We start from the raw sequence: 57,671 nt of genomic DNA, 5'->3' as shown, positions 1-57,671 counted from the left end.
GGAGAGTAGCTGTGTAAATTCTATATCATATTTCTCCAGCAATTCTTGATTAACCTGCCCTTTATCCACGAGCAGCACTGTTCGACCTTCTGCCATATATCCAAATTTCACAAAATGAGTCGTCGCTTTTTCGAAAAAGTAGGCCAGCGCGCACCATAGTGCCAAAGCAAACAAAAGATGCCAAATGGTCACCTTATCGTCATATAACGTATTCCCTACAATTTCGCTCAATACCAATGATGTCAGAAAATCGAGCGGTGTTAACTGACTGAGTGTTTTCCGACCTGTAATAAAAGTAATAAGCCATAGGCCAAAAAAGCTGATGATCAATTTGACACCAATCGTGACAAATACCTCCATACCTATGCCCTCCGAAAGAAATTATTTTTCTTATGGGTTATTTACACTCCTATACTTCTGTATAAACAGAGGCTTATTCCATTCCTAAAGTTGTCCGAAAAAAAGCCCGCTACCAACTAGGGCAGCGAACTTTTTTAATTACGGCTATTATTTAATCTTAGTCTTTCGTGTATTCACTATAGATTATCTACTTTTCACCAGCAGCTGAATTGCTTCTTTAACCAGCTTATCCGTATCTCCTCCAGCTTCCTGCTCTTCCAATATGCAACGTTGCAGATTTTCTGCTACAATCTGGGCGATTGCTTTATCTGATGCATTGCGTACAGCTGATAGCTGGCTGACTACATCCTTGCACGACTTGCCCTCATCCATTAAACGAAGTACTCCACGTACCTGGCCCTCAATCCTTCTCAAGCGCGTTTTCAGTTCATCACTGTAATTGTAATCCATAAGCAATGCACTCCTTTTTTGACTTACCATATACATGTATAGGTATATTATAAACCAAAAAAGTAAATAGGATACCCTAAATAAATAGATTCACCTGTCCTTGCGATGCATCTCCCAAGTAAGCAGCTACTCCAGCATATTCCACACCATCTATTAGCTCTTCTTGTTGAAGTCCTAACAAATCCATGGTCATGGTGCAAGCGACGAGCTTGATCCCCTGCTCTTGTGCTAACTCTATAAGCTCTGGAAGAGAGAGCGCATTATGCTTTTTCATGACATGCTTGATCATCTGTGGTCCCAGTCCGACGAAATTCATTTTGGAGAGTGCTAACTTTTTCGGTCCACGAGGCATGATCCAGCCAAAGGCTTTTTCGAGCATTCCCTTATGGGTGCGCATGAGCTCATCCTTACGCAATATATTTAGTCCCCAAAATGTAAAGAAAATAGTTACTTCATGATCATATGCTGCCGCTCCATTCGCAATAATGAATGCAGCAAGCGCTTTATCCAGCTCACCGCTGAATAAAATAATCGTTGTTTTGGCTGTACTCATATAGAATCGTACCCCATTATTTCTCCTGCCCAGCCGGACATGCCTGAAAGCACAGATTTGACGTTTTTAGCGCCTTTGTCTGCCAATAACCGGCAAGCCCTTTCACTGCGTGCTCCAGCTTGGCAGATCACTGCGATTTCATCTTCCAGATTTAGCTCAGCGAGTCTGTTCTCCAGTTCTCCGAGGGGGATGTGCTTAGATCCTGGGATGTGTTTAAGAGCAAATTCGGCGGGTTCACGAACATCCAGCAAAATGAAGTTCTCCTTTGCAGACCATTTTGCTTGCAGCTCTTTAATACTTATCGTGAAAGGAATTGCTTGCTCCTCCTTCACATTAGTCGGATTTGCTTTGCGTAGATAATGTCGCATGACAACTCCTTCTTGAAAAGTGCCCAAATACTGATGTCCGGTGCCTTGGGCCCAGCTCTGAAAATCTGCTAACGAACCTTTGTCAGTCACTTGAACCTCCATAATCTGCCCGGCAAGAAGCTCATCCATAGCTTTTTTTGTTTTTACAATTGGCATAGGACAAGCAAGCCCTTTGCAATCAAGAATCTGATCTGCTTCGATATGACTAGTTGATGACATAGTGGTACCTCCGCCTTTTTTTGTGGGGTTTAGTTTAGTTTTAATTTCTTAATACACATACCCCTATAGGTATTAGAATAGCGAGGCCCACTTCTCTTGTCAACTCAGCTAGTCATTTTCATTCAAACTAATAATTCATGTCTTATAAAATTAAAAGCACACAAAAAAGCCGCGCAAAAGCGCGACTCTACTGCATACATACCAATTAATCGTCTGTTTTCATCAGTTCTGGCAGATCCAGCGACATCGAAATATTACATAGCATTCCTCTGGCGAGAAAAAGCATTGTTCTTTCCATGGCTTGTTCAATACCAGCCTGGCGGAAAGCGTCATAAACTGTCGTATGGATCTCACGTAACCCCTGCTGCATCACGGTTACAACCACATCCTCACGGATTGTCTGTGCCTGCATTTGCAAAAGTATTTCATTTCGATATTCCGTCATAATCTGCGAATAGGCTGCAATCAGTTCTTGCTCTAACTGTTCCGACGAAGCCGATTGTATGACCCGGTGAAAAGAGTCTATGATACGTGCAAATGATACCTTTAGGGCTTCAATAAGCAAGGCTTCTTTAGTAGCGAAAAAGCGAAAAACATAGGGCTGTGAAATATTAGCCCGTTCCGCAACTTTGGCCGTTGTAGCTCGATAGTAGCCCATCTCCGCAAAGACTTCAATAGCAGCAGATATGATTTCCTTTTGGCGATTTATTGATGTTGATGTTGCTTTAGCCATATTTTCTCATCCTTTTGTTTATCACAAATTTTCTCTGATTAGTGATTAATCAATCACTTAACATTATAAATGTCATCCTCTAAAAATGCAATGAACCGAAAAAGTCGCCTCCATCATTGTAATGGAAACGACTCTCTTTTTTATACATCTAAATCTAATTATGGCGTCATCGAGTTAAAATATAGTCGAACATAACTGACCTTTTGCGTTTTGGTTTGATAGGAAAATACTAAATAATAACTAAGACCTGATGTGTTGTCGATTTTATAATTAGCTTCTGCTGTGCCGGATATGTCTCTAGAGGTGTCAACTGTTTCTGTGGGCTGGCCCAGTTCGTCAATAACTTGTTTGATAAGCAACTTCTTATATTTTGAATCGGAAGAAGTAATTTCTGTAACTTTATCATTTCCATCCAGTACGAGATCTGTATGATATTTAGCGTAACTTCTCATAGGGCCTGTAGAACCAGAATCGGATTTCCCCCAAAGCTCAAACAAAAGATCGCTGCTAGTTCCCAAACCAAGACCTTTAGGCAGATTGGGTAACGTCCCCTGCTTGGCTGCACTCAATATAGCAGCTGCAGAGCTGTGTTTACTGTCAGGTGAGGCTGTACTACTAGCGGGTTCCTTGTGTATCGAGGTTGAGCCTTGACCAGACTCTTTTCCAGGCTTCTCGGAATTTCCTCCATCCGTACTAGGCTTACTGCTATCTGTACTCGTCTGGTTATTGTGGGTATCTTGCTCATTTGTATTGATGTCTGTATTCTGATCTGTTGAATTACTGGCAGATGGTGTGGCTGATTTCGTTGTAGAGGGAGCAGTTGAGTTTGCTTCTCCGCTATTGCCGCATCCTGTCATTACAGCAAAACCTATAGCTAATAAAGTGCTGGTGGTGACCAGCTTGCAAGCTAACTTTTTAAGATTACGAGATTGATGTGTAGGTTTCATTATAAGATCACTCTTTCCTTGTTCTTGGGTACAAACCAAGTGTAACCGAACCTCGTTTCGAGAATACCTCTACTTGTATCCAACTTGTAAACAAGCACATTTGTGATTTTCTAACATATCCTACCTGCGATCATAAATTCCTAGCTGTTGTTTAGAAAAGGCGTAAGGGGAGTCACTCTCCTTCAACCATATATTCCCTTTGATAATGAAGATGTATACAGCAAAAACAAAGTAGATTGTACCTGCAATCCAGTCTATTGCCGTTGGGATGTCTCTCTTTACGATTTCATGAATATACCAGATTCCTATAGGGACATGCAGGAGAAGTGCCGTACACAAACCAGGGTTATATACCGTTTTTGCTTTGAGATTGACAACAATACCGTGCCAGACGACCTGAAAGAATCCCATAAAAACGGGTGCGAGTCCAAGCCAGATTACGTGGGGGAACCATACGGGGAGCAGATAAAACACATAGGCAATTGCCACATTGATAAACATCGCTGATTGAGTGTTTAAGGGGTAATGATCCGGTGTATCACTTTTAAACATAACATTGTTAAATAAACCAGCAAAATATCCAGGCCAGCGGTACTCCTCAAATTGATGAAACAATATAGCTACAAAACTCAACCATAACATGCCTGTTATATCCGAAAGGATAGCTGGATTCATAAGTAAAACAATACATACAACCACACCGATTATAGCCCCTGCATCTTGCCAATATTTTCTCAAAAGATTCATATTAGTCACCCCTATGATTTATTTTTGATCAAAATATCTTTCAAATAGCAGGTTTAATTGTTCCTCTACTGTGGGCATTTCCACAACTGCTCCAGACTCAAGAATCGGACTCATCAGTGCAGGCAGAAAAATAGCTCCGAATATTTGCAGCATCATTGCTAACGACCGCTCCGGCTGTTGCTCACCTGTCAGCTCCTTGATCGTGTTCTGGACCTTTGGAAACCCCATCATGTTTAAAAATCTTCCGTATTCCTGTTGAGATGTAAAGGGTGTGCTGCCCATCACAATAATTCGCGACAGTAGCTCTGGATATTGGCGAATGACCTGTAAATAGTTAAGTAAAAATTGTTTCAGTCTATCTTGCGGAGGCATCGCTGTATTGTCCAAAACGGAAAATGTGTGCTGAAAGCTGTTTAGGATCACTTCAATAGCTTCACTGAGCAAATTTTCTTTGGAGCCAAAATAATAATTAACTAGAGAAATATTAGTACCAGACAGGTCAGCAATTTTTCTGATTGTAACCGCCTCGAAACCTTCCTTTTGAATAAATTCCAGCGTAGACTGTAGAATTTTTTCTTTGGTCTGTTGTTTTTTGTCTGGGTGATTCATGTTCTTCCTCCTCCTGTTTCGTCCAATCATAACGGATGAATGAAATGGACAACTTTATATAAGCAACTTTTCAAACAGCAATTAAAACATTGTTTAAAATATTGTTTGAACTCAGTTTAGCACTTTACATTTCACAAAACAAGTGAAGATATGAGAATTAGGTTATAAAAAAAACCACAAACGAATCTGATCGTTTGCGGGTTGATTGAATTGAGATTAAGAAAAGACTAAACTAAATAGCCCAATTTCCTTTGCGGAACACAGCCTCTTTGCTTCCGTCTTGCAGTTCACCGTCAATATCCAGCTCAGCTGAGCCGATCATGAAGTCAACATGAGTCAGGCTGACATTGGCACCGTTCTGGAGTAGTTCCTCCCGGTTCATTTGTGTCCCATTTTCGATGTTAAATGGATACGCACTGCCTAAAGCCAGGTGGCAGGAAGCATTTTCGTCGATACCTGTATTATAAAAGATGCGATTAAGATTGGAAATCGGCGAATCGTGCGGTACCAGGGCAACTTCTCCCAGATAGCAGGCCCCTTCATCCGTAGCGAGCAAATGAGTCAGATGCTGCTCGCCGGATTCTGCTGTATATTCGGTAACTTTACCGTCCTTAAAGGTAAACGTAATGCGATCTACCAGTTGTCCATTTAAATTAAGCGGCATGGTACTTGTGATGTGACCATTGACACCTGTACGCTTAGGCATCGTGAATACTTCTTCTGTCGGCATATTCGCAACAAAATAATCACCGCGCTCGTTTTCACCACCACCGCTGCGCCAAATATGTCCGTCGGCCAACTCAATTTTCAAATCTGTTCCGGGCGCGCGGTAGTGCAAGCTTTTATATTTTTTTTGATTCAGCTTGTCTTGTACCTGTTCAAGGTTTTTCAAATGATTGTGCCAATTCTGAATTGGGTCAGAGCCGTCTACACGATTCATTTGAAAGATCGTATCCCACATGACACGAACCCGATCTTCTTCTACTACATCAGCAAATACTTTATCAGCCCAAGCCTTCGTCGGAGCTTTAATCAAGCACCAGCTGATTTTATGATTTCGAGTAAATTTGGAGAAGCCTTCTCTAGCCGTAGCCGCTGCTTTTGTCGCACGAGAAACCTTTTGCGGATCAATGCCTTGATATAAATCCGGGTTTGGCACTTTAATCGTTAGTGTGGCTCCACCCTCTTCGGCAAATTTCTCCATCATGTCTGCCTTCCAAGCAGGGTAGTAATCAAAGCTGGCTTCGTCACCATGTTCAAAACGGCTGCGTGTAATGGAATCGTCCTCAAACTCTACCTGCACAAATTTAGCGCCTGCTTCATAGGCTTTGCTGACAATCAGGCGTGTGAATTCAACAGTTTCCAGTGGCGCAGTTACCAACAATGCCTGTCCGGGCTGAATGTTGACTCCTACTCTAACGACCAGTTCTGCATATTGCTCCAACAATGATTCAAATGTACTCATTTTTCCACGCTCCTGTTCCCGTTTGGTTATGTTGAATGATTTCATCACTACAGTGAGGACTGTTTCTCCAGTTCACGCAGCTCCACTCTTCGTATTTTGCCTGAGCTGGTTTTAGGAAGCTCTTGAATAAACTCTATTTTTCGTGGATATTTGTAAGGTGCCGTCCACTTTTTCACATGATGCTGCAGTTCCTTCACTAACTCTGGTGACCCTTCTACTCCGGCTTTGAGCACGACGAAGGCTTTTACAACATGTCCACGGATTTCATCCGGGCTGGCTACCGCTGCACATTCCTGCACAGAATCATGCTTCATCAGCGCTTCTTCTACTTCAAAAGGACCAATGGTGTAGCCAGAACTGATAATGATATCATCACCACGTCCTTCAAACCAAAAATATCCATCCTCGTCCTTCCGAGCCCGGTCGCCCGTTACAAAATAATCCCCATGTACACTAGCTAATTTGCGTTCTGGATCATGATAATACGCATGAAACAATGCTGGCAGATCAGCACGCACTGCAATGTCGCCCACTTGCCCTGGAGCCAGTGGAATACCATCCTCGTCTACAACCTCAACAAGTCCCGGTGCAATGGATTTGCCCATCGAGCCTGTGCGAAGAGGTTCATCTCTTAGATTCCCAATAATTAATGTACTCTCCGTTTGGCCGTAGCCGTCGCGAATCGTAATGTTGAACTGCTCCTGAAACTTGTTAATAACCTCCTGATTGAGCGGCTCTCCCGCAGAAACTGCGCTGCGCAATCGGGATAGGTCATATTGATCCAAACCATCCGTTTTTGCCATAATCCGATATTCCGTCGGCGTACAACACAATACTTGAACCCCATATTGCTGCAGTAACTGCAAATAGCGACCCGGACGGAACGGACCATTATATACAAATCCGGTCGCTCCATTTCCCAGTACTGATAAAAACGGACTCCAAATCCATTTTTGCCAGCCAGGTGCGGCAGTAGCCCATACTATGTCTGAAGCTCGAATATCCAACCATGGTGATGTTATCCGCAGATGGGCATATCCCCAGCCATGGCTATGTACAACAGCTTTAGGATTTCCTGTAGTACCCGAAGTATAGGCCAGAATGGCCATGTCATCACGGTGTGTCTTCACAGCTTCAAAAATATCTTCTTGTCCTTTCATCAACTCATCCAGCACAAGCCAGCCAGGTGCATTTGCTGTGTGGTCCCCAGGGACTACAATGCAATGATCCAAAGCAGGCAAATCATCACTTATTTTGTCTACTTCACCTGTTACCCCGGTCCAGGCAATGACTGCACGTGCTTCCGAATGGCGAAGCCGATATGCAATATCCTTGGCCCGCAGCATTTCTGAAGATGGGATGACAGCAAGCCCCAGCTTCAAACATGCCAGATAAATGACATATGCAATAATACGCCGTGGTACTACGACCAGAACTCTGTCCCCTTTGTTAAATCCCAGACTTGCAAGTCCTCCAGCCAGCCGGTTTGCTTTTTTCAACAGCTCTCCGTATGTGATTTCTTCGTATTCTCCTGTCTCACTTAACCACTTGAGTGCTGTCTTACCAGCCTCATGGTGTTCCATTTCCGAAGTCATATTGTAATATTCAGGCGCAAGCCATTGTTGCTGATCAGTCAAATCATACCTTCCCCTTTATACATAAGATAAGAGCAACTTCCTTTAAGTAGTATAACACGTCTTAGTACCAGGTTCTAATACCAGAATTAATTTATTTGGAAAAAAATAAAATTTGTAAAGCAAACGACAAAAAAGAGCCTGAATACAGACTCTTTTCTTAACTATTATTGTAATCTACATCTCAATGTCTATCACTGTAGAATCCACTTCCTGCCCGTTTACGAGCAGGACAATTCGGTGCGCTCCCGCATAATGGCGACGAGTTGTCAGGTCTGCAAACCGGTGTGTTCGTGTACCCGTTAAACGGGTTCCTCCAGAAACGGTTTTATCAGAAAGTAAAAACAGTTTACGCGAGACTTGTCCTCTCGCCTTAACAAAGTCGATGCCATACTCGATGCGGACTCGTACGGATTCACCTTCTCGAAGCTGAAGCACATAGCTTAACTCACAGTGATCACCGATCTTTAACACAGTAGGGTCTGTGGTGAGAGAGGCATCTGCAACCAGCGGCACCCCATCCGTATCATTCGCATAGCCGAACATGGCCATCACTTCAGGGATGGATTTGCGAATCAGGGATCGACAGCCATGGCGCACAATCCAGTCTGTGTCAGGATGTGAACCCTTCCAACGTTGAGCCGTTGCGATGACGATATCGGGATGATCCTTGGCAATATCGTTCAGGTTGTTGGCTACACTTTTACGTACATACAATGATGGATCGGCCTTCAGTAGTTCCAATACAGCCAATACCGGAGCAGGATCACGTTTGAAGACAGGCAGCGCCTGTCCCCAGGGCAGCCGTGGACGACATCCTTCGCTGGCAAGACGGCGGACGTGTTCACTGGGGTGTGCCGCCCAGGTCGTCATCTGCCGCATCATCCGTTCTGGTTCACGCAGAAGGAAGGGCCTCACAGCAAACTCCGCAGAGGATTTTGATGTAAATCGCTCCAGTGCATTCATGGACAGGTCCCAATGCTCTTCTCCCTGCCCATATACCTCTACGAAATCGGGGAAAAACAAGTACGGAAAACCGCTACAGTACTCATCTATGGCAAATAAAATAAAAAGAGCTTCTTCATAACTACTAGGCAAAAACGCTCCTAATGTTAACGAAATACGCCGTATTCGTTCTTTTAGCTCCAGCTCATCCCATTTTTTGTCCATAACTTGATGGATAAATCCTTCAATGTCGAATGGACTGTATGCAGCCTGTACTCTTTCACCGAATAGACGAAGGAATTCCTCCGTGTACATATTTTTTAAGGGCTCAGCCATTGTATATCTCCTTTTGTATATGAATGTAAGCAACAAGCGATGAACGAATAATATCTTCGTCTATGATAACCGTAAATCGTGACCCAGCACCAGCATTAAATGAGGTTAAGAGAATGGATGCAAGACACATTAAAAAATGCCAAGTCCTAAGATTAGGACCTGACATTTTTCCATAAACACTACAAATCGAATGAGACTTATATTTTGTGTTGGACAAACCAGTCGGTAATACGTTGCAGTCGTTCCACGCGAAGCTGTGGGTGCCCTTTTCGTGAAAGCTCGTGACTTGAAGCTGGGAAACGGACAAATTGAGTAGGTTTTCCCAAACGACGTAATGCTGTAAACAGCTGCTCCCCCTGCTCAATAGGACAACGTAGATCCTGCTCTCCATGCAATATGAGCAGCGGTGTATTGATTTGCTGCACATAAGCCAGCGGGGACTGCCTCCACAAAAGTTCGAAATCATCCCATGGATTTCCGCCAACTTCATCTTCAGTAAACGAGTATCCGATATCACTCACCCCATACATCGACAGCCAATTAGATATGGAGCGCTGGGTCACAGCTGCTCGGAAACGATCCGTATGCCCGACAATCCAGTTTGTCATAAAGCCACCATAGCTGCCTCCTGTGACACCCAGTCTTTCCGGATCAATGAATGGGAATTGGCGTATAGCCTCGTCCACGGCGCTCAGTAGATCGGTGTAGTCACGTCCGCCGTAATCTCCAAGGACAACATTGGTAAAAGACTGTCCGTACCCTCGGCTTCCTCCCGGATTCGTATAGATGACCGCATACCCCTGAGCGGCCAGCAACTGAAACTCATGAAAAAAAGAATTGGAATACATGGCATGGGGACCGCCGTGAATTTCCAAAATGGCAGGATAAGATCCTCCCTCCTTAAAACCAGCTGGCTTCATCACCCATCCCTGCACGCGTCGACCATCCTCGACCTCAGTCCAGAAGCTCTCAGGCACACTGATCTCAATCTCATCAAGCAGAGAATCATTCACTCGTGTCAGCCGTTCTTCGTTTCCTGAATGGATTGCAATTCGGAACAAATCACCTGGCAAAGCGACGTCAGTGGAAGCGGCAATGATATGCTGTTCATCTGAAGTAAGCTCAAATTGATAAATTTCCCGTTCTCCTTGGGTTAAAATTTTAAAAGTTCCATCAAGCGCAAACTGATATACGTGCACATTTCCTTCAATGGTTACTAGCGTGTACAGGGATTGACCGTCCGCACTGAAGCGTGGTGGTCCTACATGAAGATGTGAACGCATGTCGCTCATACCCGCATTACCGAGGTGAGCATCAAGCTTCTCACTAACACATACTGCCGTCCCGCCACTGGAGGGGACCGTATACAGCCGAGTCTGAGTAGCGCCTTTGGCATGGCGATCATGACCGTAAAAGGCAATCATTGTGCCATCGGGAGAGAAAGCAGCACTCTCGATTTGAAGTTCGGAATGAGTCAGCTTAAACGGTGCTGCCGCATTGCCATTAGAAGACGCAGGAGCTATCGTAAACAAATCATTTTGCTTGCGTAAATCCGTATCCTCTTTGGAATGCTCCGCTATTCTAGCGATAAATAAAATCAGTTGGCCATTCGGTGACCAGACAGGCTCCGCCACATCATAAGCGCCGGACGTCAGTTGAACCGTGTGCCCTGAAGTCACATCAGTTACATACAAGTGATCACGAGTATCATCCCACAGCCCATAGCCGTCGGATTTAGCTTTTGTTCGATTAATCACTCGTACCTCAAGATGTGTCTCCTGCTCACCTACATCGCATGTAAAACTTGACTGGTTCTCAGCAGTTTTAGCTACAAACGATATGTAGGCTCCATCCGGCGACCAGGATAATGAACGAACATTGTTCTCTACGTGCGTAAGTTGTCGGGCTTCTCCCCCGCGTGCTGGAATAATCCATACCTGGCGCTTGCCGTCTGTCGAACGGAGAAAAGCAAGTTGTGATCCGTCCGGTGACCAGACAGGCGTTTCATCTTTCGGCCCGTATGTAAAGGGTATCGGAGCTTCACCTTCAAACGGCAACAGCCAAATTGCCGAGTTATAGTCTGTCCGTTCTTTATTAATACACTGCTCTACGTAAGCGATTTCGCCACTCGTGGGGTGAACAGCCGGATCACTAACCCAGTGAAATCGATATAAATCCTCAGCTATTATACGGCGTTTGGTCGTGCCAGATTGCGAGTTGCTCAAATAAATTCCTCCTTAATATGGTCAGATTTCTACAACTTCAGATTCGATTAATCCGATTAATTTTATATGAATTAAATAAATATACAATTACGTTACTCTTTTTATGTATCTCTGTCAATTTGTCCACAGCTCAAATAACCCTCTCTCAGTCGCAATGACTCGAAAACACCGCCGCTTCGGTTGCTTTCTTGAGAGAAGGTCATGATCTGTTATCGCTCTTCCACACCATACACATTAAAGGCAAGCTCCTCTGCAAGCACAGTCTGCCTGACGACATTTTGGAATTTCTGCTGCGAACTCTAGGCTTCCCCAGTGATCGGGTCTAATTTCGATGAGCAGTCTCGGCTTCATTCTTTTCATGGATGTAGGTGGAGAATAATTCAGGATTCACTACTTTACGCAGTAAATGCATCGTCCCGTCCCCTGTTCCATGGTCAAAAGCATGAATACGTTCATATCCCCAACGCTCATACATGGATAATAAATAAGGATGTTTTTCCGCAGTCGCTAATGTCACTGCAGGAGCTCCGACCTTATCACGAATAACCGTTTGTTCTACCCAGTTCAGCAGTTTTTTACCATATCCTTTGCCCTGAGCAGCCGGATCTACGGCAAACCACATCACAAACGGAAGATCAGTTATAAAATTAAGGGCTCTATTTTTTAGATGACTAACGGTAGCCTGGATGACACCATCGACTTCCAGCACATAGCAATCATTATTTTTAATGTTCTCTTGAATGAGAGCAACGTCTGCCTGAGCGGCAGGCCATTTAAGCTCCAACTGCCGAATTGTTTCATATGCCTCATACGTTACATACTGCAATCTTTCTGCGTCCTCTTGTCGTGCCAGACGATAGATCTCGCTCATAGTCCCCCGCCTCCCTGTAGTGCTGTAATAATGTACGCAAACGACTTTACAACTAATCCTATCTTTTTAATCAGATATAAAAGTTAACATAACTGTAGCATGCTAACCATTCAGCGACAAATTAAATTTTTCTATAACTCCATTTAAAATAACAATATCCCTTGAGGCTTGAAACCTCATTAATTAAAAATAACGCAAAAAAAGCCCGAAAACCGGGCTTTTTTACTTTGTAAACCCAAAGAATGCTGTCCCTGTCTCTGGGGCATTTAAACGAACCTGTACGCTGTGTTATTCCGCAGGGGCAACAAAGCTGCGTTTGGCAAACTCGCTGTCCAGCATATAAAAGGCATTGCTGTCTCTTTCAATGCGCTTAAGCTTCTGGATAACACTATCGAACAGAGCTTCCTCTTCGACTTGCTCATCAATAAACCATTTCAGGAAATGGATCGTCGCATGCTCACGTGCATCGAGGGCCAAGTCAGCCAAGTGATAAAATTTTTGTGTATTTTGCTGCTCATGCTTGTAGCCATGTTCAAATACATCCAGCATGGAATCATAGCTATTTTTGGGCTCCGGTAATGCTGCCAATGTGGCGCGTCCTCGACGGTCATTAATGTATCTATACAGTTTCATGGCATGAAACCGTTCCTCCTCCGCTTGTACCAGGAAGAAGTTTGCAAACCCATCCAGACTTTCACTGGAGCAATAAGCAGCCATCGCCAGATATACGTGAGCAGAGTAAAATTCAAAGTTCATTTGCTCGTTCAGAGCCTGTGCCAAATTGTCATTCATGTCTCAGGTCACCTCGGTCAGATATGTAATGATGTAACGATCATAGTGTACCACGAATCCGATCACAAAAAAACGGACGGAAGTGAATTCAAGCATACTCACGTTCCGCCCGCCGTGCTCAACATTTAGTTCACAATCAAGGCTCCAGACCCCAGACACGTTTATCGTTTATATACAGAGGTGCTTTCTCCCAATCTGTATAAGAGGTCTTGGTTGCATCATAGGAAAAATCATCGCTTTCGTTATAGTTGCTCCAATCTGACTTGTTCATACGAATCTGGATATCTCCCGTATTTTCTCCAGCTGCCAGGCTTCCCGCACCGGCTCCAAAGGAAATTTCCAGATAGTAGTCTGCCCCATTAACGGCCTTATCCAGTTTCACAAAACGTCCCTGAATGTTGCTACTGCCTAATTGCGCATAATCACAGTGGAACTCCTGCGCCTTATCGCCATCTACGGTATAGTAGTATCTCAGCTTAACGTTTTTCAGATCCAGAGCCTCTTTCCCCTTATTTACGACACGGAAGAGTGGTCGAATCTGGTTATCTCCCGGGTTGGTGTCGCCCACACGGTATTGGGCAATTACATCTCCCTTTGCCGGAATCGGCGCTGCTGTTGGCTTGGCGCTGACCTCAGCAGAATCCGGGCTGGTTCCTAAGGAGTTTGTTGCAGTTGTTACATAATAATAAATGGTTTCATTCACCACCCCTGTATCCTTGTAAGTGGCGTCAGTTACCGTTGCTACCGTGGTATACGGGCCACCACTGGTTGTGGAGCGCTTAACCGTGTAGCTATCAGCACCTGTCGCTTTGCTCCAAGTTAGTGTAACTTGTGCATCCCCTGCACTTGCCTTCACATTTGACGGAGCTTTAGGAGCTGTAGGTTCGGCTGGTCCACTACCATTAATGAGACGGTCATACTCTGCATAAGCAGTTGCCATATCTACTTGGGACCAGAAACGGTGATACGTAAATTCTGGTGCACCTTTATCCCATTTTTGGGTCTGTTTGTTCCATGAAGTCGTGTATTTGTCTTTAAGATAGGACCATTGCGGATCTTTGGTGATATTAGGACGGATGTCGCTATAGCTGGAATACGTACCATTGCCACCCTTGGCCGGATCAGACGGTGTAGCGTCTGTGCCTGGGATCGTGTTTCCTTGCCCAGTCTTGCCACTCCATCCGCTCGGGATATATACTTCTTTAGTAAAATAACGATAATAATCCTCACGTGCTTCCTTCGTTGTAATTCCTATACCGTCGTTATAGCCCCATGCTGCATCAAGCAAGGTTTTTGACAGATCTTTGGCTTCCTTTCCTAACTCGGTGTAGTCTCCTTTTTCAGCTTTTGTTCCGGCAGCAAAGAAGGTCAGCGCTTTCACATAACTGCCCAACACTCCTGCATCCTGTCCTGGATTTTTTGTTACTACATGAAGATTGGCATTCCCTTTATGATTGGCAAATCCGCTCCAAGTCTCGGGCTTTCCACTCCATTCCAGATTGCTCGGCAGCCAGAACTCACCTTTAGCTGCTGTTGTGGCTACCTTCGGATTTTTGCCACCCAGAATACGCTTGCCTTGTGCATCCAAATAGTATCCCTGCGCGTCTGTTACAGGCCGTTCGTCGGCAAATACATAGCTCTTGGACCATTCGATCCAGTTTTCCGTCACTTGTTTAGCCATTTTAAACTGCTCAGACGAAGTATCACCTTTCTTGGCTAAAATATAGTACAGCTCCGCAATCCGCTCGACAGGCCAAGCCTGCATTCCAAACCAGTTGTTGGACGGTGGATCTTGGTATACAGGAGCCCCTGTATAAGCCATGCCATAAAAAGTGCTCGTACCAGAGGGATACGCCTTGTAGGCGCCATCCCAGCTATTCGTTGCTCCACCTGCAATGGCCCCCTCATCAGATTGCAGCCAAGTATAAAATTCCAATTGGCGCTTGAGCGAGGTCGCCCAGTCCTGTCCTGCCGTAGGTGAATTTGGAATCAATCCGCTATCCTTATCGGATAACGCATATGCAGCAACGACATTCTGGTAGCCCTGATGCGCATGGCTTGCACCAATACGCCAAGCCCAGTTGCCGCTTTGGCCTAGCCCGCCGCCCCAAGCCGTATACCATGCCATTAGATAAAGACTGGCATCCTTGCCCGTACCAGCAATCGGACTTCCGTTGGAAGCGCTTCCTACTTTCTGGAAGTATTTATCGTACATGCCGTAACGCAAGAAGTCTCCCATCTTTTTCGCTTTGTCCAAATATACCTGGTTGTCGTAACCCAGTTCTTTCGCCCAGTACATGGCTTGAACCGCCCGTGCGTCCGCATCCGTGGCATTCGTGTAGCGCCATTGCTGTGCAGGAGCATTATTTTCCTTGGTGAACAGGCTCATAAAGCCTTCATTAGGCTTGCCAAACTTGTGATTATCCTGCGATGGATGCGGTACGGCCTCCCAGACCGATTCCTGTTCTCCACGCTGGAAAGTGTTCACATAGGTCGCCGTATGCGACGGATTCAGCAGATTGCCAAAACCGTACCAATTGTCTACATCCAGCAGCCAATGCATCAGGTAGGTCTGATTGTTGCCATAGGTTGCCTTCAGCTCAGAGTCCAGCGGGTCCTTGCCAGCACCATACTGACCACTCAGACGGCTTGGGTACTGATCCGGCTGCGGATATTCTGCGGCATAAGTGGCAGGGCTGTTCGGGTTATAGTTACTCATTGTAGGCTGCTCTTCCTTACCGTCACCCTCATTAACAGGAATGATATATTTCTCCATGTTGTCCCATGCCGATTCCAAATGCCCCCAATCACCAGTATAATGACCATAGAGAACTTCCAGCCACATCCAGTAGCTATATGCTTCCGAGGTCGTTAAGTGTCCATAGTCAGGAGCCTCGCTCATCAGTGTTTCAACGGAATGATAAGGGATACCTTCTTTTGAAAAGTAACCGCTAGCCGGGTCCTTTAGCTGTTTATACATTTGCAGAAAGCGTGTCGATTCAGGGGTTGCGGCTGATGCACGGTCGGGTTCGGCCTGAAATAAGCCCAAGCTTAACGGAAGTACCAAAATGGCTGACATGACCATAGAGACAGATTTTCTGAACACTGATTTTCTACTGATCACTTTTGCATTCATCCTCTCCATTATCAATTTTGGCTTTACTCAAAATTTGATTCCGAAAAACGACAGCATAAAAAGACAGCGCCATCACCTCACTTTCCCGTTATAAAGGTGGAGGACACGCTGTCCATAGCTCCAAATGCTTCACATTGGCCCTGGCAAGAATATACCACACTAGTTGCCAAATGAGAGTCGAAAAATTCTATATGTTTAGAGTTGCACAAGGAAATTGACGAAATCGATAGGAATCGGTACTATTTCACAAGGAGGCGTTAAATCATGAATTTGTTGCTGTTGCTTGGCTGTATTGTGATGTTTTTAGCTGTAGCTCTGGGAGCATTCGGGGCGCATGCGTTGAAAAAAAGACTTTCTGCAGACATGATGAGCATATTCCAGACAGGAATTCAATATCAAATTGCTCACGGTTTGGGTTTGTTGCTGCTGGGAGTTCTTGCAGGCAACCTGGTCCATTCTTCTCTTATTGTAACCGCTGGTTGGGTTATGCTGGTGGGCATTCTCCTGTTTTCCGGCAGTCTGTATGTTCTTAGTGTGTCTGGTGTGAAAAAGCTTGGAGCCATCACCCCGATTGGCGGGCTGGCTTTTTTGGCAAGCTGGGTGATGGTGATGGTGGCGGTAATGCAAGGCTAAACAAATGAACAGAGACTTGGAAAATTAGGCGCTTCCAAGTCTCCTGAATCATGACCGAATTATTGATGAATATGAAAGTGTCTATGATTTCGTTTGCACTTGCTGTGCTTTCTGAGCCGCAATCCGATGACCTTCGATATAGCGTTTGGATTGAGCCATCTCATGCTCCTGAGCAGCTTCCATAATAATATGGACCCCTGGCTTGTACTGCTCCAGCAGTTCCATATATAGACCATAGTTCATGTCACCAAAACCCGGCGGTACGGTCTCGATCTCACCTGATGATGACAGACGCCGGTCTTTGGCATGCGCTGCGATAATCCGAGGTCCCAGCAGCTGAAAAGCTTCGCGGATGATCTCATCCTGTCGGGCCAAATTTTCCGTTTTTAGCAAATTACCCGGATCAATCACAACGCCAATGTGTGAAGAGGGCACTTCTTCCAAGAAGGTAGCAAGCTCTGCTGCTGTTCCGACCAAGTGATCGTTAGCAGCTTCCAATCCTACGAATACCCCCCATTTTTCCGCCTCATCTGCTAATTCTCGTACAACTTCTTTTACAACTCTCCAGTCCCGTTCCGAATAAGGGGTCCCGTCCTCATTGCGTCCGACTTCAGCTGCGACCATTGGTGCTCCTAACAGACCCGCATATCGGATCAGCTCTTTGAAACGCTCTACATTCTCACGTAACAATTCCTCATCCTGTACAAAAAAATGCAAATAACAACCGAGCACTGATATGGATACCCCATGCTTACGAAATTCCTCTGCGATAGACGATGCTAATCCTGGATTGAACTTGCCAGGTTTATTAAAATCGACATCGCTGATCGCTCTCCATGGAGCAAGCTGAACATGAGTAAAGCCCGCTTCACCTACCTTTGCAGCCAACTCACGATAAGGCAACTTGCCAAACAAATGTGCCAATACACCTACTGTCACTAAAAATCACCTCTTTTTTTTAATTTTGTATTCTACTAGTCACTGTACTCAGCTCCAAAGACTCATTGATAATGTTTGTAATTCGTTCTACTTCATCATGAATAAAAAAGTGTCCTCCTTCAAAGGTAAACACACGAAATTGCTTATCCGTATGCTGTGCCCACGCCTCCGCATCTTGTAGGGTCACCGTGTTGTCGGTCAGTCCTGTCAGGGCGGTGATAGGGCAATGTAAAGGCGTATCTTTATCCATATACTTATACATCTCGACAGCTTTGAAATCTGCTCTTAATACTGGCATAAAATAGTCATACAATTCCTGATTGTCAAAAATGGCTTCCGAAAGCTGACCGTACCGTCGCAAATGTGTTCTAAATTGATCTGCGGGCAGATCATGTAACCACGGGACATTTCTCGGGACATGCGGTGCTCGTCCACCCGAAACAAATAGATGAGCCGGCTTCCCATATCCTCCGGCCACCAGCTTATAATACAGCTCGAACGCAATCATTGTTCCCATGCTGTGACCGTATATGGCATAAGGATCGCCAGGAACTAACTCTTGGCTGATTTGGTGCAGCAGATCCTCGCTCATCTCCTCAATGCTATCCTTTAGCGGTTCACCAGAACGAATACCTCTGCCCGCCAATTCCAAAGGGACAAGTTTAATCTGTGGGAGCAGCAGCTTTTTCCACTTGAAGCTGACTGATGCCGATCCACCTGCATACGGGATGAAAAATAATGTGATAGGTGCCATTCTTGCAACCTCCTGTCTTGCTAAATCCTACCTTTTTTAGTTTAGCACAAAAAGGTATATTTACCCATTTCAAATATTTTGCAAATTCGAAAAAGAAGGTTAACGAATTCAAGCACATTTTGTTTAAGGCAGGAAATGTCTTCTTTCAGGAAGAACTGCTGAATGTTTGAATATAATCATGTGTTGGGTCTTTTATTTTCCAATTTGAGAGGAGTCCTGCGCCATGAAGTATGGTTTCTTCGATGATGCCAACCAAGAATATGTTATCCACACCCCTCAAACCCCATATCCCTGGATAAATTATTTAGGTAATGAACGATTTTTTGGACTGATCTCCAATACAGGCGGCGGCTATGCATTTTACCGAGACGCTCGCTTACGTCGTTTAACACGTTATCGGTACAACAATATTCCTGTCGATAATGGCGGTCGCTATTTTTATATTTATGATGATGGAGATTATTGGACTCCGGGCTGGATGCCGGTTAAAAGAGAGTTGGAGCAGTATGAATGCCGTCATGGGCTTGGCTATACCTCAATTATGGGTGAACGCAGAGGTATTCGGGCTACGCAACTAGCTTTTGTGCCCCTTTCCTTTGACGGCGAGGTCCACCAGGTCAAGCTTCAGAACACATCGTTACAAACTAAAAAGATCAAACTCTTTTCATTCGTTGAATTTTGCCTGTGGAACGCCTATGACGATATGACCAATTTTCAGCGTAACTTGAACACAGGCGAAGTTGAAATACAGGATTCTGTCATTTATCACAAGACGGAATACCGCGAACGCCGCAATCACTATGCTTTTTTCTCTGCGAATCGTCCGCTGGCGGGCTATGATACAGACCGTGAAGCTTTTTTGGGTCTCTACAATGGACTGGATCAGCCCCAAACCATCACCGCAGGGCAAGCGTCTAACTCGATAGCCAGCGGCTGGTCCCCTATCGGATCGCATTGCATTGAGATCACACTGGAGCCTGGCGAAGAAACAAGCTGTAACTTTGTACTCGGTTATGTGGAAAACCCAGAGGAAGAGAAATGGGAGTCTCCGGGTATTATTAACAAAAAACGGGCTCATGCCATGATCGCGCAATTTGCGGATGAAACCGATGTGGAACGAGCATTGAGTGAGCTACGAAGTTATTGGAACGATCTGTTGTCCAAGTATACCCTTCAAAGTCATGACGACAATCTGAACCGAATGGTGAACATATGGAACCCATATCAATGTATGGTTACATTCAATTTGTCACGTTCGGCCTCGTATTTTGAATCCGGTATTGGACGTGGTATGGGTTTTCGGGATTCAAATCAAGACTTGCTCGGCTTCGTCCACCAAATACCGGAGCGGGCAAGGGAGCGGATTATCGACATTGCTTCTACTCAGTTTGAAAACGGCGGGGCATATCATCAGTACCAACCGTTGACCAAAAAAGGAAATCACGAGGTTGGCGGTGGCTTTAACGATGATCCGTTGTGGCTTATCGTCGGTACCTCAGCGTATATTAAAGAAACTGGAGACTTTGGCATTCTGGATGAACAAGTTCCCTTTGACGGCAATGTAGATCGTGCCGCTTCGCTGTTTGAACACTTGAAGCGTTCTTTTTACCATGTTGTAGACAATCTAGGTCCCCATGGTCTTCCGCTTATTGGCCGGGCTGACTGGAACGACTGTCTCAATCTCAACTGTTTTTCCGCTACACCAGATGAGTCCTATCAGACGACACAGAATTTGGAGGGCCGAATAGCCGAATCTGTGTTTATCGCCGGACTATTCGTATATACTGGACCGGATTTTATTGAGCTTTGCAAGCGCAGAGGTTTGAATGAAGAAGCAGCCACAGCTCAAGCACATGTGGATCGTATGCGAACAGCCACATTGGAGCATGGGTTTGACGGGGAATGGTTCTTACGTGCGTACGACCATTATGGTAACAAAATAGGGAGCAAGGATTGTGAAGAAGGGCAAATTTTCATAGAACCTCAGGGCTTCTGTGTAATGGCAGGAATTGGCGTTAAAGAAGGTCTCGCTCATAAAGCTCTCGACTCTACACGTGATCGACTGGAAACTCCCTACGGCATTGTACTACAACATCCGCCTTATTCCCGCTACTATATGAATCTAGGTGAAATCTCTTCTTACCCTCCTGGCTATAAGGAAAATGCAGGTATTTTCTGTCACAATAACCCCTGGATTATGATGGCAGAAGCTGTCATAGGACGCGGGGATCGCGCTTTCGAGCTGTATAGCAAAATTGCTCCCGCTTATCTAGAGGACATCAGCGACATTCATCGTACCGAGCCGTATGTGTATGCTCAAATGATCGCGGGTAAGGATGCAGTTCGTGAAGGTGAAGCCAAGAATTCCTGGCTGACAGGTACTGCGGCATGGAATTTTATAGCTATTACTCAATCCATCCTCGGTATTCAGCCGGAATGGGACGGTCTGCGTATTGATCCGTGCATCCCCAAATCTTGGGGAGAATTCACAGTCACCCGCGTCTTCCGTGGCGACACCTATGTGATTCATATCACGAATCCGCAACACGTCTCCAAAGGTGTAGCTACAGTTACCGTAGATGGCACTGTTCTAACGAATAATATTCTGCCGGTTGCAGGAGATGGAACTATTCACCAGGTAAAAGTGTTGCTGGGCTAAACGAGTTCATGCCCTTCAAAAAAATTAGCTTCAACTTCACCACATAGTATCTTATAATACGAGAATGGCTATAGATACATTAAGTGTGGTGACATCATGAACAAGACAAAACGGCTTACTCAAACCATGGATTACAGAACAAAGCAAGCCCGCTGGGTGCGCAAAATGTTATTACTTTACTGGATGATTATAACCGTACATTTTATCGTCCAGCTGGGCAGCTACTTATTCCTTGATTATCCCGCTTCGCCTTATGAATTTTACGTTGGGGTCCTTATTGTTCCCACACTAATCATGAGTGGATCCAACTTACTTGCAGAGCTGGCACATTTTAAATTTAGTAGGTATTCTTTCGCGATTCTATTTATGGCAAGCACCGTCATTTGTTGGATGATTATTCGCCTAAACTATGATATCCGGATTATTCCAGCGTTGTGCTTGTTGCCCATTTTTTCTTCGATTCTGTTTTTCAATCGTCGCTTAATATGGTTTTCTTTTGCACTGCAAGTGATCGTCTTTTTTCTATTGCTAGCAATAGATGGATCATTCCGCAGCTATTTGTCAGACTTTGATATCGTGGCGATTCCAACATTTTTAATTATGTCTACTTTTCTTGCCCTTATTATTCAGGCCAGCGGCCGCGATTTGTTAGTGGATTTATACAAGACAAAGCGCGCCCAGCAGGAATTAATGATCAGCAACGCGATTATCAGCAAAATGTCTATGACCGATGGTTTGACGAAGCTTTATAATCATTTGTCTTTTCAAAACTTTTATGAAAAAGCACTCGAATATGCCGAACAAGGAGCGATCATCCATCTGGCGTTAGTGGATATTGATAATTTCAAGAAGATCAATGACACTTACGGACATCAGTTTGGAGATAAAATTTTGGAAGGCATCTCGCAAATCATCACAGAGCAAATTACAGCAAATGACATTCCGGCCCGCTATGGCGGCGAGGAGTTTGCTATTTTAATGTTCGAGCATACTTTTGAGGAAGCTTATCAGATTGTGGAGAACATTCGGCGTGAAGTGGAGAAAATGACCTTTCAGGAGAAAATGCAAATCGTTTCTGTAACCGTAAGCATTGGATTAAAAAGCTATACCGAGGATATGAACAAAGACAAAGATGTATTTTTTCAGGAGACAGACGACTATCTGTATCAAGCCAAGCGCTCCGGTAAAAATAAAATTGTTGCTCTTGACCATATCGCTTAATGTAAAAAATGCATTTAATGCAACTCCGGCATAGATTGTCGGAGTTTTTTGTATGTAGAACTCAAAATTGAGAAGAGTTGACAATTTTGTGGGTTGAATCTAAAATCGTTACATGCGTAATGGTTATTTACTTACGAAAAATAAGCTTTGAGGAGATGGTTTTACATGTCAACACTCGTTATTGTTGTTCATCCTGATCTTGCGGAATCTCGTATTAACAAAAGATGGATGCAAGAACTCAAGAAGCAATCCAGTGTGACCGTTCACAACCTGTATGAAGTATATCCGGATGAGCAAATCAACGTTGCCCATGAGCAGAAACTGCTAGAGCAGCATGATCGTATCGTTCTGCAATTCCCCTTTTACTGGTATAGCAGTCCTCCCCTGCTGAAAAAATGGCTGGATAAGGTTTTAACTTACGGGTGGGCTTATGGAAGCGAAGGTGGCAAGCTACAGGGCAAAGAGTTGTTGATCGCCTTGTCCGCTGCCAGCGTGGAGGAAAACTATCAACATGGCGGACGAAACAGATACACGATCGAAGAACTGTTGAGACCTTTTGAAGCTACAGGCCATATGATTGGTGTTAAATTGCTTCCTTATTTCGTGCAGTATGGTGCCGCAACTTTGACAGATGAGCAGTTGGAGCAATCTGCACTAAAATACGCGCAGGCGGTTATTTCTTAATTTTCACAAAAAAACCCTTGGAAGGTGGCACACACCTGCTTACCTTACAGCAGACGGCTGCTCCAACCAAGGGGTTTTGCTAATGGAATTACATTTACAGCGTAACCAAGTTACTGGTTATCTGTGCCATGCTTTCTTTAATAATGTTGCAACCCTTGCTCAAGTTCTCCATACTTATCGTTAATGCAGGCATAATTTTGAGCACCGTATCGTTACGCCCAGCTCGCTCAATAATAAGTCCCTTACTAAAGCAGAGAGTTGCTACCTCCTTGGCGAAGGCTTCTCCCAGATGGGTCACATCAATTCCCCAGATCAGTCCCAAGCCGCGAATTTCAATGAGTGGATCAATCTTTTGGATATGTTCACGCAAGAACTGCTGAACAAAAGCCTCTTTTTCCTTCACTTGTGCTTCTAGCCCTACCGTGTCTCTGAACTCCAGCGCTGCCTTGGCTCCGACAAACGCTAGCTGATTCCCACGGAAAGTGCCGTTATGTTCCCCTGGACTCCAAATGTCCAGTTCTGGCTTAAGTAGCAACAAAGACATTGGCAGACCGTATCCACTGATCGACTTGGACAAGACAACCATATCAGGAACAATTCCTGCTCGCTCAAACGAGAAGAACGAACCAACTCGGCCGCAACCGACCTGAATATCATCAACAATGAGCAAAATATCGTGATCATCGCACAGCTGTCGCAACTCACGCAGCCATTCGTTATCTGCGATATTAATACCACCCTCAGCCTGTACCGTTTCCAAAATAATCGCAGCAGGCTTTTCCACACCAGAATGAGTGTCTGTTAAAAGCTGTTCCATGTACAAAATCGTATCCATTCCGTTAAACGTGCTGTTATAAGGTATAAAGGTAACATTATTCAGTGGGACTCCTGCGCTCTCTCGCATGGAATTGTTGCTGGTAATAGATAAACTACCCAGCGACATACCGTGGAAACCGCCCATAAAAGCAAAAACGCCATTTCTTTTTTTCACCTTACGCGCAAGTTTCAGTGCTGCTTCTACCGCATTGGTTCCCGTTGGTCCGCAAAATTGAAGCTTATAATTCAAGCCCTTAGGCTGGAGAATACGCTCGGAAAAAGACTCCATAAACTCTTGCTTGGCCGTGGTGTACATATCCAGACCATGCATGATCCGATCGGAGGTTAAATAATCTAGTAACCGGTTTTTCATAAAGTCATTATTATGCCCGTAATTTAGAGCCCCTGCTCCGGCAAAAAAGTCAATATATCCCTCTCCTGCCTCCGTGTACAAAACATCATTTTTCGCTTTGTTGAAAACAACTGGAAAACTTCTGCAATAGGATCTTACATTGGACTCCAGTGTTTCGAATGTGTTCATAATAATTCGTCCTCCCGCTGACCTGATTTTTGAAAAACACAAGCATGGAAAGCAAAAAAATGCAAAAGAGTGTAAATATGTAATCTAAAATGAGTAGACAGTCTGAACTCACAATGGGATATCCACACCACAAAATCATGAGTACGATCACAAGAACATATAGAGTACAAAAGAATACAGAGATGCATATTAAGAGCAGATAAATGGAAGATTAATATAGTGGGTTTTTCTAAGGGGTCTGTCAGAGGATGTCAACTCCTATGTAATAAAATACCATAATTTTCTTTAAAGTCAATGCATGTTTCTGAGATCTTTTGTTAATTTTTTGTAATTTAAGGTTATGTTCTTGCAGTATATTGTTAAATAGATATGAAAAATGTCGTATTATAGTGATAAATCTCAAAAAAAGTACATTTTCATATCAAATAGATATATATCAAAACTGTCTGGCTACTGGGTTTCCAGAGTAAAACTGAGTTTTTGACAGACTGTCCAAAGGAGTTTACTCTATCAAAAGAACTTGCTAAAATTTAAAAATAGATAAGGAAACATATCATGTCTAATGTTTTGATTATTGAAGATGATAATATGCTGGGTGACACTCTCTCCTTATATTTAACAGGGGAAGGCTACAACGTTACTCGAGTGGAACTAGCAACTGAGGGAATTGCCCTACTCGATAAAGAACAGCCCGATATTATTCTGCTAGATCTGTTGCTTCCAGATTTGGATGGCGTGAATCCCTGCCCGCTGATACGCAAGCATACGGACGTGCCAATCATCGTGATTTCGACAGAAAACAACATTTCAGAGCGCATTCGTACACTTACGTTGGGAGCAGATGATTATATTTGCAAGCCTTTTAGTATGCAGGAGCTCAAAGCAAGGATCGAGGCTCTTTTCCGTCGGATTAAAATCACACGCTTGCAAGGAAGAAACACTTCACCTGAAGCTGAACCTGAAAACGGCATTTCTTTGGATCTGGCGAGAAGAATGGTTATCGTTAATGGCCAGATGGTAGAGATGACCTATTCGGAATTTGAGCTGATGAAGCTTTTTTATTCGAACCGAGGAATTGTATTTAGTAGATATGCCTTGATTCAGGCTCTCCGTGGCACAGACTCCTTTATTAATGAGAGGGCAGTGGACGTACATATTAACCATTTACGCAGAAAAATCGAAAAAGACCCCAAGAAACCACAATTGATTAAGACCATCTGGGGAATCGGCTACAAATTTATGCAATAACACAGTTAGATCCAGGGAATGGATGATTTAATTTGATTAATCTCCTTTTGAACTATACTCAGTTGCTCTCTCCAGTCTGGATACAGTTCTCCCCCTGAGGTTTCATTGCTGCGCTTCAATGCTCTCTCCAACTTTATCACCTTTGCCAGCAGCTCAGTCGCACACAGATTCCCCGTCCCTCCCTTCAGCGAGTGAATTAATCGAAGAGCAGAGGATAACTGACCATTATCCATTTTTCTCACAACTCTCTTATCAAGATACTGGTATTCCTGTATCCATTTATGTAGGGCAAATTGAAAAATATACACCTTGCCATCCATACTGGCTATCGCCTTCTCCGCGTGAATGCCATGTAATTCTTGCAGCCACGCTAAATGGATCCAGCTATTTAATATTCTTGTTGCGGTCAATTTATGTACAGGCTTGAGCAGTACGTCATTAATGCCTGCACGAAGACAAATTTCCTGTTGAGTCTGCACAGCATCCGCGGTAAAAGCGATAACGGGGAGTCTGTTAAAAGCCCTGTTTCTTCGAATATGTCTGGCCGTCTCAAAACCATCCATTTCCGGCATATGTAGATCAAGCAGCACCATATCCCAGGAACATCGCCCCAGTAACTCTATTACTTCTCTTCCATTTGTGACTATCGTTACCTCAAAACCGCGCTCTGCCAAAAACTCGGTTATCACTACTTGGCTAATCTCGTTATCCTCCGCTACGAGGATTTGATACTTTTGTGTTGAGACCCCTACTTCATATTGCAAATTCATGGTTGCAACAGCTTCCAGACTATGATGATCTACCGACACTGACTTTTCCTGCTCGTGGCTAAAGCGGAGCACCTCCAGAAGAGCGTTCCGAGTTACTGGCTTAGACAAAAAGGCATCCACCCCATGTTCTGTAGCTTCAGCGGCTACTTCTTCCAACTGGAACACGGTTGTAAGCCCAATGACCTGAGTCATTTGCTTATCCAGTATATGAAACCAATGCCTCCATGATTCAAGTTCTCTAAAGCCTTCCATCCCCATATCAATCATAACAAAATCAAAATGTTCGCCCTTTTGAAAAGCATCTGCATATTCCTGAAAGGATGAAACGGTGAGTGTTTGTAGTTCCAAATCTTGCAGTAATTCGTTTAGGCTGTGGCTCACCAGTTTATGCTGTGCAATGATTAAGGCTTTGCCGTTGATTGGTTTTTCTAACTGCGTATTTCTTGCATTTAAATCCCCGATATCCAACTCCACATTAAAGTAAAATTGACTATACTCTCCTAAACAGCTCTTCACTTCTACGCTACCACCCATAGCTTCAGCCAATTGCTTGCTAATAGCCAAACCCAGCCCGGAACCCCCATATCTGTGGGTTGATGTGCTCACTTGGGTAAAAGGGACAAATAGCTTGTCCATTCCCGTCTTGGAAATGCCTATGCCCGTATCTTCTACCATAAAAGTGACACTCACTCGTCCGTCCTGCTGGCCTACCATTTTTACCTGTAACAAAACATGCCCTTGATCTGTGAATTTAATGGCGTTGGTCATAAGATTTAAAAGTACTTGCTCCATTCGAAGCGGGTCTCCCTTGAAGCTTTTCGGCAATTCCGGGTCTGTTATAAAAACGACCTCTATTTCTTTATGTTCCAGCAAAGTCCCAATAGTATCTGCGAGATGCCGAAGCATGTTTTCCAACTCAAATTCGACCCTTTCCAGTTCCAGCTTACAAGCCTCTATCTTGGAAAAATCCAATACATTATTGAGTATGTCTAAAAGAGTACGCGAGGAGGCGAGCAGCTTGTGGAGGTAATCTTTTTGAACGTCAGTCAGTTGAGTCTTACTCAACAGCTTTGAGAGCCCGATGATGCCATTCAGCGGCGTTCGAATTTCGTGGCTCATATGAGCTAGAAAAATGCTTTTTGCATGGTTAGATTCACTCATCTCCTTTCTTTTCTGCTCGGAAGCTTTATACTCCGTAATATCCAATACATGACCGATGACATATCTGGTGAACCCGTCGTCCCTGACAGGATGCAAGGTAATTAAAGCTGAATATTCCCAAAACTCCAATTCAAATACGGTCCGATTCCCGAACCAAGCCTGTTTGTAGTATTCGGTAAGCTGCTCCAGTGTTTCAGAGGAAAGCTCCAAAATATCCCCAATACGCTTCACATGCTCCCATTTATTGAAATTAACTTGCAGATTCAGCCCCATACGCTCCAGCAATTCACCATCAAGCAGCATATAATAAAATTCATCACCCCTTTTCTCCAGCCTGAAGGTAAAGCCAGGTTGAACTCGAAGTAAAGTTAGCAGATCATGATTTTTGTCCAACAATCGCTGTTCATATGTATAATTGGTGGGGGTTAGGGCCTGCCCAAACAGAGTCATGAACAATAGACCAATCCCTATTTCCAACACACAGGTCAGCAGTGTACTATCACTTATGCCAAAATAAAAGAACAGAATTCCTGCCAGTCCATAAAATACGCCTGTGATCGCCTGACGAATGAGCTGACGCTGAAAAATCAAAACTAACAATAATATCACGATCGTATATAGCAATAAATCTCGAACCAAGTGTTCGTCCTCCTTGTAATCTCTCATATGTTGCCAGAAGCTGTATCGGAAATATAAAAAAAACTCAGGACAGATTCCTTATGCCATAAGGCTTAAAGAACTGTCCCGAGCATTTATTGTACTATAGATTCCATAACGTTCAAGCTCGTATTTAATATTTGAAACGACTGACCATCACCTTCAAATCAGCAGCCATATTGGAAAGCAACTGAGCAGAAGCCGAAATTTCCTCCATAGAAGCCAATTGCTCTTGTGAGGAGGCGGCAACTTCTTCAGATGTGGCGGCATTACCGGTTGCAATCGTCGCTAGCTCACTGGCTGTTGCTGCAATCTCTTGTACACTAGCTGATATTTGCTGGGCAATCGAGGCAACATCATCTATCTGAGGCGTAGTCTCCCGAATGCCTTCCATCGCATGATTCAGCTTCACAATGGTCTCTTTGGAAATCTGTAGTCCGTCCTTCACCTCAGTCGTGACCCTATCCATCGTTTCCACCGTAGTTTCGGTTTCATGCTGAATTTCGCCAATCAAGTTGGCAATCTGGGTGGCAGAACTCTGAGACTGTTCTGCCAGCTTGCGCACCTCATCCGCAACGATGGCAAAGCCTTTACCATGATCACCTGCTCTGGCAGCCTCAATAGCTGCATTCAAGGCCAACAGGTTCGTCTGATTGGAGATATCGCCAATGACCTTCGTAATTTCTCCAATTTCATGAGAGCGGGCTTGCAAGGTCTGAATCATCCGGTTGGAACGCTCTACTGACTGGTGAATGGAATTCATCTGCTCGCCTGTCTGTTCCACAGATTTTCGTCCTTCCTCAGCTTGTAAGGCAGAACGTCTTGCCAAATCCGCTACTGAAGTCGAGCGTTCAGCAATTCGGGTGATTCCTTGTGCTATTTCATCCAGTGCAACCGAATTATTTTCCAGCCCCGTAGTCTGCTTCTCCGCACCGCTAGCAATTTCTTGCACAGCCTGGGATACCTGCTCACTTGCAGCGCTGGTTTGTTCCGCACTTATCGTCAGCTCATTCGAAGAAAGAGCGACGTGATCCGCACTGTTTCCTACGTTCTGAATAACGGATCGCAAGTTGTGCTGCATATTCTGAAAAGCTGCTCCTAATTCTCCAATCTCATCCTTGCTCATGACTTGAATGTCCTGTGTCAGATCTCCTGCGCTCACATTTACCGCCTGTTCTTTAAGCTTTAAAATCGGTTTGATGATGGAACGGATTAGGAAATAAACAATAATAACACCAATCACAAGACAACCGACAATAGTAAGCAAAGTGCTGAACAAAATCGGCTGAGCTGCTTCATCAACTTCAGATAAATATAGCGTTCCGCCTATCTTCCAGCCTGTCAGCTTATTGGTCGCATAGTTCATATACTTGGGCTGACCTTCATATTCATATTCGTATTCACCTGTGTCGCTCTGAAACATGCGTGATTCAATATCTGTAATTTTGGCGCCTGCTGCCTTCGTTGGATGAACAATGTAAGTATGGTTGCTATCCAGCAATATGGCATAACCTTCATGACCTACTTTAATATTGTTCAATGTCTCTTTAATACCACTAATTTTCAGGTCAATACCAATAACACCGGATCCATCTGTCGTTGCTCTCGACACCGTAACCGTCATCTGCTTTGAGTCTGCCGAAAGATAAGGTGAACTAATCGCTGTCTTTGTATTTCCCTTTATCGCTTCATCATACCAAGGTCTAATACGTGGATCATAATTATCTGGTAATTGCTTTGGTGGATAGGTTGTAAGTTTAGCGTCTTTCGTACCATAATAGATGGATTCTGCTTCTGGGTGAAGTGCAGCATATTGCTTAAACAACTCTTTCAGTTTAGCCGCTTGTTCCTCGGTCTCTACCCGATTGCCTTTTAGTCTTTCTGCAAAATATTCTGCATCATGTAGCTTGGGTTCAATAGTACTATCAATAATAAAATTAGTACGAATTATAGCCTGCTCGGCACTTTCTTCGATCTGGTTTCGAATCTGCTGACTAGCGCTCTCAAACGAAAGAGCCCCCACAATCATGGATGGTATGATCAGAAAGGCAATAAAGGCCACCATTAGCTTTGTTTTAAAATTTTTGCTGAGTACCCTTGTTATCTTCCATTTTTCCCCTGAAAACTTCTTCATTACTTAGCATCTCCATTTCATCGCCTGAATTTCGTAACCTATGGTGAGCCGCTTCGTCTTGTCTATGATGGCAGTCACCCGACAGATTCCCTTTCATGTTTTTTCACATCTCCTGCTGAAATGCTTGGATATAAAAAGATATAAACACGCTAATTGAATAGGTATATGTACTTATTTTCGAACACCACAAGGCTAAACGGAACCGGTTCTTTGATATAATATACCTAAAAATTATTAAAAAAAATGCAATGTAGATGTTAAGAAAATGTTAGTTTCACTACACTATACCTACCTCTTTACATAAAATAATCCCCTTGAAGGTGGCAACACATAAGGTCATTGATCGAAAATCACCATATGCTCCACCCGCAAGGGGATTAAATTCGCTTTATTCTATTCTATCCAGCATAGCCTTAAGGTCGTCGATATGGGTGACAGGTGCCTGACAGGCAAAATGTTCACACACATATACGGCTGGTTTGCCATCCACAAGATCGTAATCATGGATATAAGGAGCTATTTCTGCAATCTCCGGCTGTCCTTTATCCTTAAAAATAACAACCATATTTGGCCTAAAACCAGCTTGAACCTCCTGAACGAACTGGGCAGTCTGCGGATCATTCCTTTGACCTACAATGACAATCTCACTCGTCTTTCCCGTCGCATACAACAACGCGCTGAGCAGCGCTGAGTGGCCTGAGGGGTAATGAGCAACCATCCCGCCAAAAGCCTTAAACTGCTTGGCAGCATAGTCTTCCAATCGAGTTTCCCCCGTTAGCCGCGCAAGTCGCACAAAATTATGGGCCGCAATGCTGTTACCCGACGGAATCGCACCATCATAAATTTCTTTGGGTCTGGATATCAATTGTTCGCTATCTGATCCGGTAAAGAATAACCCGTCCCGTTCTTCATCCCAAAACAGATCAATCATATTCTGATTAAGCGTCAGTGCCCGCTGCAGATATTGTACATCGAAGGTCGCCTGGTACAACTCGATCAAACCCCACACATAAAAAGCATAATCATCTACATAGCCGAGGTAAGCTGCCTGACCATCCCGATACCGTGCCAATAGGCGTCCGTCTTCCCGTCTCAAATGGTTCCACAAGAACGTCTCTGCCTTTCGAGCTTGCTCTGTATATCTGGTATCTCCAAAAGCTTGCCCCGCCTTGGCCAAAGCAGCAATCATCAACCCGTTCCACGAGGTCAAAATCTTGTCATCCTTCTGAGGATGAACCCGCTGCTCCCTGGCAGTAAACAGCTTGGCCTTTAGCTCACTGACCCGCTGCTCCAGTTCTGGCTCGGTCAAGTCATGCTTGTTCCCGTAGCCTTCTAAATTGATATCAATCAGGTTTGGAATGTTGTGACCTTCAAAATTACCGTAAGGTGTGATTCCGTACAAGTCGTTGAAAAAAGAGGCATCCTCATCGCCCAATACAGCCTTTATCTCAGAGTCGCTCCAGACGTAAAATCTCCCCTCTTCTCCTTCAGAATCCGCGTCCTCTGCCGAATAAAAGGCACCTCCTGCATCCGTCATGTCTCTTGCGATATATGTAAAAATTTGTTCAGTGATCTGTCGGTACAGTCTTTTGCCTGTCACCTGCCAAGCTTCTGTATACGTGATGGCCAACAAAGCGTTATCATATAGCATTTTTTCAAAATGCGGCACCAACCATTTCTCGTCCACTGAGTACCTTGAGAATCCCATGCCTACATGGTCGTAGATTCCGCCCCGTGACATCGCATCCAGCGTCTTCTCTACCATTTCCAGTGCCTGCTGGTTCCCCGTAGGTTGTGCATATCGCAGCAGAAAAGACAAGTTATGTGGAGAAGGAAACTTCGGTGCTTCTCCGAAGCCACCATATTCATGATCGAAGGTGTGACTGTATTCATGAAAAGCTTTATTCAAGCATTGATCATCCAGTTCTCCGCGATAACCAGCAAGCAAGTCCTGTCGTTCATGCTCGGTAAGTACCTGCTCACTCAGCTCCATCAGCTCATCCGGCTGTTCTTTCCATCGGATTCCCACCTTACCCAGCAACTCCAAAAGTCCGACACGCCCAAACTTCTGCTCCTTTGGCAAATACGTACCCGCAAAAAAAGGCTTCTGATCCGGCGTCATCATAATCGTCAGCGGCCAGCCCCCATGCCCCGTCATCGTCTCACAGATGGACATATAAATATGATCCACGTCCGGACGTTCCTCTCGATCCACTTTAATGGATACGTAATCCTGATTTAATACCTCAGCTACCTCTTGATCCTCAAAAGATTCTCTCTCCATCACATGACACCAATGACAAGTCGAATAGCCAATCGACAAAAAAATTGGCTTGTTATCACGCTTAGCAATTTCAAAAGCCTCATCTGACCAAGGGAACCAGTTTACCGGATTGTAAGCATGTTGTAATAGGTACGGTGATTTTTCCTTGGCTAATCTATTCGGTTTGCTGCTCGTTGACATGGGGCATCACCACTTCCATAGTTGGATTTTATGCTTGGTATTATTTTACCCTAAATGGGTGGTAAAAGTCGGAAGAGTAGAAAAAATATAATGACTCTCAACCGAATCTATCAATAAATTATTTGTTCAGGTCATAAGTAGGTATGAAAAAGCACTGATGGATATTCTCCAACAGTGCTTTGTTTACTGCAATCATACCTTATTAGCGTTTAGTATTATACTCATTACAATTTATATCAAATATCTTCAGAGCTTTCAGTAAGGCGTATTCACTTGTTCTAGCTCCTTCTTTTGAAAAATACGCATTTGGAAAAGCGGGAGACATATGATGGTACCCGGGATAGACATGTAATTCCACTAAGACACCATCAAATACCAGTTGTTTAGCAAAAAATAAGGCTTCATCAATGAATAAATCAACGGTACCTATATTTATATAAGTCGGTGGCAACCCGGCCCAAGACTTGGCACGGGCCGGCACATAATATTCACTTACCTCCTCGGAACCCGGTTCAACCCCCAATACAGATTTCCAGCCAAAATAATTGCTTTGTTTTGTCCAAATAAACTCGCCTGCGTATGGATGCTCCGGTGCGATACTTGTGCGGTCATCTAGCATTGGCCTCATTAATCTTAGATGATGGATTTCGAATTCCTTCTGATCACGAATGTACAAAGCTAAGCCAGCCGCCAAACCGCCACCAGCGCTACTGCCCCCGACGGCAACTTTCTCAGTATCTATCCCTAACTCTTCCGCATGTTCAATACACCATTTTAGGCCCGAATAACAATCCTGTAATTGACTTGGCTGTACATGCTCTGGCGCTAGGCGATAGTACACAGATACACAACAGAAACCATGTTCTGCAGCAAGAGCTGCATTAGCAGGACGATCCACGACTGGACTTCCTAAGACCATCCCGCCTCCATGTATCGAATAATATAGAGGCATCTTATTATGCTTTGATTGTTTGGGCTTAATGATTTCTATTTGAATATCTGGACCGTTAAAATAACTTGGCACAACCCTTTTTTCCAATGTAACAGGAAACATCTGCGTTACATCTAATTGTTGCATCATTTGAGATTGGTTTTTACGTGATTCCATTAGTGTAGATTTGGTAAGGTCGGTTGTTGGTATTAAATCAACTGCACTGATAATTTCTGGATCAATCAGATGTCTGCTTCTACTTTTTTGCGCCCCCATAAATCTTCCCCACTTTCTTGTTTCAACGATAATGAATCAACACATGTTTCCCTTCATTTATTCAGAATCGGCACCGTTCCAAATCCGTTGTTGCTGTCGTTTATATTCATATTTTAAAGATTAAAATAAGCTCTATAAATGAAAACAACGAGTTAGAATCATTTTTGACATAAAAATAATAAATGTAAAAATGAAGTACAGCCTTTGAAATAGAAATTGAAATGCAAAAAAGTATTTGGGAATCTGGATGAGGCCAAAATTAAATTCATTGACGCGAGTATAGTACCACGCCACTTTGTAAATTAGGTATTATTTATGTTCACTTAATTGAATATCGATCGATATTCACCAGTGTATCCCCTACTTTTTATGTGAATACACAATTTTCTTAATGGTTTCGGTAGAAAGGAAAAACTCCTTAGCTAATTGCTCGATACTGCTGCGATTTTGAAAAGCATTTCTGATTTCGGTATTTCGCTGTTCAAGCAACCTTCTCCCGCCACTCAAACTGCCCCAATTCATATACTCCGTTTTTGGTTTAGGAATATACAGAGTCTCTCCTTGAACATATTTTTGAATTTCCGTAATTAGTTTTTGAGGTAAAACTTTTGTAGCATTCGTATATCTCAATTTTGCTCGCTCCTTATTTTGATTCTTTTTAAAATAAGGTGCAAAGCCAAAAATATTAAAAAAGCTTATTCAGCGTTAAAAAATTGTTTCGCCCCATACAAAGTAACGCTTTCCTAATAATTGGCTTTGCATGAGTGTAAGAAGTCACAGACAATCCCAATAGATTCTCCATCAGTAGGCACCCCCTTTTACTTCGCAAGTATAGCATAACTCTACTCACCTGATCTTCATCCGTTTACGAGGTGTTGCCGGGACGTTTGTTTGCTCACTCTTGTTATTCGCAAGCTAATGTTTTATATTGACATAATAGTAGGTCAAAAATAAAAGAGGTGAACGGACAAGATGTCTCCACGAACAAAGGAACAAAACGAAGAGATCCGGCTGCGGCGTCTGGCGCAAATCCGGAAAGCCGCTGCCGATGTGTTTTTGAATAAAGGGCCTTTACTGGAAATCCGCGATGTCGCCGTGCAGGCAGGACTCGGCTATGGCACGGTATACCATTATTACAGCAATAAGGGCAATTTGCTCCACGATCTGCTATGGGACGCATTGGAGCGGGCCGGGGGATGGCTGGAGACCCCGCTTGAGGCTCAACCGAAAGCCCCGCCCGCTTCGGCTTCGGAGAAGATGCCGGCAGGCGGGCATTTCGGCTTGGCTGCGGCGGCGGACACCGGGAACTCGGCTGTCGCGGATTCCCAAAGCGGAAGCCGCGAAACGGCCGCTGCCACAGAGCTTGGCCCCGTCGCCGCCGCTGGCGTCCGGCTGCTGCAGCTTTGGGCGGAGGACCACGCCCTGTACCTGCTGCATAAGTTGGCCGGTGAGGGCTTTGCCTCGCTGCCTGAAGGGCGCTCGGCCCCGCTCTCGGCCGCCTTTCGCCGGGAAGTGCTCACGCCGCTTGCCGCGCTGCTGGAAACCGATCGTGCGGCGGACGGGACTGCCGCTTCCGGCGGAAACGCGGCGGAGCCGCCGTATCGGCTACAGCGCACGGAAATGCTACTGGCCGCCTTGGTCGGCTGCGCCTCGCTTTCGCTTCGCCGAGGAAAGCTGCACGAGGAGGCCAGAGATATCGTCCGGTTTTTAAAATTATAGAATTAATAAGGAGCGAATAGACAAAGATGATCATTTTAAAATCACCCAGGGAAATCGAAGAGATGAAACCGGCGAGCCAAATCGTTGCGGACTGCTACCGCGAGGTGGTTAAACTGATCGAGCCTGGGATCACCACCCGGGAAATCAATGACTTTGTTGCCAGACATATCACCAAGCTGGGCGGCAAGCAGTTTACAAAAGGATACAACGGTTTCCCTGCCGAAACCTGCATTTCTGTCAACGATGTGGTGGCCCACGGCATTCCTTCGAACCAGGTGCTTATGGACGGCGACTTGCTGAAGCTCGATATCGTCGTGGAATACGGCGGATGGTTCGGCGATTCGTGCTGGTGCTATGCGGTGGGCAATATCCGACCGGAGGCGCAAAAATTAATGAGGGTGACAAAGGAATGCTTGGATCTGGGGATCGCCCGAGCACTCCCCGGAGGACGGCTCGGCGACATAACGTCGGCGATTCAACAGCATGCGGAAGCAAACGGTTTTTCGGTCGTACGCGATCTGCTCGCGCACGGGATCGGGCGGAGCCTGCACGAGGAACCGAGCTACGAGCATATCGGCGTAGCTGGCAAAGGCACTCGGTTAAAGGAAGGCATGGTGTTTACGATTGAACCGATGATCAACGAAGGTACGTTCCGTATCACGATCGACGACGATCAGTGGACGGCGAGAACGGCCGACGGCAAGTTGTCGGCGCAATATGAGCATACGATTGCAGTTACGCAGGACGGCCCACTGATTTTAACGGCCCAGTAAGAATAAAGACGAACGCCTATCTTGCATATATTTTTTTCATTGTAAATCTTGCTATTGGCTGAGCAACCAATAGCTCAATCCAAAATGCTACACCAAAATTTCTAAACCAACTGCTGGAAAGGTTCTAGGCTTATTTGTTTCGTACCAATCCAAGTTCCTATAATTGTGGTAGGCTACACGAGTCGTGCTAATAATAGTAAAGTATAATCAAGCATAAAACTCATAAAGGAGTATATGAACCAGATGAGCAATTTTCTGAGTGAATTTGAGGAAAGATTTAGAGCAGGATTTTTGGAAGATCTCAAAAGCATACTGGAAGAAGTGAAGGATGAAAAAGTTTACGCTTGCGCGTTTGGCACAGACAGCGATTTTGTCACCTTATTTCTAGCTGTTAATACGGAGGAATCACTTGTTAGACATATCACAAACATGAAAGCCCAAGACCTGTGTAACAGCAAGGAAGATGAAATTTATTACAGATGGGGATTAAGCGAATATCAATATGGCGATACAACACACCTCAATCATATTAGCAAATTTCTGTATGCAACCGACAATGTGTTGGACTATAAAGATGAAATGATAAAAATTATAGCCAAGGTAGTTAAAGAAACCGACGATGTACTTTTTACTCAATTCGGTCAGTCCAAAGAAGATATTATTTTTTTCGTGTCCATGACAGATGATGATATGGCCGAGGAACTGGAAGATCAGTCTGTAATTCAGATGACAAATGCCAAATTAGTTGATGGCTTCTTGCATCGTTATCAATAATACTAAATCATTCTCTTTCACATGGTTTAACTTTTTTCCAATCTCAAACACTCACTTACCAGCTACTTATTTGTAACCTTTTGAAGATAAATACGGCGCTGGAAGGTACGTTAAATGGGAAGCAGCGAGATCAACTCCTTGCTTCCCATATGCTTATTTTGCGGTTACATGTTCTTTCAACCACTGTCTATAAAACTGTAGTTGCTCTTTGGTGTGAAAATAATGCTTTCCACGTTCCATCACTTTTAGCTGGCAATGAAATCGGCTTGCAAACGTAGATATGACGTCATATTCACACAAGTCATCTTCAGAGCCATAAAGTATGGCAGTTGGCTTATTCCATGTATCAATTGGATGCGATTTAACATAGCAGTAATAATCCCAATAAAGTGTTTGCCCAATGGGTGTAGATATTTCTTTTTCAACTTTTAATCTATCCTCACTTACACTGAACCATGTCATCATATTTTTGATTATTCTCTCCATATCTAGCACTGGAGAAAGAAACAGACATTGTTTTAGTGGGAGATGATGATAAGCAAGTAAACTAAAATACGCACCCATGCTACAAGCGAAGATACTAATTTCATGCCATTGCTTTTGTGTGTAACGCATGATGATGTCAAGATCATGAACACAATTTTGAACTTTACAGACGTAGGTTTCTTCTTTGCGGTCACCATGTTCAGGCAAATCAAAACTAATGACTTGATACCCTTGTGCCGTTGCTTCTTCTGCAAATATAACGATCACATCATCTGCCTTGTTTGACATATTACCGTGGATAGCTATAAATACCTTATCTGATTCACCACCCCACAAAATTGCCGGGATGCCCTCGATTTTCAATTTTTGCTTTATCATTACTTTATCCTCGCTTAAAACAGCTTGTTGTTGTCTTCCTTATCAAAATATTCTTTGTGATTCTATCTTATGATACTACGATGGTAAGAAAAACTACGCCGCCATCATACTTATGGTATCGAAATTCGCTTGTTTTGCTGAGACGTGACTCCAGAGCAACTTATTATTGACGATACTGATCATAACTTCTGGTTCTATTACATCCTGGTAGGAAAGCATAACCAAAGTTGCAATATCTCCCATCTGATATGCAGCCGTTAATGCCCTTAGAAAAGTTTTCGATTTTTCACTTTCTGGTAAGGATAATTCGCCTTTTAAGAGTTCCTCCTGAACTGCTCCTAGCGATTTTCGTGCCCGATGAAGTGCAACTTTTACCGCTCCCTCCGTTGTTTCAAGCATGTCGGATGTCTCACGAATCGAATATCCAAACACATCTCGCAGCAAAAAAACAGTTCTCTGAAGCGCAGATAAATGATTCATTAAGGACTGCAACGCGATCTCGATTTCAAAAGATCCATGATCCGGTACAGTTACTTTCGCTTGTTCCCTATTCAATATTCGAGTGTAGACTGCTTTTCTCCGTATATCATCAATCCAGGTGTTTTTAGCAATCCGCATCAACAGTGCCTTGGGATTTGTATGCTCGAATTTATTTAACTTTCCTAATGCTTTTACCCAAGTGTCCTGCGCCAATTCTTCCGCATCCCAATTTGATTTCGTAAGCGACAGACAGTAACTTTTCAGGACCGCCTGTAATTCATCAAAGTTGTGGATGTTCACTGAATTGTCTGTCATCTGTACAGAATCTTCTATGTTCATAGGCCTTCTCCTCTACGGTCATATTCTGCCCTCTGCTAAAGCAAAGCCATTTGCTACCTTCATTGTAAACGAACAAGGGGTTATAGAAGTTACACCATATACGCAAATCATTTTTCCCATTAAAACTCCGTATCTTTTTACGGTCTCGGTTCGTTTACAAGAAGAAATCAACTGAACCAAGAAAATGGGGGTATGAAAAATGAGTGTTTATGTTCCTTATGTGGTGGAGCAAACTGCTCAAGGTGAAAGATCGTACGATATCTATTCCAGATTGTTAAAGGATCGTATTGTGTTTGTAGGGGCAGCCATCGACGATCAATTGGCTAACAGTATTATTGCTCAATTGTTGTTCCTGGCGGCAGAAGATCCGGAAAAAGATATTTACATGTATATCAACAGCCCAGGTGGCTCTACTTCCGCAGGATTTGCCATTTATGATACGATGCAGTACATCAAGCCCGAGGTGCATACGATATGTACGGGATTTGCTGCTTCGTTTGGCGCCATCCTCTTGCTGGCTGGTGCCAAAGGAAAACGTTCTGCACTGCCGAACAGTGAAATTATGATCCATCAGCCGCACGGCGGCGCACAAGGCCAGGCCAGCGATATTGCGATCAGCGCAAAACGAATTTTATGGACTCGTGAAAAGGCAACCCGTATCACAGCTGAACGGACCGGGCAATCTTTTGAAAAAGTCGAAAAAGATATGGACCGGGATTTTTACATGTCCGCACAGGAGGCACTCGAATATGGTGTTATTGATCAAGTGATAACTTCTTTGTAGAGTATGTTCAAGATTTCAATGATCCGGCAAGAAACTTCAAGAAAACAAACGAGGTGATATCATGTTAGCAAGCTTACAAGGTAAGGAAGTAACTATTCATTTTATAGATGGGACAAATGTATGCGACGGAATATTGGATCAGATTGACGACAAGTTCGTAAAATACCTTACGCAATATCAGACATTTGTTATTCCTATTACATCTATTCGCACCGTATCCATTGACATTAAGGAACGGCAACGCCACAGAGTTGGATTCGCCCCTTGAACCTATTTTCATGGGTGGTAATTTCGTTTTACGGAGGCCCGATATTATGGAAATTTCACAGGGAGTAGAAATGCTTCAGCTAGATTTTCGTGGGCATAGGATTCACCCCATTCTTTTATGGGATCAAGAATTGGCTGTTTTAATAGATACAGGATTCCCTGGACAAATGGAAGATTTACGCGTGGCTATGGAAAAGGTAGGCGTATCGTTCGACAAACTAAAAGCTGTGATTTTGACACATCAGGATGTGGATCATATAGGTTGTCTTCCTGAGATTTTGCAGGAGTGTGGCAACAATATTAAAGCATATGCACATGAGCTGGATAAGCCATATATTCAGGGGGAGATCCCTCTTTTCAAAGATAGTCACCTTGAGAATCCTCCAAAGGGCCAAGTGGATGCTACCTTAATAGACGGTCAGGAGCTGCCGTTTTGCGGAACAATTCGAGTCATCCATACTCCTGGACATACCCCTGGTCATATCAGCCTTTATTTAAAGCAAAGTAAGATTCTCATTGCCGGGGATTCGATGTACAGTGAAAACGGGATTCTCAGAGGAATTCATGCTCCGACCACACCGGATATGAATGCAGCTTGTCTCTCATTGAAAAAGTACTTAGATCTCGACATTGCATCGGTGGTTTGTTTTCACGGTGGATTAAGTAATGTAGATATACATGATCAGATATTAGGACTTACCCAAGAATTATAAAGTTAAAGTTTAGCAAGCTACCTTTTGGTGAAACGATGTTGCAAACAAGAAGGATTATTTTAAATAACACTTTGTTAATTCGTGATTGACTTTAACAGTATTTACTAAAGAAACGGAGGGTGAGCAACACTGCCAAGCAGGCCACAGGGAGTTAGCATTTAATGAAACGATGAAGTTCCTATAACAAAGATGGATAAACACTAAAAGTATTTCACATAAAAAAATTCAGAGTATTGTTAATGCTGATATTGCATAAATATTTAAATCAATTATGTATAATGTACGGTTTCCCCAAAAGGGGAAACCGCCTTTTTACGAAAGTATTGACCAAAACATGCATAGTGTTAATTTCTCTATTAATCTTCCAAACTATAAATACTTGCCGCCACTTGAAGTGTGTTTTGAAATTGAATCGATAATCAAATCCCAGTCGTCATAGTGAATCTCATGTCCGGCACCTTCCAATGCCAGTAAAAACGCACGCGGAATTTCGTTAGCAAGATGTATTCCATGTTCATAAGGGATAATCGGATCTTCAGTACTGTGTATAACCAGTGTAGGAACGTTTATTTCCCCTGTCCTGGCCAAATAGGATTCTCCACCTGACAGCATTGCGTGATTATTTATACTAGCCATATTGTCGCTTCTTTTCCATTCTTCTTTTGCCAGTTGATACACCTTATTCTCATCGAAGGAATGCTTTGAACCTACTAGAATTCTTGATCTACCTACCACAAAATCAACCACCGATTGTTCGTTCGTCCAATCTATTGCTTCCATATTCGAGAAGTAGTCCATAACCTTTTCCTCCATCGGTGGAAGATCGAGAGCAAAATTGGACGTGGCTAAAAGAGTCACCGTTAATACTCTGTCTGGATGTCGTAGAGCTATCATCTGAGTCAGCATTCCGCCCATAGACATCCCTACGATATGCGCTTGTTCAATCTTATAAGCATCCAAAACTCGAATCGCATCATCTGCCATGTCTTCAAAAGTATAGTCTGGTTGACCCGGTTCATAAGTTGTAGAACGTCCGACATCTCGGTTATCATAACGAACGACAAACCGACCTGTATCAGCTAAACGCCGGCAAAATTCTTCCTCCCACCAGATCAGTGAGGATTGAGCGCCCATAATCAATAATATTGCTGGGTGAACTCGCTCGCCGAAACTCTCACTACAGATTTCTATTCCATCGCTTTTTATAAGTAGTTCATTCATGTAGAATTCCTCCCTTCAATGATATATAACAAAAAAACACCGAATATTACCTTCATCACTTATCCTCATTAAGTACTTCCAGTGCCTCTGCCTTAGACAGACAGGAATTACCGATCTAATCGGTCGCTAGTTTAAGATATTTTGTTGCAAGAAATTTAGAAAATCTCTTTGCATAGAGCCAAGCGTAAGAATTTTTTTGATTATCCTGAACCTACTGTGCTGGCCTTTGATTTTAAATGACCATATTGCAGAAGACAGGTGTCCAGAATGATATTTTTGTTCTTGTAAATCAGCTATTTCATATTCAACTTTTTGTACTACTTTTGTGGAAAATAGATTGAGGAAAAGGATAATAATCCGATCATTATTTAAGAGTAATATGGCTCGACTTGTATAAGCCGAAAAGCTCTGTGGAGTTGAATAGCAGATGAGCATGTCAGATTCTCTATGAGGTTCTGCTAGCTTGTCGATCAATTTTTTTGTAATGAATAGCATGATCAAATACCTCTCTATTTGGATGTTTAAATGAATTGACAGTAAAGAATATCCGTCAAAAATATTATACTACACAAGTAAACTATTCCAAAAAAGGATAGTCATCTGTAGCCTGTTTGAATAATTAATCATGGATTATTGTGGTATTATTTCGGATTATTGTTAATACTACGAATCTGAGGAGGGGAACAATGAAGTTACATACCAAATTTTCAAGACCATTATACCGGAATATCGAGCTCATTTGTGACTTCATGGGAAACAGTTCGGATTTTGTTGTTCGTGAGATCACGACTGGTCATAAACACGCCGCTCTTTTTTATTTGGACGGCATGACTGACATGCAAAAGGTACAGGACAATGTGATCCGTCCGTTGCATGATCGTGTCTCCTCTGACGAGATCACTTTACCGTTATTGAAAAACGCAATTTTGGACATTGGTGAAGCAAGCTTTACTCAAAACTTTGAAGATGCCTTGGAACAGATCCTCTCAGGTGGTCTTCTCCTCCTCCTAGACGATATGGATGAAGGATTGGTCATTTCTTTGCCTGGATGGGAAGAACGCAGCATTTCGGACTCGAAGACGCAGCCAGTGGTCAGAGGTCCGCAAGAAGCGTTTACAGAAACTTTACGTACGAATACGACTATGGTTCGCCGAAGGGTGAAGGATACAAGAGTACGTCTAACTACCATGAAAGTTGGCGAAAAAACTAAGACCGATATATCCGTCATGTATTTACATGGGGTCGCTGACCCCAAAAAGGTGCAGGACATGACATCCAAGTTAAAGAACATGCATGTAGAAGGCGTGCTTGAAAGCGAATATTTGGAAGAATGTCTCCATGATAAACAACTCACGATATTTCCGCTCTTTTACAATTCAGATCGCCCAGACTCCATTGCAGCAGGAATTATGGAGGGGAAAATAGCGATATTTGTGGATGGATCTCCCTTCGCCATCCTTGCACCTGCGGTGTTTGCAGATTTCCTTCAATCCGCAGAAGATTATTATCAATCCTTTGTTTACAGTAGTATCATTCGAATATTAAGGTACATCTGCCTGGCAATCTGTATGTTGGCTCCGGCCATTTATGTCGCATTAACGACATTCCATCAGGATATGATTCCAACCGTTTTATTATTAAGCTTATCCGCGCAACGTGAAGGAGTACCGTTTCCCGCATTTGTTGAGGCGATGATCATGGAAGTGGTTTTTGAAATTCTGAGGGAGGCAGGCCTTCGTATGCCACGGACGGTTGGTCAAGCCGTTTCTATTGTCGGGTCCATCGTGATCGGCCAGGCAGCTGTAGAAGCAAACATCGTTTCGGCTGTTATGGTCATTGTTGTTGCAATAACGGCCATTTCCAGCTTTGTCATTCCCTCGTACACCTTTGCCATTCCAATCCGGATATTACGTTTCGCCTTCATAGGCATAGCCGCTATGTTTGGTGTGTACGGGTTGACTGTTGGTATTCTTATGCTCTTTGTACATCTGAATGGGCTTCATTCATTCGGTGTACCGTATTTGAGCCCCTTTGCCAATTACAAATCGTCGGAGCAGAGGGACGCAATATTGCGTTTTCCATATAGGACAAAAAAACATCGCAAAAACTAAAGGAGTAGACCATCATGAATTCGTATCGATCCACCATTTTATTACTGTTTATGTGCATCTGGCTAATGGTGTTTCTTACGGGTTGTTGGAATAGTAAGGAATTGAGCGCAATTTCCGTCGTGATGGCTCTGGGCATTGATGCTGTTGATGACCAATATGAAGTCAGTTTACAGGTGGTTGACCCATCGAAAATGTCTCAGAATTCCCCCACGGAACGGACGCCAACGATCGTTTTTTCCAAACGCGCCGATACCATATTTGAGGCTATTCGAAAATTAACAACCGAATCGTCCCGCAAAATGTATATGTCTCACTTAAAGTTTGTCATTTTTGATGAGAAAACCGCAAAAAAAGGAATCAAGGAGCCGCTGGACTTTCTATTCCGTGATCATGAAGTTCGGCCTGATTTCTATTTGGCCGTTGTCAGAGAAAACTCGGCAAAGGAGGCCGTTACTTTTGTAGCTCCAACCGAGGTTTTGCCTGCAATGGATATGTATAAAGCATTAAAGATTTCTGAAAAAGCATGGGCTCCAACTTCCGCGGTCAATGTAAAAGATCTTTTGCAGAAATTTACGGAGGATGGCATTGAACCAGTTCTCACCGGTATTCGACTGACAAACGTAGAAAAAGGTCTGACTATTGATAATGTGACAAAGTCGCCTCAACATGTTAAATATTTTTTCACTGGAATTGGTGTTTTCAAGGGCGATCGACTTATCGATTGGATGGATGATTCACAAAGTAAAGCATTTACCTATATATCCAACCGTGTTTCCAGTACCGTAGCTTCCATCGATTGTCCGAATTCCAAAGGAAAATTTGTTGTTGAAGTAATCCGTTCCAAAGTAAAAATACATCCAGAAATAATAGACCATGAGCCGCGTATTTCTCTTATTGTGGATACAGAATCCAATATCGGAACAATCTCGTGCAATGCCAACCCTAAGAATGAAGAGACATTTAGAGATCTTCAAGAATCAGCTAAAGAGCATCTGCAACAGTCTTTGAAGAAAGGCATTTCGCACGCACAACAAATCGGTTCCGATATATTCGGGTTTGGAGAAGCTTTTCACCGCAAATTCCCGCGTGAATGGCATAGATGGAAAGAGGATTGGCCACAAAAATTCCAAACACTTAAAGTGGATATTCAGCTCAATTATCGTTTAGTTCGGTTCGGAGACATCACTAGTCCAATTGATATGGGAATACACAATCAGGAGTGAATGCATATGCTTTATGTGATTCTCGTAACTTCCATTTTAACATCGTTGTATGAGTTTAAAAAATTTAAAGAGAAACAATATGTACGTGAAATTGTATTCAGCTCAATATTGTTGATTATAGGCGTTATATTGATTATCCTACGGATCGTCAGCATTAAACTGCCGACTCCACTAACAGGCATTCAAATCCTATTTCAACCGATAAGCCGTTTACTTACAGAAATGTTATCTTAAGGAGGTATTAAGGTGAATTCCAACTTGACCGTTCGGCAAGCTATTATGTGGTTTGCATTATATCAAATAGGAAGCGCATATCTGGTACTCCCAGCGGCAATTACCGCTGCCGCTAAACAAGATGCCTGGCTCTCCATCCCAATCTCCTTAGGGTTTTATCTGTTATTGATACCTTTATATACCTCCATCGCTAGGCAAATACAGGGGAAATCTTTCGTAGAGTATCTCCGTTGCCTCTTCGGTCCCTTGGGCGGAACGATCAGTATCGTTTTCATTTTTTTCTTTCCCTTTCTTGTGTTCATCATGACGCTTCGAAATCTAGGCGACTTTATCACGATAGCTATTATGCCTGAAACTCCCCCCGACGCCATATATTTCATCATGCTTATAGTCATTTATTTCGCCGTTCGATCAGGCCCCGCTGTAATTGGCCGTTGTGCGGAAATCCTGTTTTTTTTCCTTCTTGTTCTGTATCTTTTAGTCAGGATTACCCTTCTTCCTGAGAGCAAAATAGATAATGTGCTCCCTATTTTTGAGTATGGTTTGAACCCTATCGTTCTCGCTTCGTTCAATTTGTTTGCCTTTCCCTATCTTGAGGCATTTCTGTATCTTTTTTTTGCACAGTACATCCCTGATCCAAAAAAGTGGAGAAAGACAGTGATAACATCTGCTTTGATTAGCGGCGGCATGTATTTTCTCATGGTTCTACAAATAATCGCCGTGATGAGTGAAGGTGTTGTATCTAATTTGACATTTCCTACTTTTTTTATTAACCGAACAATCAGTAGCGGAGAGTTTCTTCAACGGTTTGAAATTTTCGTTGCAGTGTTCTGGTTTGTCACTATTTTTTTCCGACTCGCACTGCTTTTATATGTTTCAGCACAAGGGCTTGCAGATGCTTTTCGCCTTCGAAACGCTAACTCTCTCTTAGTTCCTTTGATCCTAATCGCAATAGCAATGGTTCATTCTATTTGGCCAAACATGCAATTTATAAACAAGTTTTTTTCAGTATGGCCTTTTTACGCCATGATTTTCGGTATTGTGTTTCCTATTGTGCTATGGCTGGTGGGTAAGTTAGGCGGCTCGTTGAAATTACGTAAAAAGTATCACTAAGTTGCGTTGGCCGTATGAACATATTGCCTTCAAATAAACTTTTGTTGTACTCATTATTGCAATTTAGCGAGAAGTAGCTCCAGTTCCTCCTTCTCAAGATGTCTCCATTGCCCACGCTCCAGATGATCCAATGTAATATTCATAATTCGAACACGCTCCAGCTTGAGCACCCTGTAGCCCAAAGCCTTGCACATTCTACGAATTTGCAGGTTTAGACCCTGTGTCAAAATAATACGGAACTCGTATTCGCTTATACGATCAACCTTGCACGGTTTGGTAATGACGTTCAATATTTCAACGCCACGAGACATGGTCTGTGTAAATTCATCTGTAACAGGTTTGTCTACAGTCACCACATATTCCTTCTCATGACCATGCTCGGAACGCATCATTTGATTGACAATGCTTCCATCGTTCGTTAATAAAATGAGCCCTTCTGACGCCTTATCCAGCCTGCCAATGGCAAAAATACGTGAAGGATAATTGACATAACGAATAATATTGCCCTCCACTTGCTCCGCTGCCGTACATACAATGCCGATAGGCTTATTTAATGCCAAATATACGGGTTCACTATGATTAATCGGAATAGGCTTCCCATCGATCAACACGATATCCAGTGGTTCTACTTCCGCTCCCGCTTCACATACGCTGCCATTAATTGTAATTCGCCCTGCTGCAATCAGCCTGTTCGTTTCCCGACGTGAGCAGAATCCTGTCTCACTAATGTACTTGTTAATTCGCATGATTCACCTATTTTACGTTATAGTATGAGAAATATGGATCAATACAGGCGGTAGTCTTTAATCCACTAAAAAAACATCTGATTATGCGTACGTAATCAGATGTTAGCCTTTTAAAAACAACCCTATACATGCTCGGCCTACTTACTTCTGCCGCCTCTGTTATCAATTGGCTTGGCAGCGCCGCCTTTTGCAGCTCCTGCCGCTGTATTTCCTGGTGCACCGGTAGCAGCGCTTTTTCTCCTTACAGGCTTCGCCGTTTTGTTCCAGCGTGTCCAGCCTTTACTTCCCGTACCTCTGCCGGTTCCGCCACCCTTACTTTTTCCACCCATATAATCACTCCATGACTAGTCGTTCAGATTTAACTAAGCTATCATACCATTACTTTGATCATAATGCCCATTTGTTTTAAAAATTGAACATGTTAAGCCGTAAATACTTTTGTAAAATGGATCTTATTGTATTTTTGTTTGTTTGCAGGTAAATAATGAAATGAAGATCGTATAGTATGGAAAAATAATGATCCTTAAAGGAGTGAAACACATGTCAGTTGATGTTTATCTTAACTTTAATGGAAACTGTCGCGAGGCAGCAGAATTTTACGCAGAGGCATTTGGGACTGAGAAACCAAAGATCATGACGTTCGGTGAAGCACCGCCCAACCCCGATTATCCTCTACCAGAAGAAGCCAAAAATTTGGTCATGCATACGCGGCTTCAAATTGATGGTAGTAATGTGATGTTTTCAGACGTTTTTCCTGGTATGCCTTTTGTTGCGGGAAACAACATCAGCCTCGCCATCGTCAATAAGGACGAAGAGAAAATTCGATCGTACTTTCATAAGTTAAAAGAAGGCGGGACCGTAAACATGGAACTTCAAGAAACATTCTGGAGCAAATGTTACGGCAGCCTCAAGGATAGGTTCGGAATTGAATGGCAATTAAGTTATGACAACGGAATGACCGACAGTTAGCCTTTTATATTGTCTTACGGACAGTTAAGCCCTCACAAGCTATCTGATTGAATGCTTTATGAGGGCTTAATATCAGTCGCAGCCTTGGAATTCTTCTAAAACCTTGAATTTGTCTCCATGGATCTTATCCAGGTGATCCTCTCCCCAATAGCATAAATGATCTAGCGCGGGTTTTAATCCCCAGCCGTAGTGCGTTAACTCATACTCCACTTTAGGTGGGATTTCATTAAAAACCTTTCGTGTAACAATCCCATCCTTTTCCAGACTTCTGAGCTGAGTGGTCAGCATTTTTTGAGTAATACCGGGCATTAACCTACGAAACTCAGACGATCGTTTCCGTCCTGTCATCAGATGGTAGATAATTAAAGGCTTCCATTTTCCTCCCATTACCTCTAAAGCTGCTTCCACTCCAACTTGATACTTCTTTTGAACCCTATTTTTGGTCGGTTCATTCATTCCTTAATCCTCCTTTAGAAGGCTACGTTTGCTCAGAACAACCCATCACTTCAATTCGTGACCCAGGTCAGTTTAGGTAATCTACCTAGGGCACTTCCATGTTCCTATGGCACCTGTATCATCCTATAGAACGTAAAAGTGCGTACTTCCAGATTATTTTCCTACTGTTTATAATAGCAGCAAGCATTGAGCATGCCTAGAAGTTAGCCTATTAAGAAAGGTAGTGAAAACATGAAAGTACTCGTCGTTGTTTCACATCCAAGAAAAGATTCCTTGACCTTTAAGGTTGCCGGTCGTTTCGTACAAGGTCTTGCCGATGTGGGCCACGATTATGAGATATTGGATTTGCATGGGATCGGTTTTGATCCTGTTTTAAAAGGAGTAGATGAACCAGACTGGTCCGTTGAGGAACAGTCCTTTTCCCCTGAAGTAGAAATGGAAATAAAGCGGATGAAGGAGCATGACGCGTTGGCATTTATTTTTCCACTTTGGTGGTGGCATTTGCCAGCTATGCTGAAGGGTTATATTGATCGTGTATGGAACAATGGGTTTGCGTACGGTTCGAATAACCTTCATCATCAGCATATCTTATGGATTGGCTTGGCCGGCGTTTCGAAAGAACAGCTGAAAAAGCGCAACTATGATGAAATGATTACTCATTTGCTGAATGTGGGTATTGCAGATTATTGCGGTGTTTCCAATTCCAAGGTTGAATTCTTAGATGAGACACTGGGTTCAAATTCCGATCATTATGAAATACTGCTGGACCAAGCTTATCGCTTGGGTTTAAATTATGCCAAAGATTAGGTTTAATTACAAGACGCTAACCCAGCCATATTTTCCATGGACATGGGTTAGGGTCTTTCATTGATCTACATTTAATTGGCCTTTGACAACAAATAGAGGAAATAAGGGGTAACCAGGATAGTAATTATGATTCCGGTTGGAATATCAGCACCAAAACTGATTGTCCGTGTAAGTGTGTCAGCAATTAATATGACCAGTGCACCAACCAATGCAGTGGTAGGTAATAGTAGCTTATGATTGGGACCTACCAGCCTGCGAGCCAGATGGGGACTAACCATCCCCACAAAAAAGAAATTCCCACCAAGTGCCACGCTACCAGAAGCCAGAGCCACTGCTGCGATCGTCAAGCCGATAAATTCCCTTTTAATGGCTACGCCGAGCCCCGATGCTGTCTGATTTCCCAAATTCAGCGTATTGAGTGTGTTAGACCTGTAAAAAACGTAAAGGCAGATAATCAGCACCCAGGGGAGCAACACCATTATATAGCTCCAGTCGTCCCCCCACAGGTCTCCAGCCTGCCAACGCAGAGCAAAATCATACTGTTGCTTGTCTAATCGGAGCGTCAGTATCAGCGACAATGCGCTGTATCCACTCCCCATAGCAACACCCGTTAAAATTAGGCCTGTAGGCGAAATGTCTCTTCCCCGCCTGAAAGCAAACATAAAAATCAAGAAAGCTGCCGTTAGTCCGCCTGCAAAAGCCAGCCCTGGAAGAATAATAGGCGATAGTAATCCCTCACTAGCGAACAGCGTAATATACAAAAGCACAAATAACCCTGAGCCTGAACTGATGCCTAGTGTCCCCGGACTGGCCATGTCGTTTTTGAGCAGGCTTTGCATAATACAACCCGATATCCCCATGCCAATACCCACTAATACGGAAAGCACAATACGTGGCAGTCGAAATTCAAATACGATCAGGTTCTGCTTATTCGTTCCTTCGCCGATGATGACCTTGAAAACTTCGAGTGGGGACAGATTCATTTTCCCGACATTCATGCTAAGTACAGCAACCAGTAGTGTCAACATGGTTAACAGTAAAATAATGCTTATACCCCTGCTATTGCGGGACAGTTTCAACTAAACTCCCTCCTTTGCTTGCGCACAAGGTAGAGAAAATAGGGTACTCCGACCAAAGCAAAAATAATGCCCAGCGGCGTTTCGTGAGGGCGATTAATCATTCGACCCAGCAAATCTGCTGCCAGTAGAAAGACTGCGCCATACAGCGCTGAGGCGGGAATAATATATCGATAATCTGTACCGACCAGATATCGCATAATATGTGGCACGATCAAACCTACAAAGCCAACAGGACCGACAACAATAACCGATAGCCCCGTTAGAATTAATACGATTAGGGTTGAAAATAGCTTAATTCTATTCGCACGAATTCCCAAGCCTGACGCCACCTCCTCTCCAAAGCTCAAGATCGTAATGGAGGGAGAAAGGGCGATAGCACAGACCAAGCCCACTACAAATAGTGGTGAAATGAAAGCCAGTTCACTCCACTTGGCACTAGCAGTACCACCAGCAGACCAATAATCAAGCGCTTGACCAATCTCATACTTAATAGCAAGAAAAGTGCTAAACGCACCAAAGAGCATGGAAATGGACATTCCTGCTAGCACTAAGCGCTGAGGCGTCATTCCCCGCTTGCCTATAGATGCGATGTAGTACGTAATTCCTGTCGTGATGGCTGCACCTAAACCAGAATACAGCATGGTCTCTCCGTAGGTGCGACCTGGTAAAAAGGCCATACATAGCGCAATAGCAAATGTCGAGCCTGAGCTTATACCGATGAGTCCCGAGTCGGCCAATGGATTGCGAGTGGTTCCCTGCATAATAGCCCCGCACACAGCCAAGCTGCACCCTACAATAATGTCTGCCACAGTGCGTGGAAAACGCAAAGTATGAATGATTTGGTGTTCCGTAATATTGGGATCAAATTGAAATACAGCCCCCCACGCCAGCTTCAAGCTCATCTCCGCAGCACCAAAGGTGATGGATGCTGCGGAAACTACCAAGAGCAGGAACAAGCCCGCGATCATGTAGCTTACAAAATGAAATATTCCTTTTTTATTTCGCTCTTTGTGAGTAGACATCGATTACACCCTTAGTTGGTCAATTATGCATCGTTACTTCGTCTGTTCCAGTAATTTTCCAATAATATAATCTAGCTGTCCTGTCATACTAGCAACGTCTGAATAATAGAAAAGTCCTGCATATTTCGCTGGAATTTCGATAATGTGCCCATTTTTGACGGCTGGAATACTGCTCCAGATTTTGGTCTTCGCATATTCGGATTCTTTGCCTTCCTGCTTAAACCACAGGACATAATCCCCAAAGTATTCAGCAGCTACCTCATAGGATAAAGAACCTCGTCTCTCTCCGGAATTTTTAATCAATGTATTGAGCTTTTCCGGTTTGTGAAGTCCTAGAAAATCGTAAAGCAACGTTCCTCCCCGTGAGCCTGTTTCATAATATATTCCGTAGGATCCACTGCCCCAGTCCTCGAAAATGCTAAATGTTTTGTCCTTGAATATATCGGAATTAAGTTTTTCTTTGGCCTCACTCAGCTTGCTTTCAAACTGTGAAATCACTTTATCCGCTTCTGCTTCATGTCCTGTGGCCTGACCAAGGAATTTCAACCGTTCCACAGATGTCATTTTACCCTCAGGTATTACAAGAACAGGCGCAATTTTGGACAACTTATCATAATCCTTTGTGTCATATGTAATGATGAGATCAGGATCGTATTTCATAATTTCCTCGGTCTCCCACTTTTCAATAACAGGAATCCCATTAAACTTATCGTAAAAAGGCATAGTTTCTTGTTTCCAACCAAATACCGCTGCCGGCTTGATTCCCAGCGTGAATACATCGCCAATATACCAGTTGACCACTACTCGTTGGGGATTAGCGGGCACCTTTACATCTCCTTTTATCGTAGAGACTGTACGTGTAGCAGACTCACCGCCTGCCTCTTCTTTCGTGGAAGAGGCAGGTTGAGCAGATGAATCTGAGGAACTGCCAGCATTTCCACATCCTGAAATAACGAAGATCATTACGAATAATGCACATAAAATCATGTAAGATTTCTTGCTCATCATATGATGCATGTTATAAATTCTCCTTTGAAATATAGTAATTGCAGAGCATACTTAAAATTAGTGATATTGATAATCATTATCACTAATATAAAATTGTAAATTTCTGCTTCATGATTGTCAACTGTTTCTTTAAGTTTTATTTACTTTAATGGGTTTTCCAACGTTGCCCTTCTATTCGCTTCATGCCATTCCTGATAGATTCCTCCAATTTCATAAAATGCGTTATTCATTGCTGTTGTCAGCTCCTTCATGATCTCCTTGGTATATTTTAGATGAGTATTTTGGTTATCTACTTTATATTTGCGAAGCAGATTTAGATGAGCAATGATATGAATTGTATCTTCGATGATCCAATACATCACATCCTCTACATCTTGAGTAAGCTTATTCAGCATCTGTAGGCCTCTTTCATACATCTGTAGCGTATACCCCTGTTTGCCAACTTTCACATACGGACTCAGATCATCATAAAAATCCGTACGAAAAGGTCGTCTTACATATTGCTCATATTGTTCTTCGTACATCGAAGTTTGTTCGAGCAGCTTAATGGTCATATCTATGATTTCTTGTTCTCTGTATATTTTTTTCATCAGATTTCCCCATCCTTTTCTCTAATAAAATTCAGGTCATAATCATATTAGGTCATAAGTGATGCAATAAAATACTAAACTATTTTTTTACCAACCATTAACAATTCTTTTGGCTGCAATCGATAAATAGAATAGAGGAGATTCTCCTCAATATTTCAAACTGGCCGTTTGGGAATTCACCTATAAGATTAAGAAACAATCATAAAACACTATAAATAGACCGTCACTCTCAGGAGCGGCGGTCTTCACATTTTACTACTCAGGTGAACGAGGTAGATACCATTTTGGTATAACCGTTTGAAAGTAATCATACCCCTCCAAAACCTCTTCAGCTCGTTGCACCATATCGTCTACCTCTTCTTTTCCAAATGGAATGGCCCAGTGAATCGATGAAATCTGATTGCTTGCAATATACAGTGCCATTAACCTAAAAAATAAATCCGGCACATCGTTATTGAAATAACCGTGAATACGACCAGAAGCAAATAATGGGCTTAATCCCGCACACCAGGTGATACGATTGAATTCCTCCCAGGGATCGCCATAATCCAGTCTATTAAAATCAATGATACCCAGTTCACCAGATGAGGTAATCACCATATTGCCCACATGATAATCCCCGTGCTGAAATGTCTGGGGGCGATTTTCTAATAGATGACGGTTTTGCTCAATAAAACTTATCGTTTGATCTGCTCCTTTTAAAGCAATACCGCATGACTTATAGTTTCTGATATATCTGTTGATTTTGGCATTATAATGTTCAGCCCATGGGACGCGATCTTGCTCCGCGTAAATCTTATGCCACTTAGCTAATACCTTTCCAGCTTGAACTCCAAGCTGATACTGCTGTTCTGCATTTAATGAGGGGATAATTCCTTCAGCATCCTCCCCGTTGACCCAGGTAAATAAAGAGTATACCGACTGTCCGTTGTTGCACAATCCAAAACCAAGCGGACGGGACATTAGAACATTATCTATATGATCCAGCTTTTTTACGGATTCAAATTCTCGCTGTTTCTTGTCATATTGGGTGATATTCGAAATTCTCAGCAGCAAATCTCTACCGTCAGTGGTTTGAATAAAATATTTGCTGTCACTGGACCATCCTTTATGAATTTCTTGCACGTTCCTCCATGCGCTGGCACCTGGAATTTCACTCAAAAATTGACTCACGCTCGCATCCCCCCACGCTAATAGCCTTGTTATACCTTCCATAGTTTACCTTTAAAATGACAAAGGAATCAATCTTCTTGCCAGCATAAATGCAAATAAAAAAGGCTGAAAAGACAAACTGTCTCTTCAACCTGAATATAAAGTGAGTTGTTGGTCATAAATACCTATCACCTATACCCTCAATTTAGTAAGAATAGGAGAACTCATTTTTAAATTCGTCTACCCGTTGAATGGTTTTCAAAATATTCCGACCTTCACGGGTGCCATCAATAATACGACGCGCTTGTTTGCTGTCTCCGATATTTACAACTTCTACCTGATGCTCTTTTCCATATTGAAGCAAGCTATCCATCAGTGGAGTGTATGAACGCATACCCAAACATACGAACCCTAGATCAAAAGGAATCTCAAACTCCTGTTCTCCATGCTTTACTTTGAAGCGGTCGCTGCACACTTCTGTCAAAGCCGTCTCTGTATGGACATTTACTCCCCTTTCCTCCACCATTTTCATCATTGAAATGCGGGTAATCATATCCAGATCCTTGCCCAATAAAGGCATCATCTCAATGATAAAAACTTTTTGAGCCCCGCGTTCCGCATAATATTCTACAACATCCAGTCCCACGGCTCCACCACCCACTACAGCAATACGTTTGCCTTCAAACTCTTGAAAGTTCTCCATGTTGTTCAACAGGTCAAAGATGGAAAATACTTTTGTATCCGGTTTGCCTAGTTGATCGTGCAAACCTGCAATGGGTGGAAGCAGTGGCTTGGCCCCAGTTGCATTGACAATAATATCAGGATTCAGAGCACTAATCATCGACATATCTGCTCTTGTACCCGTGACAATGTTCAGATTGGTTAACTGCTTGGTGCGCTGAATCAGATAATCTGGGAAATCATTGATGCGCGTTTTGTCTGGTAAGCGAGCAATATCACGCGCGAGGCCACCCAGTTCTGGCTTTTCTTCGAAGAGAGTTACTTTGCAGCCTACCTCAGCCGCTGTACAGGCCGCTTCCATCCCCGCCGTGCCCCCACCGATCACAACGACTTGAACACTGTTTCTAACTCGTTGTTTCCTGTATTCAGCTTCCTTGAACAGATCCGGATTAACCGTACAGCAAATTGGTTTACTTTTGGAGATACGGTGATCGGCACAACCAATGTTGCAGGAGATGCATTTTCTAAGCAAATGCTCGTAGCCGTTTTGCACTTTAAGCACCCAGTTCGGTTCTGCGATCAAGCCTCTGCCCATTGCCAGAAGATCAGCGTCACCTCTTGCCAAAATATCCTGAGCAGCTTGTGGGCTCCGTATATTACCCGAGGTCATCGTGACCTTTCCGAATTTTTCTTTTACCGCTTTGGCCATATATGAGCGCCAACCATCAGGCAGGTTCATCCCGTCAATCTGGAACTGGATGGAATCATTTAGAGCTGCGGAAACGTTCAAAATATCTATCTCATCATTGAGATACTCCAGTAACTCCAGTGTATCTTCCAAGGTGTTCCCACCTTCTGTGAACTCCTCCGCACTAAAACGTAAGCAAATGGGGAAAAATGGGCCCACCACTGAACGAATTTCATCAATGACTAATCTGGCAAAACGAGTACGGTTTTCTGCGCTGCCTCCAAATTTATCCGTACGTTTATTATACACTGGCGAAAGAAACTGGCTCAGCAAGTAGGAATGTCCTGCGTGAATTTCAACACAGTCAAACCCAGCTCGTTGCGCTCTTCCCGCTGCTTCGCCGTATTTACGCACAATGGCATAAATTTCTTCTTTTTGCAGAGGTCTTGGGATCGCTCCACCCTTTTTAGAAGGAATATTCGAAGCGGATACGGGCTGAACTCCGTTCAGTCGTCCCGCATAAGCCGAAGCACCGGCATGGTTAATTTGTACAGAAACACATGCCCCATAAGAGTGCAGGGCTTCTGTTAATCTAAACAGTCCAGGAATAAACTGATCATTATCCATCCGTAGCTGAGTTGTCCCGTTCGTACCCATGGGGAAATCCAGACAAACATTTTCTACTGTGATCAGGCCAGTACCCCCTTTAGCCCGTTGCACGTAATAGTCAATATGATCCTGAACAAAGCTTCCATCCATGGCAGCAAAGTTGGTTCCCATTGGGGGCATTACAATCCGATTCTTCAAGGTCATGCGCCGTATGGTCAGAGGTTCAAATATCGCAGGATAGTGGTTCATAGTTCTTCCTCCTTGCAGGTTTGCAAATTTCATTTTCAAGTTTCATTAAATAATTTTATATGTGATTTTTTTCACTTTAAAGGATATCGAAGTTTTATTGAGTGCGATCATTCCTTATGAATTGATTTTATATCATTCAATCTATAAATTCTAATGCTATTTTATGTACTGAATCATAGTTTCAGTCTATAGATGAAATATAGTCCTACATAAAAAAAGGAACAATCCTTTGAGAAATGTTCCTTTTGACTCAAACCAAAATCATACTTTTATTCATTATTCACCTACGCATTCGTTCTTTTGAAGCCGAAGGGTCTACGCTCCAATTTCCCTTCCCTGACATATCTGTCCAGTAGTTCACACATTGTAGCATATCCATTGTTTCTGAATGAAGTTGCGTAGGCAGTGGCTTTAGGAGAAGTGTTCAAATATTGAAGGAAAAATCCTTCGTCTATCACCTGCGTATCATAAATATAAGCTTCAATCGATGTATGCCATTCTGGGTGATGCTCCCCAATATTCACAAACAGACAATGATCACCATGTAAATCAGCTGACCATATTCCATCAATAATCAAGTCTGTTTCTTTTTGTTCCAGCCATTCAAACTGAGTTGGGAACGTCTCGTACTCCGAAGGTCTGATTTGACGGGTTACGGTAGCCATTCGTTCACATAAACGCTGCGCAGATAGCGTGTACTCGTCCCACAAGCCCAAAATAGC

53 protein-coding genes (2 of these 53 cut by a window edge) are annotated in these 57,671 nt (G+C 43.4%); 17 read left to right on the top strand and 36 right to left on the bottom strand.

Annotated elements, in window-relative coordinates:
* The 15 genes from ACU1JV_RS25355 to ACU1JV_RS25285 form a co-directional block, all read right to left on the bottom strand.
* On the bottom strand, window positions 1–360 hold the 5' portion of the coding sequence (locus tag ACU1JV_RS25355) for a YetF domain-containing protein (RefSeq protein ID WP_058831292.1). 354 nt of this gene lie to the left of the window's left edge; the window shows 360 of its 714 coding nt (coding positions 1–360); its start codon is at window positions 358–360; its stop codon lies beyond the left edge, outside the window.
* A gap of 183 nt (window positions 361–543) precedes the next feature.
* Complete coding sequence (locus ACU1JV_RS25350; protein WP_013310304.1) at window positions 544–810, bottom strand: metal-sensitive transcriptional regulator; 267 nt, start codon at window positions 808–810, stop codon at window positions 544–546.
* 76 nt (window positions 811–886) lie between these two features.
* A complete protein-coding gene (locus ACU1JV_RS25345; RefSeq protein WP_013371120.1) occupies window positions 887–1,363 on the bottom strand; it encodes a DsrE/DsrF/DrsH-like family protein in 477 nt (158 codons plus the stop codon).
* Entirely contained in the window at window positions 1,360–1,950 is a 591-nt protein-coding gene (locus ACU1JV_RS25340) for a sulfurtransferase TusA family protein (RefSeq protein WP_413986121.1), read from the bottom strand. The genes ACU1JV_RS25345 and ACU1JV_RS25340 overlap by 4 nt, the downstream gene beginning before the upstream one ends.
* 205 nt (window positions 1,951–2,155) lie before the next feature.
* Window positions 2,156–2,683, bottom strand: a complete 528-nt coding sequence (locus tag ACU1JV_RS25335) for a TetR/AcrR family transcriptional regulator (protein ID WP_413986120.1) — start codon at window positions 2,681–2,683, stop codon at window positions 2,156–2,158.
* Window positions 2,684–2,841: 158 nt separating this feature from the next.
* Window positions 2,842–3,630: a DUF4309 domain-containing protein gene (locus ACU1JV_RS25330; protein WP_413986119.1), complete on the bottom strand. Its 789-nt coding sequence runs from the start codon at window positions 3,628–3,630 to the stop codon at window positions 2,842–2,844.
* 120 nt (window positions 3,631–3,750) lie between these two features.
* The gene (locus ACU1JV_RS25325; RefSeq protein ID WP_413986118.1) at window positions 3,751–4,377 is read right to left on the bottom strand and encodes an HXXEE domain-containing protein; all 627 of its coding nucleotides are present in this window, start codon (window positions 4,375–4,377) and stop codon (window positions 3,751–3,753) included.
* Between the two features lie 18 nt (window positions 4,378–4,395).
* On the bottom strand, window positions 4,396–4,986 hold the full coding sequence (locus ACU1JV_RS25320; RefSeq protein WP_413986117.1) for a TetR/AcrR family transcriptional regulator: 591 nt from the start codon (window positions 4,984–4,986) through the stop codon (window positions 4,396–4,398).
* Between the two features lie 232 nt (window positions 4,987–5,218).
* Window positions 5,219–6,451 (bottom strand): aminopeptidase, encoded by a 1,233-nt coding sequence (locus tag ACU1JV_RS25315; protein WP_413986116.1) that lies wholly within the window; start codon window positions 6,449–6,451, stop codon window positions 5,219–5,221.
* 47 nt (window positions 6,452–6,498) lie between these two features.
* Window positions 6,499–8,088: an acyl-CoA synthetase gene (locus ACU1JV_RS25310; RefSeq protein ID WP_413986115.1), complete on the bottom strand. Its 1,590-nt coding sequence runs from the start codon at window positions 8,086–8,088 to the stop codon at window positions 6,499–6,501.
* Between the two features lie 174 nt (window positions 8,089–8,262).
* Window positions 8,263–9,366, bottom strand: coding sequence for a DNA alkylation repair protein (locus ACU1JV_RS25305; protein ID WP_413986114.1), 1,104 nt, complete (start codon window positions 9,364–9,366; stop codon window positions 8,263–8,265).
* Between the two features lie 197 nt (window positions 9,367–9,563).
* A complete protein-coding gene (locus ACU1JV_RS25300) occupies window positions 9,564–11,591 on the bottom strand; it encodes a S9 family peptidase (RefSeq protein WP_165083573.1) in 2,028 nt (675 codons plus the stop codon).
* Between the two features lie 322 nt (window positions 11,592–11,913).
* On the bottom strand, window positions 11,914–12,462 hold the full coding sequence (locus ACU1JV_RS25295) for a GNAT family N-acetyltransferase (RefSeq protein ID WP_025675225.1): 549 nt from the start codon (window positions 12,460–12,462) through the stop codon (window positions 11,914–11,916).
* A 288-nt stretch (window positions 12,463–12,750) separates the two neighbouring features.
* The gene (locus ACU1JV_RS25290; protein WP_013371107.1) at window positions 12,751–13,254 is read right to left on the bottom strand and encodes a ferritin; all 504 of its coding nucleotides are present in this window, start codon (window positions 13,252–13,254) and stop codon (window positions 12,751–12,753) included.
* A gap of 136 nt (window positions 13,255–13,390) precedes the next feature.
* A complete protein-coding gene (locus ACU1JV_RS25285) occupies window positions 13,391–16,378 on the bottom strand; it encodes a glycoside hydrolase family 48 protein (RefSeq protein WP_165083575.1) in 2,988 nt (995 codons plus the stop codon).
* 276 nt (window positions 16,379–16,654) lie between these two features.
* Here ACU1JV_RS25285 and ACU1JV_RS25280 point away from each other — a divergent pair, with 276 nt between their 5' ends.
* Window positions 16,655–17,023, top strand: coding sequence for a DUF423 domain-containing protein (locus ACU1JV_RS25280; RefSeq protein WP_025675219.1), 369 nt, complete (start codon window positions 16,655–16,657; stop codon window positions 17,021–17,023).
* 81 nt (window positions 17,024–17,104) lie between these two features.
* Here ACU1JV_RS25280 and ACU1JV_RS25275 read toward each other — a convergent pair whose 3' ends face one another.
* Window positions 17,105–17,962, bottom strand: coding sequence for a sugar phosphate isomerase/epimerase family protein (locus tag ACU1JV_RS25275; protein WP_013371104.1), 858 nt, complete (start codon window positions 17,960–17,962; stop codon window positions 17,105–17,107).
* A 19-nt stretch (window positions 17,963–17,981) separates the two neighbouring features.
* Window positions 17,982–18,716, bottom strand: coding sequence for a thioesterase II family protein (locus ACU1JV_RS25270; protein WP_165083577.1), 735 nt, complete (start codon window positions 18,714–18,716; stop codon window positions 17,982–17,984).
* A 223-nt stretch (window positions 18,717–18,939) separates the two neighbouring features.
* Between ACU1JV_RS25270 and ACU1JV_RS25265 the strand changes: the two genes are divergently transcribed.
* From ACU1JV_RS25265 to ACU1JV_RS25255, 3 genes are all read left to right on the top strand, one after another.
* The gene (locus ACU1JV_RS25265; RefSeq protein WP_413986113.1) at window positions 18,940–21,375 is read left to right on the top strand and encodes a GH36-type glycosyl hydrolase domain-containing protein; all 2,436 of its coding nucleotides are present in this window, start codon (window positions 18,940–18,942) and stop codon (window positions 21,373–21,375) included.
* Window positions 21,376–21,471: 96 nt separating this feature from the next.
* Window positions 21,472–22,596, top strand: coding sequence for a GGDEF domain-containing protein (locus tag ACU1JV_RS25260; RefSeq protein ID WP_090739243.1), 1,125 nt, complete (start codon window positions 21,472–21,474; stop codon window positions 22,594–22,596).
* 165 nt (window positions 22,597–22,761) lie between these two features.
* The gene (locus tag ACU1JV_RS25255; RefSeq protein WP_013371098.1) at window positions 22,762–23,280 is read left to right on the top strand and encodes an NAD(P)H-dependent oxidoreductase; all 519 of its coding nucleotides are present in this window, start codon (window positions 22,762–22,764) and stop codon (window positions 23,278–23,280) included.
* A gap of 94 nt (window positions 23,281–23,374) precedes the next feature.
* On the opposite strand, the gene ectB is transcribed toward ACU1JV_RS25255, so the two are convergent.
* Window positions 23,375–24,637, bottom strand: a complete 1,263-nt coding sequence (gene ectB / locus ACU1JV_RS25250) for a diaminobutyrate--2-oxoglutarate transaminase (RefSeq protein WP_058712083.1) — start codon at window positions 24,635–24,637, stop codon at window positions 23,375–23,377.
* Window positions 24,638–25,192: 555 nt separating this feature from the next.
* On the opposite strand from ectB, the gene ACU1JV_RS25245 reads away from it, so the two are divergent.
* Window positions 25,193–25,885, top strand: a complete 693-nt coding sequence (locus tag ACU1JV_RS25245) for a response regulator transcription factor (protein WP_013371096.1) — start codon at window positions 25,193–25,195, stop codon at window positions 25,883–25,885.
* A 5-nt stretch (window positions 25,886–25,890) separates the two neighbouring features.
* On the opposite strand, the gene ACU1JV_RS25240 is transcribed toward ACU1JV_RS25245, so the two are convergent.
* The 5 genes from ACU1JV_RS25240 to ACU1JV_RS25220 form a co-directional block, all read right to left on the bottom strand.
* Window positions 25,891–28,455 (bottom strand): hybrid sensor histidine kinase/response regulator, encoded by a 2,565-nt coding sequence (locus ACU1JV_RS25240; protein ID WP_413986112.1) that lies wholly within the window; start codon window positions 28,453–28,455, stop codon window positions 25,891–25,893.
* Between the two features lie 151 nt (window positions 28,456–28,606).
* Window positions 28,607–30,607 (bottom strand): methyl-accepting chemotaxis protein, encoded by a 2,001-nt coding sequence (locus ACU1JV_RS25235; RefSeq protein ID WP_413986111.1) that lies wholly within the window; start codon window positions 30,605–30,607, stop codon window positions 28,607–28,609.
* Window positions 30,608–30,995: 388 nt separating this feature from the next.
* Window positions 30,996–33,071 (bottom strand): thioredoxin domain-containing protein, encoded by a 2,076-nt coding sequence (locus ACU1JV_RS25230; RefSeq protein WP_058831307.1) that lies wholly within the window; start codon window positions 33,069–33,071, stop codon window positions 30,996–30,998.
* Window positions 33,072–33,273: 202 nt separating this feature from the next.
* Window positions 33,274–34,278 carry an alpha/beta hydrolase fold domain-containing protein gene (locus tag ACU1JV_RS25225; RefSeq protein WP_058831308.1) on the bottom strand — a complete coding sequence of 335 codons (1,005 nt, stop codon included), beginning with the start codon at window positions 34,276–34,278 and terminating at the stop codon, window positions 33,274–33,276.
* A 360-nt stretch (window positions 34,279–34,638) separates the two neighbouring features.
* Window positions 34,639–34,908 carry a CD3324 family protein gene (locus ACU1JV_RS25220; protein WP_013371091.1) on the bottom strand — a complete coding sequence of 90 codons (270 nt, stop codon included), beginning with the start codon at window positions 34,906–34,908 and terminating at the stop codon, window positions 34,639–34,641.
* Window positions 34,909–35,250: 342 nt separating this feature from the next.
* Here ACU1JV_RS25220 and ACU1JV_RS25215 point away from each other — a divergent pair, with 342 nt between their 5' ends.
* From ACU1JV_RS25215 to ACU1JV_RS25205, 3 genes are all read left to right on the top strand, one after another.
* Window positions 35,251–35,997, top strand: a complete 747-nt coding sequence (locus ACU1JV_RS25215; protein ID WP_165083586.1) for a TetR/AcrR family transcriptional regulator — start codon at window positions 35,251–35,253, stop codon at window positions 35,995–35,997.
* A gap of 26 nt (window positions 35,998–36,023) precedes the next feature.
* The gene (gene map, locus ACU1JV_RS25210) at window positions 36,024–36,770 is read left to right on the top strand and encodes a type I methionyl aminopeptidase (protein ID WP_013371089.1); all 747 of its coding nucleotides are present in this window, start codon (window positions 36,024–36,026) and stop codon (window positions 36,768–36,770) included.
* A 243-nt stretch (window positions 36,771–37,013) separates the two neighbouring features.
* Complete coding sequence (locus ACU1JV_RS25205; RefSeq protein ID WP_413986110.1) at window positions 37,014–37,544, top strand: DUF4303 domain-containing protein; 531 nt, start codon at window positions 37,014–37,016, stop codon at window positions 37,542–37,544.
* A 153-nt stretch (window positions 37,545–37,697) separates the two neighbouring features.
* Here the strand turns inward: ACU1JV_RS25205 and ACU1JV_RS25200 are convergent, their stop codons facing one another.
* Complete coding sequence (locus ACU1JV_RS25200) at window positions 37,698–38,408, bottom strand: alpha/beta hydrolase (RefSeq protein ID WP_129549238.1); 711 nt, start codon at window positions 38,406–38,408, stop codon at window positions 37,698–37,700.
* Window positions 38,409–38,501: 93 nt separating this feature from the next.
* Window positions 38,502–39,227, bottom strand: a complete 726-nt coding sequence (locus tag ACU1JV_RS25195; protein ID WP_413986109.1) for an RNA polymerase sigma factor — start codon at window positions 39,225–39,227, stop codon at window positions 38,502–38,504.
* 199 nt (window positions 39,228–39,426) lie between these two features.
* Here ACU1JV_RS25195 and clpP point away from each other — a divergent pair, with 199 nt between their 5' ends.
* The 3 genes from clpP to ACU1JV_RS25180 all read left to right on the top strand — a co-directional run bounded on the left by clpP (window position 39,427) and on the right by ACU1JV_RS25180 (window position 40,991).
* Window positions 39,427–40,011, top strand: a complete 585-nt coding sequence (gene clpP, locus ACU1JV_RS25190) for an ATP-dependent Clp endopeptidase proteolytic subunit ClpP (RefSeq protein ID WP_064963679.1) — start codon at window positions 39,427–39,429, stop codon at window positions 40,009–40,011.
* A gap of 61 nt (window positions 40,012–40,072) precedes the next feature.
* Entirely contained in the window at window positions 40,073–40,279 is a 207-nt protein-coding gene (locus ACU1JV_RS25185; RefSeq protein ID WP_043885946.1) for a hypothetical protein, read from the top strand.
* A 46-nt stretch (window positions 40,280–40,325) separates the two neighbouring features.
* The gene (locus tag ACU1JV_RS25180) at window positions 40,326–40,991 is read left to right on the top strand and encodes an MBL fold metallo-hydrolase (RefSeq protein WP_413986108.1); all 666 of its coding nucleotides are present in this window, start codon (window positions 40,326–40,328) and stop codon (window positions 40,989–40,991) included.
* Between the two features lie 369 nt (window positions 40,992–41,360).
* On the opposite strand, the gene ACU1JV_RS25175 is transcribed toward ACU1JV_RS25180, so the two are convergent.
* Window positions 41,361–42,212, bottom strand: coding sequence for an alpha/beta fold hydrolase (locus tag ACU1JV_RS25175; RefSeq protein WP_413986107.1), 852 nt, complete (start codon window positions 42,210–42,212; stop codon window positions 41,361–41,363).
* Between the two features lie 686 nt (window positions 42,213–42,898).
* Between ACU1JV_RS25175 and ACU1JV_RS25170 the strand changes: the two genes are divergently transcribed.
* Genes ACU1JV_RS25170 through ACU1JV_RS25155 form a run of 4 tightly spaced genes read left to right on the top strand, consistent with a single transcriptional unit; the run spans window position 42,899 to window position 46,893 of the window.
* Window positions 42,899–44,323, top strand: a complete 1,425-nt coding sequence (locus tag ACU1JV_RS25170; protein WP_413986106.1) for a spore germination protein — start codon at window positions 42,899–42,901, stop codon at window positions 44,321–44,323.
* 14 nt (window positions 44,324–44,337) lie between these two features.
* Window positions 44,338–45,546, top strand: a complete 1,209-nt coding sequence (locus tag ACU1JV_RS25165) for a Ger(x)C family spore germination protein (RefSeq protein WP_013371061.1) — start codon at window positions 44,338–44,340, stop codon at window positions 45,544–45,546.
* A gap of 6 nt (window positions 45,547–45,552) precedes the next feature.
* Window positions 45,553–45,780, top strand: a complete 228-nt coding sequence (locus ACU1JV_RS25160) for a hypothetical protein (RefSeq protein WP_013371060.1) — start codon at window positions 45,553–45,555, stop codon at window positions 45,778–45,780.
* Between the two features lie 12 nt (window positions 45,781–45,792).
* Complete coding sequence (locus ACU1JV_RS25155) at window positions 45,793–46,893, top strand: GerAB/ArcD/ProY family transporter (protein ID WP_058711096.1); 1,101 nt, start codon at window positions 45,793–45,795, stop codon at window positions 46,891–46,893.
* A 53-nt stretch (window positions 46,894–46,946) separates the two neighbouring features.
* Here the strand turns inward: ACU1JV_RS25155 and ACU1JV_RS25150 are convergent, their stop codons facing one another.
* Window positions 46,947–47,639, bottom strand: a complete 693-nt coding sequence (locus tag ACU1JV_RS25150) for a pseudouridine synthase (protein WP_013371058.1) — start codon at window positions 47,637–47,639, stop codon at window positions 46,947–46,949.
* Window positions 47,640–47,776: 137 nt separating this feature from the next.
* On the bottom strand, window positions 47,777–47,968 hold the full coding sequence (locus tag ACU1JV_RS25145; protein ID WP_137078458.1) for a DUF3934 family protein: 192 nt from the start codon (window positions 47,966–47,968) through the stop codon (window positions 47,777–47,779).
* 211 nt (window positions 47,969–48,179) lie between these two features.
* Here ACU1JV_RS25145 and ACU1JV_RS25140 point away from each other — a divergent pair, with 211 nt between their 5' ends.
* Window positions 48,180–48,608 (top strand): VOC family protein, encoded by a 429-nt coding sequence (locus tag ACU1JV_RS25140; RefSeq protein WP_013371055.1) that lies wholly within the window; start codon window positions 48,180–48,182, stop codon window positions 48,606–48,608.
* Window positions 48,609–48,680: 72 nt separating this feature from the next.
* Here ACU1JV_RS25140 and ACU1JV_RS25135 read toward each other — a convergent pair whose 3' ends face one another.
* Window positions 48,681–49,064 carry a winged helix-turn-helix transcriptional regulator gene (locus tag ACU1JV_RS25135; RefSeq protein WP_013371054.1) on the bottom strand — a complete coding sequence of 128 codons (384 nt, stop codon included), beginning with the start codon at window positions 49,062–49,064 and terminating at the stop codon, window positions 48,681–48,683.
* Between the two features lie 231 nt (window positions 49,065–49,295).
* Here ACU1JV_RS25135 and ACU1JV_RS25130 point away from each other — a divergent pair, with 231 nt between their 5' ends.
* The gene (locus ACU1JV_RS25130) at window positions 49,296–49,871 is read left to right on the top strand and encodes an NAD(P)H oxidoreductase (RefSeq protein WP_413986105.1); all 576 of its coding nucleotides are present in this window, start codon (window positions 49,296–49,298) and stop codon (window positions 49,869–49,871) included.
* A 71-nt stretch (window positions 49,872–49,942) separates the two neighbouring features.
* On the opposite strand, the gene ACU1JV_RS25125 is transcribed toward ACU1JV_RS25130, so the two are convergent.
* From ACU1JV_RS25125 to ACU1JV_RS25095, 7 genes are all read right to left on the bottom strand, one after another.
* A complete protein-coding gene (locus ACU1JV_RS25125) occupies window positions 49,943–50,950 on the bottom strand; it encodes a FecCD family ABC transporter permease (protein ID WP_129549231.1) in 1,008 nt (335 codons plus the stop codon).
* Window positions 50,947–51,972 carry a FecCD family ABC transporter permease gene (locus tag ACU1JV_RS25120; protein WP_413986104.1) on the bottom strand — a complete coding sequence of 342 codons (1,026 nt, stop codon included), beginning with the start codon at window positions 51,970–51,972 and terminating at the stop codon, window positions 50,947–50,949. Before ACU1JV_RS25120 ends, ACU1JV_RS25125 begins: the two co-directional genes overlap by 4 nt.
* Before the next feature lie 33 nt (window positions 51,973–52,005).
* The gene (locus ACU1JV_RS25115) at window positions 52,006–52,989 is read right to left on the bottom strand and encodes an ABC transporter substrate-binding protein (RefSeq protein WP_013371051.1); all 984 of its coding nucleotides are present in this window, start codon (window positions 52,987–52,989) and stop codon (window positions 52,006–52,008) included.
* A gap of 131 nt (window positions 52,990–53,120) precedes the next feature.
* A complete protein-coding gene (locus tag ACU1JV_RS25110; RefSeq protein WP_413986103.1) occupies window positions 53,121–53,570 on the bottom strand; it encodes an immunity 63 family protein in 450 nt (149 codons plus the stop codon).
* A gap of 255 nt (window positions 53,571–53,825) precedes the next feature.
* Complete coding sequence (locus ACU1JV_RS25105; RefSeq protein WP_413986102.1) at window positions 53,826–54,743, bottom strand: aminoglycoside phosphotransferase family protein; 918 nt, start codon at window positions 54,741–54,743, stop codon at window positions 53,826–53,828.
* Between the two features lie 184 nt (window positions 54,744–54,927).
* A complete protein-coding gene (locus ACU1JV_RS25100) occupies window positions 54,928–56,949 on the bottom strand; it encodes an oxidoreductase (RefSeq protein ID WP_413986101.1) in 2,022 nt (673 codons plus the stop codon).
* 284 nt (window positions 56,950–57,233) lie between these two features.
* Window positions 57,234–57,671: the 3' portion of a hypothetical protein gene (locus tag ACU1JV_RS25095; protein ID WP_064963667.1), read on the bottom strand. It continues 93 nt past the right edge of the window; only the last 438 of its 531 coding nucleotides appear in the window; its start codon lies off the right edge, out of view; it ends in the stop codon at window positions 57,234–57,236.

It is taken from the genome of Paenibacillus sp. T2-29, from assembly GCF_052921365.1.
This window is presented reverse-complemented; position numbering and strand designations above follow the sequence as displayed.

Bases quoted from the DNA above. Each gene is read 5' to 3' on its own strand.
- ACU1JV_RS25350 (WP_013310304.1), bottom strand. From the start codon at position 810: ATGGATTACAATTACAGTGATGAACTGAAAACGCGCTTGAGAAGGATT.
- ACU1JV_RS25345 (WP_013371120.1), bottom strand. From the start codon at position 1,363: ATGAGTACAGCCAAAACAACGATTATTTTATTCAGCGGTGAGCTGGAT.
- ACU1JV_RS25340 (WP_413986121.1), bottom strand. From the start codon at position 1,950: ATGTCATCAACTAGTCATATCGAAGCAGATCAGATTCTTGATTGCAAA.
- ACU1JV_RS25335 (WP_413986120.1), bottom strand. From the start codon at position 2,683: ATGGCTAAAGCAACATCAACATCAATAAATCGCCAAAAGGAAATCATA.
- ACU1JV_RS25330 (WP_413986119.1), bottom strand. From the start codon at position 3,630: ATGAAACCTACACATCAATCTCGTAATCTTAAAAAGTTAGCTTGCAAG.
- ACU1JV_RS25325 (WP_413986118.1), bottom strand. From the start codon at position 4,377: ATGAATCTTTTGAGAAAATATTGGCAAGATGCAGGGGCTATAATCGGT.
- ACU1JV_RS25320 (WP_413986117.1), bottom strand. From the start codon at position 4,986: ATGAATCACCCAGACAAAAAACAACAGACCAAAGAAAAAATTCTACAG.
- ACU1JV_RS25315 (WP_413986116.1), bottom strand. From the start codon at position 6,451: ATGAGTACATTTGAATCATTGTTGGAGCAATATGCAGAACTGGTCGTT.
- ACU1JV_RS25305 (WP_413986114.1), bottom strand. From the start codon at position 9,366: ATGGCTGAGCCCTTAAAAAATATGTACACGGAGGAATTCCTTCGTCTA.
- ACU1JV_RS25295 (WP_025675225.1), bottom strand. From the start codon at position 12,462: ATGAGCGAGATCTATCGTCTGGCACGACAAGAGGACGCAGAAAGATTG.
- ACU1JV_RS25290 (WP_013371107.1), bottom strand. From the start codon at position 13,254: ATGAATGACAATTTGGCACAGGCTCTGAACGAGCAAATGAACTTTGAA.
- ACU1JV_RS25280 (WP_025675219.1), top strand. From the start codon at position 16,655: ATGAATTTGTTGCTGTTGCTTGGCTGTATTGTGATGTTTTTAGCTGTA.
- ACU1JV_RS25270 (WP_165083577.1), bottom strand. From the start codon at position 18,716: ATGGCACCTATCACATTATTTTTCATCCCGTATGCAGGTGGATCGGCA.
- ACU1JV_RS25265 (WP_413986113.1), top strand. From the start codon at position 18,940: ATGAAGTATGGTTTCTTCGATGATGCCAACCAAGAATATGTTATCCAC.
- ACU1JV_RS25260 (WP_090739243.1), top strand. From the start codon at position 21,472: ATGAACAAGACAAAACGGCTTACTCAAACCATGGATTACAGAACAAAG.
- ACU1JV_RS25255 (WP_013371098.1), top strand. From the start codon at position 22,762: ATGTCAACACTCGTTATTGTTGTTCATCCTGATCTTGCGGAATCTCGT.
- ectB (WP_058712083.1), bottom strand. From the start codon at position 24,637: ATGAACACATTCGAAACACTGGAGTCCAATGTAAGATCCTATTGCAGA.
- ACU1JV_RS25245 (WP_013371096.1), top strand. From the start codon at position 25,193: ATGTCTAATGTTTTGATTATTGAAGATGATAATATGCTGGGTGACACT.
- ACU1JV_RS25235 (WP_413986111.1), bottom strand. From the start codon at position 30,607: ATGAAGAAGTTTTCAGGGGAAAAATGGAAGATAACAAGGGTACTCAGC.
- ACU1JV_RS25230 (WP_058831307.1), bottom strand. From the start codon at position 33,071: ATGTCAACGAGCAGCAAACCGAATAGATTAGCCAAGGAAAAATCACCG.
- ACU1JV_RS25225 (WP_058831308.1), bottom strand. From the start codon at position 34,278: ATGGGGGCGCAAAAAAGTAGAAGCAGACATCTGATTGATCCAGAAATT.
- ACU1JV_RS25215 (WP_165083586.1), top strand. From the start codon at position 35,251: ATGTCTCCACGAACAAAGGAACAAAACGAAGAGATCCGGCTGCGGCGT.
- map (WP_013371089.1), top strand. From the start codon at position 36,024: ATGATCATTTTAAAATCACCCAGGGAAATCGAAGAGATGAAACCGGCG.
- ACU1JV_RS25205 (WP_413986110.1), top strand. From the start codon at position 37,014: ATGAGCAATTTTCTGAGTGAATTTGAGGAAAGATTTAGAGCAGGATTT.
- ACU1JV_RS25200 (WP_129549238.1), bottom strand. From the start codon at position 38,408: ATGATAAAGCAAAAATTGAAAATCGAGGGCATCCCGGCAATTTTGTGG.
- ACU1JV_RS25195 (WP_413986109.1), bottom strand. From the start codon at position 39,227: ATGAACATAGAAGATTCTGTACAGATGACAGACAATTCAGTGAACATC.
- clpP (WP_064963679.1), top strand. From the start codon at position 39,427: ATGAGTGTTTATGTTCCTTATGTGGTGGAGCAAACTGCTCAAGGTGAA.
- ACU1JV_RS25185 (WP_043885946.1), top strand. From the start codon at position 40,073: ATGTTAGCAAGCTTACAAGGTAAGGAAGTAACTATTCATTTTATAGAT.
- ACU1JV_RS25180 (WP_413986108.1), top strand. From the start codon at position 40,326: ATGGAAATTTCACAGGGAGTAGAAATGCTTCAGCTAGATTTTCGTGGG.
- ACU1JV_RS25175 (WP_413986107.1), bottom strand. From the start codon at position 42,212: ATGAATGAACTACTTATAAAAAGCGATGGAATAGAAATCTGTAGTGAG.
- ACU1JV_RS25170 (WP_413986106.1), top strand. From the start codon at position 42,899: ATGAAGTTACATACCAAATTTTCAAGACCATTATACCGGAATATCGAG.
- ACU1JV_RS25165 (WP_013371061.1), top strand. From the start codon at position 44,338: ATGAATTCGTATCGATCCACCATTTTATTACTGTTTATGTGCATCTGG.
- ACU1JV_RS25160 (WP_013371060.1), top strand. From the start codon at position 45,553: ATGCTTTATGTGATTCTCGTAACTTCCATTTTAACATCGTTGTATGAG.
- ACU1JV_RS25150 (WP_013371058.1), bottom strand. From the start codon at position 47,639: ATGCGAATTAACAAGTACATTAGTGAGACAGGATTCTGCTCACGTCGG.
- ACU1JV_RS25145 (WP_137078458.1), bottom strand. From the start codon at position 47,968: ATGGGTGGAAAAAGTAAGGGTGGCGGAACCGGCAGAGGTACGGGAAGT.
- ACU1JV_RS25140 (WP_013371055.1), top strand. From the start codon at position 48,180: ATGTCAGTTGATGTTTATCTTAACTTTAATGGAAACTGTCGCGAGGCA.
- ACU1JV_RS25135 (WP_013371054.1), bottom strand. From the start codon at position 49,064: ATGAATGAACCGACCAAAAATAGGGTTCAAAAGAAGTATCAAGTTGGA.
- ACU1JV_RS25130 (WP_413986105.1), top strand. From the start codon at position 49,296: ATGAAAGTACTCGTCGTTGTTTCACATCCAAGAAAAGATTCCTTGACC.
- ACU1JV_RS25120 (WP_413986104.1), bottom strand. From the start codon at position 51,972: ATGTCTACTCACAAAGAGCGAAATAAAAAAGGAATATTTCATTTTGTA.
- ACU1JV_RS25115 (WP_013371051.1), bottom strand. From the start codon at position 52,989: ATGCATCATATGATGAGCAAGAAATCTTACATGATTTTATGTGCATTA.
- ACU1JV_RS25110 (WP_413986103.1), bottom strand. From the start codon at position 53,570: ATGAAAAAAATATACAGAGAACAAGAAATCATAGATATGACCATTAAG.
- ACU1JV_RS25100 (WP_413986101.1), bottom strand. From the start codon at position 56,949: ATGAACCACTATCCTGCGATATTTGAACCTCTGACCATACGGCGCATG.